Below are 56137 nucleotides of genomic sequence, written 5' to 3'. Positions count from 1 at the left end.
CGCCGATTGCGGTGACCGATGTGAGCAGTACGGGAAGGAAGCGGACCTCGCCCGCGCGTTCGATCGCCGCGCGCAGCCCCATGCCCTCGCGGCGCAGCTGGGTGGTAAAATCGACCAGCAGGATCGAATTCTTGATCTCGATGCCAACCAGCGCGACGAAGCCGATGATCGCCATGTAGCTGAGCGACGATCCGGTAACGAACAATGCAATGAAGCCGCCGAAGGTGCCCAGCGGGATGACGCCTGCCACCACAATCGTCTCGCGGAAACGGCCGAATTCGGCGACCAGCACTGCAAAGATACCGAACAATGCGATCAGGATGATCGGCCCCAGCCCGCCGAACACCGTGGCGATCGCTTCGGCCTCGCCGCCCGCCGAAACGCGATAGCCAGCGGGCATTTCGATCTCGCCGACCTTGTCCATCGCCTCGCGGCTGATCCGCGCGGGCAATGCGCCCGGCTCGACATTGGCGGTCACGGTCACCGACCGCTCTAGCTGGTAGCGCTGGATTTGCGGCGGCACGCTTTCCAGCCGAGGGCTGGTGATCTGCGACAACGCAACCGATTCGCCGGTGCGGGTGGCGACATAGACCTGGTCAAGCGCGGAGATCGGCTGGGTGCGGGCGATCGGCAGGCGCACCACCACGCGGTAGCTGTCGCCTTCCTCGTCGCGGTAGGCTGCGGCATTCTCGCCCGACAGCGCCAGCCTGACCGCGCGCCGTGCTTCGCCCGGGGCGATGTTGAGCAACGCCGCCTTAGCCTCGTTCAGCCCGACATTGAGATCGATGCCGTTGGTGGCAACGGGATTGACCACATCGCGTGCGCCAGTTGTCGTGCGCAGGATCTTTTCGACCCTGGCGGCCAAGTCTCGCAGCGTATCGAGGTTTTCGCCGGTGATCCGCAGTGCCACCGGAGATGCGATCGGCGCGCCGTTCTGGAACAGTTCGACATTGAAGCGTGCGCCAGGGATCGCTTCCAGCCGCTCGCGGATACGCTGGATCATCTGCGGGCTTTTCTCGGTATCCCACCGGTCCATCACCGCGAAAACCTCGCCGAAATTGGGCCGCTGGTCGAGCGCGAAGACGTTGTAGAACACCTGCGGGTTCGAGCTACCGACATTGGCGGCGCGCACCTTGATGTCGGGTTCAAGCGCCAGCACCGCCTCGGCCTTACGGACCAGCGCATCGGTGGTCGCAACTCCGCTGCCTTGTTCGGCATCGATGGTGACACGGAAATAGCTGGTATCGGCATAAGGAAACAGGCTGAAGCCCAGCAACGGGATCAGCGCGAAGGCTGACAGGGTCAGCGCCATCGATGCCCATAATGTGCGGCGCGGCATGTCGAGCGCGCGATGCAGGATCGGGCGGTACAGGCGCTCGATCTGGTGGGTGAGCCAGCGCAAAATCGCGTTGCCATCGGGGTCCTCGTCGCGCGACAGGATGCGGCTGGCGAGAAACGGAATGATCGTCAGTGAGATCATCAGCGATGCAAAAACGGTAAAGATGATCGTATAGATGAACGACTGGGTGAACTTGCCCGCGCCTTCGGGCAGGAACAGCAGCGGCGTGAACGCAAAGATCAGCACGCCTGTGGAGCCCAGCACCGCAGGCGTGATCTCGCGGGTCGCATCGATCGCGGCGATCGAGCGGCGTTTGCCCATCCGCAGGTGCCGCGCGATGTTCTCGGTCACCACGATCGAATCATCGACCAGCAGCCCCAAGGCGACGATGAAGCCTGCGACCGCCAGCTGGCTGAGATTGAACCCCATCACGCTGATCGCCAGCAATCCTGAGGCGAGCGATAGCGGAATCGAGATCATCACGATGACAGAAGCCCGCCAGCCCAACGGCAGCAGCGTGAAGATCACCAGGAACAGGGCGATAGAAAAGTCGCGAGTCAGTTCGCTCAGCCGGTGTTCGATGTCGCGGCTCTGGTCGAAGATCTGCTCGAGCCGGATGTCGGGCGGGAAGTTGTCCTGCTGGCGCTTGAGTTCACCCTCGAGCGTATCGCGCAGGCGGATGACGTCAAAGCCATCCTTCTGCTGGATCGAGAGGAAGATCGCCCGCTTGCCGTTGTAGCGGGTGATGTAGAGCTGCTCGGCATTGCCCCAGCCCACTGTCGCGACATCCGCAATCCGCAGCAGCGTGCCGTTGCCTGCGCGGATCGGCAGGTTGCGGATGGTATCGAGATCGCGAAATGCGCCGCCTGCCTCAACATTAAAGCGGCGACCGGCGCTTTCGACCGCACCGGGCGGAAGCTCCGCCCCGCCGCGGCGCAGCGCATCGGCTATCAGCGAGGGCGCAAGCCCCAATTCGGCGAGGCGGCGGCTGTCGATCGCGACCTGCACCTCGGGCTGGGGCAGGCCATCGATCACCGTGTTGCGCACGCCGGGATAGCGCACGAAGGTGTCGCGGATATCCTCGGCATATTTCTGCATCCGCCGCCAACTGGCGGTTTCACTGACCATCGCCAGCTGCAGCACTGCCGCTTCGGTGGTGCGCGCCTTGCGATAGCGCAGTTCGGTGATGCCCTCGGGCAGCTGGCTGCGGATCGCGCTGACCTCGCGCACGACATCGTTGAAATACTGGTCGGTGTCACCATCCCAATCGAACTCGGCGGTGACGGTGACGAAGCCATCGGTGATCGCGGCGCGGACCTCGTCGATGTCGTCGATCCCGCGCAGCACCTCCTCGATCGGCTTGGCGATGGTCTGCTCGATATCGGCCGCATCCGCGCCGGGCAGCGCTATGATCACGGTGATGACGGGAATCGGAAAATGCGGATCGACCGAACGCGGGATGGTGAGCAGCGAGGTCAGCCCCAACGCGGCGAGCAGCAGGAACGCCACCAGGCTGAGCTGCCACCGGCTGATCGTGAAGGCGGCCAGGTTCATGGCTGGCGCAGATCCAGGTTTGACACCGGGGGCGTCACCGAACGGGCGCGACGGGTGGCTGAGCCTGCCCACCGGTCTGGCGCGTGCGGCTTGGCTGGCGCGTCGCCAGTGGTTTTACCCGTGCGCCATCGACCAGCAGGCCAAGCCCGGTCGCCACGATGCGGTCTCCAGCCTTCAGCCCGCCAGTGATGACCAGCTGGCGATCATCAACCTTGCCGATCTGCACCGCGCGGGCACGGACCCTCACGACATTTGGGTTGGCCTTGGTGTCGAGCAGATAGACAAAGCCCTCATCGGCGCGGACGTTGAACACCGCGCTGGCGGGCACCGCGAGCCCTGTATCCTGGGGCGCTGTAGCGACGCGGAACTCGACCGTCCCGATCTGGCCCGATCGCAGCGCCGGGTTGGCGGGCAGCGCCACGGTGACCTCGAACGCGCCCGAAACCGGATTGGCGCGGGCATCGATCTCGCTGATCGTGCCTTCGATCTGGCCCCCGGGTACACCCGACAGCTTGACCAGCGCAGCCATTCCAGGGCGCAGGCTGTTGATATCGCTATCGATCATCGGCGCGCGCAGCACCATGCCGCCGCTGCTTTCACCCAGCACAACGACCTGGGTGCCGGCGGCCACGACCTGGCCCGGCTCTGCAGTGCGCGCGAGAATGATGCCGCCCGATGGCGCGGTGATCCGCGATGTGCCGCTGGCAAAGCCGGCGTTGCTGACCTGTGCTCCGGCCGCCCGCGCCGTGGCTTCGCTGCGCTCAAGCTGCGCGCGGGTTACCCAGCCTTTTTCAAACAGCTGCTGAAAGCGGGTGAGTTCGGCCTGCGCGCGCTGCTGTTCGGCGCGCGCGGTCTCGAGCCCCGAATCGACCTGTGTCGCATCAAGCGCTGCGATCAATGCGCCCGGCACCACCCGGTCACCCTCCTGAAATCGGATGCTGGCAATCTTGCCCGCAGAGGTGAACCCCAGGGGAGTCTCATAGCGGTAGCGCACGGTTCCGGCAGCGCTGATCAATTTGGATGTCGCCGCAGGTTGAACCACCGCGATCGTGACCGGATACACTTTGTCGCTCGCGTCATTCTTGGGCGCGGCATCGCCATCAGAACACGCCGAGAGTGCCAATGCGAGGCATGCCAGCAAGGCACCGAACGCAGGTCTGAAATCGCGACTGGAAAATAAACCCATATTGAGTTTCTATATGCAACCAGTTTGGCTGGCAAGCGCCATCCTGAGGGTGAATGCAAGAAACACATGGAGCAGATAGTCGGGTTAGGAACTTATTAACCAACAATCGTCAATGTCCTATGATGCACTCACTTCGAGTTGCCTTTGGGAATAAACCGCATCATGTGGCGCATCGCTCAACTGCAATCCCAGCACGAGGCCTGTCTTGCGATCGTGCAAGACATCCAGGCCCGCTCCATCCACATCGCCGATCGCCCCTGCGCGGTCGAGATCACTTTGATGCTCGCGCGTCTGACCGGGATTTTACGCATCCATCTGGCGCTGGAAGACGAGATTCTCTACCCCGCGCTGCGCAATTCGCGAAACCCGCGCACGGCCGAGATCGGGGAGCGCTACTGGCAGGAAATGGGCGGGCTGGCAGACACCTACCTCGACTTCGCCGATGCATGGAAGAGCGCCGATGTGCTGCTGGCCGAGCAGGCCCGGTTCCGCAGCGAATCGACTGCCGTGTTCAAGGCGCTGGCCGAACGGATCGCGCGCGAGCACCGCGAGGTTTATCCCTTGGCCGCCCAGACCGAGGCCATGCGCGCAGCCTGATGGCTAGCCGGCCGGGCGCGCCTTGCGCGGACGGGTCCACAAACCTTCGCGGCTGACCGGATCGGGATGCCGCGCCGCCTGCCACGCGCTTTTCGCCAGCCACCCCATCTTCTGCCCGCGCGTCGTGATGACCCGGTGGTCCCATGCGCCGGCACCGCGTTTGCGCACCTCGCGCGCGATATCGCCATAGATTCCGGCCGCCGCGAGCACTGCCCAGCGCGCGCGAAACGGCAGCTTTTCCGCCCCGACCCGCGCCGATGCCTCATGCGCTTCGGACCGGTCGGCCAATCGCGCCGCCAGCGGTACCAGTTGCGATCTCAGCCACGGTTTCATGTGCTGACCCGGCGGCACGTCCATCTCGGCGAGCCATTCCGTCGGCAGATAGCAGCGGCCCACCGAATCATCTTCGGAAAGGTCGCGCGCGATGTTGGCGAGCTGGAACGCCAGCCCCAGATCGCAGGCACGATCGAGCGTCTCGTCGTCGTGTGGATCGACCCCCATTACGATCGCCATCAGCAGGCCGACGGCGCCGGCGACATGATAGCAATACTGGTACAGATCGCGCTCGTGCCGGGGGCGCCATTCTTCGGCATCCAGATCGAAGCCATCGATGACATCGAAGATATAGCCGTGCGGCAGGCGGCATTCGGCAGCGACGAGGGCGAGCGCGGCAAATGCCGGATCGTCGGTCGGCTCGCCCGCGAGCGCCGCCTGGGTCTGCGCGCGGATATAGGCGACACGGGCATGCGCGTCGGTGACCGCGCTCATGCCGTGGCCCATGTCCTGCCCGTCGGCGAGGTCGTCGCACTTGCGGCACCAGGCATAGAGCAGCCAGGCCCGCTCGCGGGTCTGCGCATCGAACAGCTTGGATGCCAGAGCGAAGGACTTGGAGCCGCGTGCGATCGAGTCACGGGCATAGGCAACAAGGGCGGGTCTATCCATGACGGTCGATTCCGGCCTTACTTGTTCTCCGGCGAACGCCGGAGTCCAGAGAGAGGTTGTACGACACCGCCCTGGATTCCGGCTTTCGCCTGAAAACCACATTCTGTGTCAGGCTCAATCAAAGATCATCCGCCGTCATCGCAAAGATCGTCCGATGCGGTTGATACGCCTCCATCTTGGCGAGCAGCCCGTCGAGTGTCTCGTCGACGATCAGGATGTCGGCATGTTGCGGGCGGATGAATCCGACCTCGATCATGTGGCGGTTGAACGCGATCAGCTCGTCGTAGAAACCGTTGATGTTGAGCAGGCCGACCGGGTCGGTGTGATAGCCCAATTGCGACCAGCTGATTGCCTCCCACAATTCGTCCATCGTCCCGACTCCGCCAGGAAGCACGACGAAACCATCGGCAAGGTCGGTGAACAGCTGCTTGCGCGCGTGCATTCCGGGGACGATGTGAAGCTCGGTGCAGCCTTCATGCGCGACTTCGGGGCGCACCAGCGCCTCGGGGATGATGCCGATGACCTCGCCGCCGGCCTCCAGCGCGGCATCCGCAACCGCACCCATCAGCCCCAGCCGACCGCCGCCATAGACGACGCCAATCCCGCGTCCGGCGAGCGTCGCGCCGACCATCCGGGCGTTTTCGATATAGACGGGGTCAGACGGCGTGGCAGAGCCGCAATAGATGGCGATGCGCTTGAAGGGGGCTGTCATGGTGATTCCTGCTTTGTGGGGTGTCCGGTCCATCGCCGGAATTACAGGCGGGGGCAAGACCGTTAAATCCTCCCCGAGCTTGTCTCGGGGAGGGGGACCATTCGCTGCGCTGGCGGTCCCCCTCCCCCAGCAAGCTGGGGGAGGATCTGAGTAGCATTACTCCTGCGGCAGGCCGTCGGCGATATCGTAATAATCGCCCTTGTCGGCGGTGAAGATATGGACGTGCAGATGGGTATCGGTCGGCTGGTCGAACGCGCCCATCGCAATCGCAGTGGTGTCGCGGTGCGGCGGGTCCCAGAACAGGCAGCTGCCGCAGGTGTCGCAAAAACCGCGGCGTACCTTGGGGCTCGATTGATACCAGCGGATATGTGCCTCGCCTTCAATCGCAAGATCGCTGCGTCTGACGTCGGTTGAGGCCCAGTAATGCCCCGACTGCTTGCGACACTGGCCGCAATGGCATGCATCGGGGGCCTTGAGCGGGGCTGAGACAGTAAAGGTTATCGCGCCGCACAGGCAGGATCCGGTGTGCATGATGGTTGCTCCTGCTAACCTAAATCCTCCCCCAGCTTGCTGGGGGAGGGGGACCGCCCGCGCAGCGGGTGGTGGAGGGGAAGCGGGATAGTGCATGATTGGAGGCGAAGCGCAACACCGCTTCCCCTCCACCACCGACCTGCGGTCGGCGGTTCCCCTCCCCGAGATAAGCTCGGGGAGGATTGACGTTAAAGCATATCCTCGAGCATCAGCGCGGCGGTCGCCTTGGCGCTTCCGACCACGCCGGGGATGCCCGCGCCCGGGTGCGTGCCCGCGCCCACGAAGTACATGTTCGGAATAGCATCATCGCGGTTGTGCGTGCGGAAGAAGGCGCTCTGCGTCAGCAGCGGCTCGAGGCTGAACGCGCTTCCCAGATGCGCGTTCAGGTCGTTCGAGAAATCCTGCGGCGTGTAATGGAAGCTGGTGACGATCCGCTCATGGATGTCGGGGATCAGCCGGTGGCCGATCTCGTCGAGGATCCGCTTTTCGTAGATCGGGCCCATTTCCTTCCAGTCGATCGGCAGCTTGCCCTGATGCGGCACCGGCGAGAGCACATAGAAGGTGCTGTGCCCCGGAGGCGCCATGCTGGGGTCGGTGACGGTCGGGTGGTGCAGGTACAGCGAGAAGTCCTTCGACAGCACGCCATGGTCATAGATATCGTCGAGCAGGCCTTTGTAGCGCGGGCCGAACAGGATCATGTGGTGCGGAATGCCGGGCCAGTCGCCCTTGATTCCGAAGTGCGCCACAAACAGCGAGGGCGAGAACTTCTTCTTCTTGAGGCTCGCCGCCGCGCGCTTGCCGCGACCCGACTTGCCCAGCAGGTCGCGATAGCTGTGAACGATATCGGCGTTGCTCGCGACAGCATCGAAACTGTCGCGCCAGCCGCTCTTGGTGACCACGCCGGTGACCTTGTCGCCCATCGTCTCGATCTCGGTGACCGGATCGTTCATCCGCATCGTGCCGCCGATCCGCTCGAAATGCGTGACCATCCCGGCGATCAGCTTGTTGGTGCCGCCTCGCGCGAACCAGACACCGCCGTCTTTCTCGAGCTTGTGGATGAGGGCATAGATCGAGCTGGTCTTCATGGGGTTGCCGCCGACCAGCAGCGTGTGGAAGCTCAAGGCTTCGCGCAATTTCTCGTTCTGCACGAACGACGAGACGATCGAATAGACCGAGCGCCAGGCCTGATACTTCATCAGCGCGGGCGCCGCCTTGATCATGCTCGCGAAATCGAGAAACGCCTTGTGGCCGAGCTTGAGATAGCCCTCGTCATGCACGCCTGCACTATAGGTCAGGAACTTGTCATAACCTGCGACATCGGCGGGGTTGAGTTTCTCGATCTCGGCGCGAAGCCCGGCCTCGTCGTTCGAATAATCGAAATTGGTGCCGTCGGGCCAGTTGAGCCGATAGAACGGCATCACCGGCATCAGCTCTACGTCCTCGCTGATGTGGTGGCCCGAAAGCGCCCACAGTTCCTCAAGGCATGGCGGATCGGTGATCACGGTTGGCCCCGCGTCAAACGTGAACCCGTCCTTTTCCCAGAAATAGGCACGGCCGCCCGGTTTGTCGCGGCCTTCGATGATGGTGGTGGCGATTCCGGCAGATTGCAGACGGATGGCAAGCGCCAGCCCGCCGAATCCCGACCCGATGACAGCAGCTTTCTTCACGTGATAATTGGCCCCTGGTTGCGACCCGAATGCGCGGGCAGATTGTGCAGCACTATAGCGTTACGTTTGCAATGTGCCAGCAGATGCGCAGAATTTCGGGCATCTAGTCTCGTAGCGGCAGCGATCAGCGCACGAGCGCCGCCATGCCGCTACGGGTTGCGTCCAGCAGCGCAGCGGCCCGCTTTGTCGCATCGGGGAACGCGTCTCGCAGCGCCTTGGATCGCAATTCGATGCTGAGTGGAATGCTCGCGGGAAGCGCGCCGATCAGATCGCGTAACCGCAGTCCACCTGCGCCGACATCGAGCCTCAGATCGAGCGCCTCGTGGATGATGGCTGGAACATCCTGCGGCGAGGGGCCGCTGGCGGGCGCGTCGCAGAATTGCGCATAGGGCAGCCGGTGCGGATCGATGCCGCGCAGCATCTTAGGGCTCGCGCCGGTGCGCGCAAAATGGAGCGGGTCGATCAGCAGCCCGGTGTCGGGATGGCTGCGCTCCAGAATGTCGAGCGCGGCGGCGAGCGACTTGACCTCGGTGAACGCGGCGAACTCCAGGCAGACGCGCATGCCGCGCTCGGCAGCGTGCTCGGTGAGGCGGCGCAATTTGTCGGCGGTCGACTGCGGATCGGGGTCGGAGCTCACCACCAGCACATTGCGCGCGCCGATCGCCGCGCCCGCGTCGATGATGCGCAAGTGATCGGGATCGTCCGCGCCGGGCTTCAGCCACACCACCTCGACATCGAGCACGACGATCCCGGCATCGCGGGTGCGGCTGCGCACCTCGGAAGCCGTCGCGGCGGTCCAGGTCGCAGGTTCGACCCAGAGGCCGACCGCAGGCCACCCAGCGGCGATCGCTGCCGCTACCGTCTGCTCGGGCGGGAATTCGGGCAATACGCCAGACGCCAGCGAGAGCAGGTGGCCGCTCATTCTGGTGTCACTGGCTCTGCGCGGCCATCGCGGCGCCCACTGAGGCTGCGATCTCTTCCGGACGCGGATTGCGGCGCAGCGTCAGCCCGCCATTGGCGTGGATGTTCTGCCCGGTGACGAAGGTGCGATCGTCGCACAGCCACAGCACGGTGTGCGCGATATCGTCTGCCGTGCCGATCCGGCCCAGCGGGTATTCCTTGGCGAATGCGGCCTCGAGCCCGGGCATGGCGACCGCGCTCGCGGCCATCGGGGTTGCGGTCAGGCCCGGCGAGACGACATTGGCGCGGATGCCCTGCGGCCCGTACTGGTTGGCAAAGCAGCGGATCAGCGCCTCGGACCCCGCCTTGGTGCCGATATAGGCGGCATGGTCGAAGATCATCGCCTGCGTCGTCGCCGACGAGATCTGGATCACCGATCCGCCGCCCGTCATCGTGCGCAGGCATGCGCCCAGCATATGGTGCACCCCGGTGAACTGCAGCGCGACCATCTGGGCAAGATCGTCGTCGCTGACATCGGCCCAGGGCTTCATCAGCCCCCATCCGGTGGCGTTGATCGCGATGTCGACGCGGCCATGACGCGCGGCGACGCCATCGAACAGCGCATCGACGTCTGCGCGGCTGGTCAGGTCGCAGGTCACCGCCTCGCCGCCGATATCGGACGCCAGCGCCTCGAGCGGTTCGCGCTTGCGGCCCGAGACGATGACCTTGGCGCCCGCGCTGGCCAAGGCCCGCGCGATCACCTGTCCCATGTTCTGGTCACCGCCTGCGCCGATGACGATCGCGGTCTTGCCGGTGAGGTCGGTCATGCTGCGGTCCCTTTCGCAAAGCGCGCGGTGGCGACGCCATCAGGCCCGTACACCGGCTCCTTCAGATCGAAGCGGTATTTGCGAGTGTCGGCGTTGAGGATGGTGAACTGGCTCAGATGCCCGAGCATCCCCTGATAGGCGGGACCTTCGAGATGCACCTGCAGCTCGTCGGCGCTGTCCCATTCCTCGAACACATGCACCCGGCCCGGATCGTGCGGATCGGCGCTCCAGGCGTAATGGCGGCAACCGGGTTCGGCGAGCGCCATTTCGATCAGGTCCTTCGCACCCGCCAGCGCGGTGTCGCGGTTTTCGGGCGGGAAATCGACCTCGCCTGCAATGACGATACTCATGGGCGATGGGTCTCCTTCAGGACGCTGAAATGCCGCTCGGCAAAGCGCCAGCCGTCGGCGGTGCGGGTATAGACATCGAGATACTGGCCGATCGGGCGGCTGACCGATCCATCGGCGAGCTCGAGATATTCGTGGGTGTAGACTCTGCCCGTCGCGCGGTCGCCATCGACGGATATGCTGCCGACCTGCGCAAAGAACGCCACGAACGGAAATCCCGCCATCGCCTGCGTCCACAACCCGACGATCGCCTCGCGCCCGCGGACCTGCGTGCCCATCAGGTTCCACAGCGCATCCTCGGTCCAGGTTGCGCCCCAGTCGTGCGGATCGCGGCGGAACACCGCGTCGGTATAGCCGTCGATTAGCGCGCGGATCGCGACCTGGTCTTCTGCGGGGCCATCGAATGCCATGTTGTAAAAATCTCCCGTGTTCCCGAGCGAAGTCGAGGGATCTTGCGCCACCGCCTGCGCGTACGTCCCTCGACTTTAGTTTACCCAGAGCGGCTGGCTTGCCAGCCAGCCGAAGGGCTCGGGACAAACGGGAAGGGGAGCGTTAGGGCTGCTGCGTTATGGCAGCTGCCCCGCCAGATACTTGTCCATGGTCTGGTGGAACTGGCGGATGCGGCCCTCCTGATAGCGACCGAGTTCCACCCGGTTGTTGGCCGACGCGATCAGCCCCTCCTGGACATAGGGCAGGTTTTCCATGTCCTGATCGAACACCTCGCCCAGCGCGCCCCATTCGGTGACCGTGGCCCAGGGCTGATCCGCTTCAAGAAAGCGCATTTCGGCAGCCTCGGGCATCGCTCCATCCTTGGGCTTGCGGGCAAGCAGCCGCACCTCCATCAGCGTCGCGTTCTGGTCCGGCCAGGGGCGCCAGCGGTAGACGATGTTGGGCACGAACCCGCCCCAGGGCGAGAGGTTGGGGAAGATATTGTAGGTGAACGCGTCGAGCATCTCGCTGTCCGAGATGTCCGAGCTGTCATAGCCCAGAGCGTCGAGATAGTTCGCGCGGTTGGTCTCTGCCATCGCCTTGCGTGCGGTCTCGCCCTCGGCGAGCTTGCGGCCCTCGAGCGAGGCCGAGCGGCCCGAGGTGCGGCTGAACGCGGCGATGATGTCGTCTTCGCTGAGGTTGTCCGCCGCCAAGTGCGGGCTGGGCAGGCCGAACGGGGTGAGCGCGAGGTTCGCATGATCGCCCCACATCGAATAGCGGGTGTTTGCGTCACCCGTGTAGGGCAGGATCTGCGGGTGGGTGACAATCGAGTGCCAGGCCTCCATGAACGCCTCGGACACCGCCTTCCAGTTGGCGTTGACCACCTTGCCGATCCACAAAGCGGTATAGCATTCGTCGAGCCGCCAGCGGCCGAACCGGTCATAGACTTCCGCGCCGATATAATCGCGAAGGCTCAGCTGCGTGGTGCTTTCGGTGACAAAGATGAACCCCTGCCAACGCTCGACGCGCAGCTCGGGCAGGCTCATGTCGCGTTCCTTGAGATGCGTGAAATCCCATTCGCACGGGATATGCTTGATCGCGCCATCGGTCTTCCAGGCAAAGCCATGGAACGGGCAGGTCAGGTCGTCGGCCGAGCCGCTCTCGGTGCGCAATTTGCGGCCGCGGTGCAGGCAGACGTTGTGGAACGCCTTCACCGATCCGTCGTCCTGCCGCATCACCAGATAGGAGCGGCCGACATTGTTGTAGACGACATAATCGCCCGGCTGCAGCAGCTCGTCCTCGCGCGCGGCCATCTGCCAGACGTTGGGCCACATGTGCTTCTTCTCGGCCTCGAAGAACGCCACGCTGGTATAGCGCTCTGCGGTGACCGGCTCGGTGCCGAGATCGCGCCAGCTGTCGCCGCGCACTTCGGGCGGCACCTGCCGGCTGTCTAGGTCGAGAATTTCGTCGACCGTGATCGCCGGGCAGCGGTCGGCAGGGTAGGTCCGGCTCGCGTCTTCCATGGGGTACTCTCCTAAACTCGTTCTCGTTTATTCTTGCCCCTCACCCGTTTGTCCCGAGCGAAGTCGAGGGACGTATGCGCCACCGTTTTCGATAACGTCCCTCGACTTTAGTTTACCCTTGAGCGGCTGTCTTGACAGCCAGCCGAAGGGCTCGGGACAAACGGAGGTGGGTTCTGGGATGGCTTAAAATGGCATACCGATCGCCTCGGCTATGTGACGGTGCACCGCCTGCGGGGCGCTTTCGTTGGCACCCAGCACGACTTGGAAATCCTCAGGCGCGGTCATCAGGTTCGCATAGCCGTGGCTGGCGACGCGATAGTCCTCTGACTGCACCACCTGCGCGGTGGCATCGTACGCCATCTCGCAGACACCGCGATATTCCTCGTCGATGATCCCGAACGGCGCATAGACACCGAACTGGCAGCGGGTCTTGCCGACGCCATCGGGGAACAGCCGGAACACCTGCGTGAAATACACGCCCGGCGTCACCGCGCCGAAGAAGATCACCGTATTGGGGAACAGGTAATGCACCCCGCCATATTCGGTGTCGGGCCACTCGGCCTCGTCTGTGCTCACCAGATCGCCCACGGTCTTGTCGGGGAAGCTGATCCGATGATGCCGCCCGAACCGTTCGAGCACCGAGATGTCGTTGTAGTGCGTCTGGCCGATGGTCGAGGCGTGCAATGCTGCGAAGTGATAGCCCTCGCCATAGGTATCCAGCGCGAACTTCCAGTTGGATTGCGCGTGCATGATGCCCTTTTTCACCGGGACCGCACGGTGCAGCTCGATCAGCGCGAGCTGGTCGGCAAACTCGCCCAGATGCGCGGCGGCATCGATCGGATCGCCCTCGGAGGCGCGCACGAAGATCAGCCCCAGATGCTCGGTGCAGGGTAGTTCGAGCAGATCGCGTGCGCCGATGGCGCAATCGGCAAAGCCCGCCTTGCCCGGTTGGCCGACAAGCCTGCCAAGGTTGTCGAAGGTCCAGGCGTGGAAGGGGCACGAGATACGTGCCGCCTTGCCGGTGAACGGCTCGGCCTGCTCGACCAGCTTGGCGCCTCTGTGGGTGCACATGTTGCGGAACGCGCGCACGGCATTGTCCTTGCCGCGGATCACCAGGATCGAGGGGCCTGCCGCATCGAACACCAGATAATCGCCTGGCTCGGGGATATCGCCGGTCAGCCCCGCAACCAGCGGCTGACCCAGGAACAGCTGCTCGCGCTCGGCTGCAAACCGCGCCTCGTCGATATACACCGACTTGTGCAGCGGAAGCGGGCCGTCTGCCATATCGGTGGTTTTGCCAGCGACATTGGCGACGATCTTCCGCCGGATTTCACGCGCACGCAGCTTGCGCGACGCCGCCCAGTCGGGCGTCAGGCTCTCGGACGGATCGCGCTCGGCCATGCGGCCCTCCCAAATTGATCAATGGCAATTTCATGCACCATGCCAGAAAGCGGGATACCAATGACACTATTGGTTTAATCAGTGGGAGCCCGCCGCCATGACCCCTCCAAGCATTTCCGCGATCGGCAAGCCGATGCAGATCGCGTTCGTGCCGGACGATTTCGATGCGGCGCTCATCCACTGGACGCAAGCGATGGGCGTCGGGCCGTTCTTCGTGATGCAGAACATCGTGCTGGAAGATGGCCGGTTCATGGGTGCGCCCTCCGACTGCAAGTTCACCATCGCGCTGGCGCAATGGGGCGATGTGCAGATCGAGCTGATCCGGCAGGAAAACGATGTCCCCTCGATCTATCGCGGCGATTATCGTCCGCCAAGCGGCGCGATGCACCATGTGTGTGTGCTGACCGACGACATTGCAGGCGCACGCGATGCAATCGAGGCGGGCGGCGGGCAGGTGCTGGTCGAAGGCAAGGTGGGGGCCAATGGCGCAGTGATCTACGCCGACTGCGGCCCTGCGGGTACGCGGCCCAACGCTGGAGCGATCATCGAGGTGTTGCAGCCTGCCAGCGGCAGCGAGGGGTTCTTCGCGATGGTCGCAGAGGCCGCGAAGGGCTGGGATGGGAGCGACCCGGTCAGGCTGGTGGGGTAGCGCTATATAAAATCCTCCCCCAGCTTGCTGGGGGAGGGGGACCGCCCGCGCAGCGGGTGGTGGAGGGGCAACAGGATCGTGATGCCGATCAACGGGTGTGCCATCCCGCTTCCCCTCCACCACCGACCTCCGGTCGGCGGTCCCCCTCCCCGAGACAAGCTCGGGGAGGATTTATGAGCCTCAATCACTCGCGCCCAGATAACCCAGTTGCCCGGCCTTGAAGATCGTCTGGCTGCGGTTGACCGCGTCGAGTTTCTCGCCGGCGCGGTGGATGTGGTAGCGGATGGTGGCGTGGCTGCGGTCGAGGATCATGCTGATTTCCTTGTCGGTCTTGCCGATCGCCGCCCAGCGCAGGCATTCGACCTCACGCTTGGACAGCATGCAGTCCGCCGGAATCCGCCGCTTGGTGCGCATCACCGTGACGTAGCCCGCGATGAACCGCCGCGTCATCGCCGCCATCAGATCGGCGTGCTTCTCGAACGGTTCGGACAGGTCGGTCAGGCTCTTGTCGAGCGGGGTGAAGCTGACCGATCCGATCTGGCCGAACGGCAGGTGCACCGGCACCATGATCGCGGCATGGCACAATGAGCGTTTCTGGAAATCGGTAAGGTCCATCTCTTCGAGATATTCGTTGCGCCAGCGGCCAAAGATGCCATGCTCGTTGCACCAGAAGGGCTCGCTCTCATAGCGGCAGGCGCGGGGCAGCGGCGAGTTCAGCGCCAGCCTTGTATCCTCCCACCAGCGTTCGCCGTCGGCCATCCAGCCGAAGATCTCGCCGTTGATGATCGCGCCATCGGCATCGATCATCGGTTCCTTGGACGAGATGTCATCGCAGGCAGCGACTCGAAAGCCCCGGGTCTGTGACATTTCGTGCAGTGCCACCGCGGCATCGCGGATGTCCTCGACCCGCCGGATGGTAACGCGCTGCGCCAGCGTGTTGACCGGATTGTTGCGGCCTTCGGCCTTCTCGGTGAAATGACGTGGTGTCTCGATCATGGTTTTCCCTCTGATTCGATCCTGCTCTCCTCCGCGAAGAGTATGTCAGACCGGGCTGCAACGCTACGGAATGTTGGTATTTTCGTGCGATGGGATCAATCGGTGGTCCGCGCCGCCTTGTCCTTGGCGTTCGCACCGCGAATCTGTGCGGCCATATCGGCCCATTGCTGGTCATCCATCCGCGACAGGCTCTGGTAGAAATTGCCCGAATTGGCCTGATAGCCCGCGCCGTCGATGGCGATGGTCTGGCCGTTGATATAGCCCGCACCGCGTCCCATCAGCAGCACCGCCAGGTTGGCGAGCTCGTGCATTTCGCCGACCCGGCCCATCGGGTTGCTGCGGTCGGCGTTCTGCCCCTGCAGCCCCTGCGCATTGCCGGGCGAAAGCCGCTCGGTCATGCCCTTGGTGGGGAAGGTGCCCGGCGCGATCGCGTTGAAACGCAGGCCATAGCGGCCCCATTCGGTGGCGAGGGACTGCGTCATCACGTTGATACCTGCCTTGGACATCGCCGACGGCACGGTGAACGGCCCGCCGTTCCACACCCAGGTGGTGAGGATCGCGAGGAAATTGCCGCGAATGTTCTCGGCGATCATCCGCTTGCCGATGTTGTGGGTGATGTAGAAGGTGCCGCGAAACACGATGTCCGAGATGGCGTTGAAGCCATTGACGCTGAGATCCTCGGTGCGGCTGACGAAGTTGCCCGCCGCGTTGTTGACGAGGCCGGTGAGCGGCCCGTGCTGCGACCAGATCTGCTCGACCATCGCATCGATCGCCTGCGGGTTGCGGATGTCGCAGGGATGCGCACCGACCGTGCCGCCGTGCCGGGTCATCAGTTCGTCAGCGGTTGCCTCGAGCACCGCGCCGCGCCGCCCGCAGATGTGCACCTCGGCTCCCAGATAGGCGAACGCCTCGGCCATCACCTTGCCCAGGCCCGTGCCGCCTCCGGTAACGAGGATCCGCTCACCCTGCATCAGGCCGGGGCGGTACATGATCTGGGTGGTGCCCATGGGGGGCTCTCCTTGGTTGTGGTTTGTGCTGACCTTCAAATTCTCCCCTTCAGGGGAGGTGGCAGTCCGCAGGACTGACGGAGGGGATGCGGGATTATGCGTCGATCGACCCGATGCGCAATACCGCTGCCCCTCCACCACTGCGTGGTCCCCCTCCCCTTTCAGGGGAGGATTTGCTAATTTTCAGAGCCCCAGCACGGTCTTGGCGATGATGTTCTTCTGCACCTCGTCCGATCCGCCAAAGATCGTCCAGGCGCGCGAGTTGAGATAGCGTCCCGCCGCCATCTGCGCGTCGATCGATCCCACCGGTTCGGGTGCCTCATTGCCATAAAGCGGGCGCTCTTCGGGGAGCTGAAGCCCGTTCAGCCCGTGGATTTCCATCGCCAGAGTGTCGAGCTCCTGCCGCAGGTTGGCGGAGAACAATTTGATCAGCGATGTCTGCGGTCCCGGCGGCCTGCCCTTGGCAATTTCGGCAAGGATGCGCAGTTCGCTGATCTCGAAGGCGCGAGCGCGCAACTGCAGCGAGGCAAGCTTGCGCGCGATGCCGGGGTCGTGCGCCAGCGCGCCATTGCTGCCGCTGGGCACCGAACCCGCGGTCACCATCAGCCGCTCGATATCGACCAGTAATTTGGGTGCAAAGCACGATCCGCCGCGTTCGTTTTCGAGCAGGAACTTGGCGATGGTCCAGCCCTGGCCCTCGTCGCCGATGCGGTTTTCGGCTGCGCTCATCGCATCGTCGAAAAACACCTGGTTGACCTCATGGTCGCCCGCCATGGTGATGATCGGGGTGACACTGATTCCCGGCTGGTCCATCGGCACCAGCAGGAAGGTGATTCCGCGCTGCGCCGAGGCGTCCGCATCGGTGCGCACCAGGCAGAAGATCCAGTTGGCGTAATGCGCGTGCGTGGTCCAGATCTTGGAGCCGTTGATGCGGTATTCACCGCCGTGCAGCACCGCCCGGGTCTTGAGGCTGGCAAGGTCGGATCCCGATCCCGGCTCGGAATAGCCCTGGCACCAGTAATCCTCGGCAGTCAAAATGCGCGGCAAAAAGCGCGCCTTCTGTTCGGGCGTGCCGAAGCGGCAGATCACCGGCCCGACCAGCTTGAGTCCCAACACCGGCAACGCGGGCGCGCCGGCATGAGCGCATTCCTTCTCGAAGATGTAGCGCTGCACCGATGTCCAGCCCGTGCCGCCATCCTCGACCGGCCAGTGCGTCGCCAGCCAGCCCTTCTCATGAAGGGTACGCTGCCATTCGAGGCCGATATCGGGCTCGACGAACACGCCCGGGGTTCGCCGTGCGCCATCGATCAGACGATCCGTGAGGTGCGATTTCAGGAAGCTGCGCACCTCGGTCTGGAAGTCCAGTTCATCGGAGGTGAAATCCATGTCCATGTATCAAATCCCGCCATTTCCGGTCGCCCAGATGATGCTGCGGCGCAACAGTTCGTAATAAATCGGGTAATTCCACGCGCATTTTTCGGGATGCGGGTAGAAGTCCTGCATGCCCGGAAGGTCGTAATGCCCCCGGCAATGGCCCAAGGTGTTGTAGAGGATGCCGCCGCCACCGATCGCACGGGTGTAGATCACCGGCACGATCGTTTCGGGCCAGTTTGCATCGACAAAGCCGGTCGCCTCGCCGGCAAACCGGGTCTGCGCCAGCGTTCGGATATCGCTCACCTGTTTCATCAGATACAGTTCGTCGACGACATCGAAATCGGCAATGCCCCGCGTCACATCATGGTCGCCGTCGACCATCTGAACCGTGAACGGCGCGCCGATCGGCGGGTGTGCCTTGAACTGGGTGCCCAGCATCTGCATCACGTCGGGACGCTCTTCGGGGCTGTCGACCCCGGCGTCGGTGAAGCGCAGGATCGAGTTGGTGCCGTGCAGCGCCAGCCAGCGGCCCCCGGCCTCAAGGAAGGATGCGATCGCCTGCGTCTCGGCCGCAGATGGCATCAGGTCGCAGGTATAGGTGACAAGGAAACGGCACGCAGGCAGCCGGTCGCCCACGCCATTATAGTCGTGCGCCACGGTGGTGCGGATATTGTCGTGCTCGGCGAGCAGCTTGAGCACCTCGAGCCGGGCGAAGTCGATATCGTGATATTTGCCCGCCGCGACGAAATGCGCATCGATCCGTTCAGCCATGCCTCAATCTGCCTTTCAGCTACGGAAATGGCCACCGCCATCGACGGTAAAATCGACTCCGGTGGTGAAACTGGCCTGATCGGACAGCAGGAACACGATGGCGTTGACCACTTCTACCGCCTCGCCGACACGGCCCATCGGGTGGTTGGCGGCGAACATCGCCTCGACCTCTTCCACCGTGCCGGGCAGCGCCTCGAGATAGCGTTCGAACATCGGCGTGCGGATGGCGCCGGGGTGCACCGTGTTGGCGCGGATCGGCAGTTTCTTTGCGGCACAATCGAGCGCGATGGTCTTGGTGAGCGCGGTTACTGCTGCCTTCGACGCGCAATAGGCGGCAAATTCCGCGCCGACGCGCAGCGCGAGCATCGATCCGATGTTGACGATCGCGCCGGATTCGCCCGATGCCGCCATCGCAGGGATCGCCGTGCGGCACCCGTTGAACGTGCCACCCAGGTTGATGTCGATCGTGCGGCTCCAGCTGTCCAGATCGACATCGGGCACCGCGCCGGGTTCGGATATGCCAGCGATATTGGCGAGATGGGTGAGCTTGCCGAAGGTGTCCAGCGCGGTCTGCACCGCCGCTTCCCATTGCGCAAGATCGCGCACGTCGAGCGGCACCGCAACCGCATGATCGCCAAGCTCTGCCGCCAGTGCCCTGGCCTTGTCGATCTGGATATCGCCCAGCACCACGCTGCCACCCTCGGCAACGATCCGCCGCCCGGTCGCCGCGCCGATGCCTTCTGCGCCGCCCGAAATCAGCGCCACCTTGCCCTGCATCATTCCCATATCCTATCGCTCCAGTATCGCCACGGCTGACAGGCCAGGCGCGCCATAGACATGGCTGTAGGCGGTCTTGGGATTGCCCGGCACCTGCCGCGCGCCGCCGCGTCCGCGCAGTTGCACGGTGTTTTCATAAACCTGCCGCAGCCCCGATGCGCCGATCGGCTCGCCGCACGCCAGGCAGCCGCCATCGGTGTTGACCGGCAATTGTCCGTTGAGTTCGGTGCGGCGTTCGGCGAACCATTGCTCCTGCTCGCCATCCGCGCAAAAGCCGTTCTCGGCCATGTGCATGATTTCCGCGCCCGATTCGGTGTCCTGCAGCTGTGCGACATCGATGTCCTCGGGACCGATGCCGGCGGCCTCGTAAGCCGCCTTGCTGGCGAGCTCGGTTGGCTTGCCGCCCCGCTCGACGCTGATCGCGGGCGCAAAAACCTCGAACGATCCGGGCGGGCGGGTGCGCACCGCGATGCTGGCGATCCTGACCCCGTCCGCGCCCAGTTCGCGCGCCTTCTTTTCCGAGGCGATGATCAGCGCCACCGCGCCTTCGGCCGGAGAGCAGAACATGTATTTGGTCAGCGGATCGTTGACCATCGGCGCGTTGAGGATGGTATCGAGATCGACCGGCGAGCGCCGCCAGGCGTGATCGCACAAAGTGCCGTTGCGGAACGCCTTTTCGGCGACCATGCCCAGGGTCCGGCGGCGGATGCCGTGGAGCTGCATGTAGCGCTGGATTTTCATCGCGAAGAACTGCGTCGTCAGCATCATCCCGGTTTCGCCATACCATTCGGGCAGGCCCCAGTCGCCGGGCTTGGCATTGAATGCGCCGCGCGGGTGCTTGTCGAACCCGACCGCCAGCGCGATGTCGCATTGCCCTGCGGCGACAGCATTGCGCGCCGAAGACAACGCGCTGCCGCCGGTCGCGCAACCGTTCGAGACGTTGATGAAGGGCAGGCCGGTCAGGCCGAGTTCGTTGACCATGATATCGGCATTGCCCGCGCCTTCGGAGCCGCCATAGGCGCATTCGATGTCGGTCCATTCAAGGCCTGCATCGGCGAGCGCCTGCCGCACCGCGAACACCCCCTGATCGCGGCCCGATCGGTCCTCGGTCCGCCCGAACGGATGGATGCCAGCGCCGATGATCTGGACGTTGGTCATGCGCTTAAGCCTTTCAAACACTGCCACCGTCCGTTTGTCCCGAGCCCCTCGGCTGGCTGGCAAGCCAGCCGAAAGGCTCGGGACAAACGGGCAGGGTGGGGCGAGTCATGGTGCTGGCCTGAAGGCGAATGTGGAGCGCCCCGGTGCGAACTCGGTGAGCACCAGCTCCATGGGCATCCCCAGCTTCAGATCAGCAAGGCTGGCCCCTTCGATCCGCGTTTCGACGATCACCTGGCCGGGAAGCTCGACATAACCGATCAGGAACGGCGTGAAGGCCTCGGGGCCGGCATAAGGCGGCAATTTTGGGCGGAAACCCTGGCTGGTCCACGACCACAATGTGCCGGTGCGCGACAGCGGAAATGCATCGAAATGCTGCGCAGCATCACCCTGCAGCATGGGGAAGACGATCTCACCGGTTAGGCGGTGCTGCCCGCCGATCAGGCGGGGCTCGGCCTCGTCGGTCCACAGCCCTTCGGCCACCGGAATTGCCACGTTCATGCTGCCACCCTCGAAACGTCGCGCGCAAATGTATCGAGCCCGCTCGCCGGATCGCCAAGCCATTGCGACAACAGCAGCACCCGCTTGTGGGCATGGCCGATTTCAAGCTCGTCGGTCGTCCCCATGCCGCCGTGCAGTTGGATCGCCTCGCGCCCGATCTGCAGCGCGCATTCGGCGACAACGGCCTTCATCCCCGCGATCGACGCAGCATCGCCCGCCGTGACCGCCGCGATCAGCGCGCTGCGGCACTGATCGACCAGCGCGTAGCAATCGACCATGCGATGCTGGATCGCCTGGAACCGGCCGATCGGCTGGCCGAACTGTTCGCGCTGGCGGACATAGACGAGCGTATCGTCGAACAGGCGCTGCGCAAGTCCGGTCATCTCGGAGGCGGCGATGAGCCTGCCTGTGGACAGCACCTGCTCGACCGCGCTCCAGTCCAGGTCGAGCTTTGCCTCGGAGGATACTTCGCACCCGCGCAACTGAATTTCGGCCGCGATGTTGCCATCGATGATCCGGTGTCCGCGCCGGAATACGCCCGGCGCATCGGCGGCGACCAGAAACAACGCGGGCTGCGGTCCGTGCATGGCACTCACCAGCAGCCAGTCGGCAGCCATCCCCCCGATCACGAAGGTCTTGTCGCCGCTCAGGCTATAGCCCGAACCGGATGGCTTCACGGTGGTTCCGCGCGGTGTCGCAAGATGCCGTCCCTGCGGCTCGAACAGCGCCAGCGCGGCGATCGCCTCGCCGCCTGCCAACGCGTCGATCACCGCATGACCTTCGGGCAGTCCCGCTCCCGCCAGCGCCACCGGCAGCACTGCATTTTCGAGCCAGCTGTCCGAGGAAATCCGTAGGCCGAAGCTCTCGCCCACCGCGACCAGATCGAGCGTGCTGCTGCCAAGTCCGCCTTTGTCCTCGCCCAGGACCATGGCTGTCAGCCCCAGCTCGGCCATCGCCTGCCAGCGCGCGCGATCGATGCCGCCGGGGTGCGCACGCTGCGCCTTGCGTGCGGCGATGTCGCTGCCGTCCAGAAACCGTTCGACCGACGCACGGAACAGCAACTGGCTTTCATCGTAATCGAAATTCATAACGCATGCTCGAAGCGCACGGGAACCGACGAAGGGCCGCGCAGCATCATGTTGGGATGATAGGCGATCGCTGCCTCGTTGGTCAGCGTGATGGCGCTGATACGCGGCAGCAGTTCCTCGAACGCCACGGTCATTTCCTTGCGGCTCAGCATGTTGCCGACGCACATGTGGATGCCGCGCCCGAAGGCCAGATGCGTGCGGGCATTGGCGCGATCGGCGATGAACCGGTCGGGGTCCTGATAGCGTTCGGGATCGCGGTTGGCGGCGGCATATCGCATCATCACCATCGCGCCCTTGGGCAGCGTGACTCCGCCAAGCTCGGCGTCGGCTTTCATCACCCGCCAGATTCCCGACGAGGCGCTGGCCAGCCGCAGCATTTCCTCGATCATGTTGGGGATGATCTTGGGGTCGGTCCTGGCCTTGGCGAGTTCGCCCGGGTTGCGCGCCAGCAGGATGATCCCTTCGGCCAGCGTGGCAGTGGTGGTCTCGTTGCCTGCGACCAGCAGCTGCTGCACGATCGAGAGCAGCTCGCCGTCATTGAGCGGCCGCTCACCCTCGACCTGCGCGTGAACCAGATCGGACAGCAGGTCGTCGGTGGGGTTGGCGCGGCGCAGATCCATCTGTGCCTTGATCGCGTGCTGGAACTCGACGACCTCGCGCGCGCACTGCAGTTCCCGTTCAAGCGGCACCATGCCGCCGAGACGATCGACAAACGCGTCGGTCCAGCGTTTGATCGTGCCGGGGTCTTCATGCGTCAGCCCCAGTTGCTCGGAGATCATCCGGATCGGCAGCGGCATCGCGAAATCGCGGACGAAATCGACGTCATCCTTGGCAAGCATATCATCGATCAGGTCGCGCGCGATCTCGCGGATATGCGCTTCCAGCTTGTTCACTCGGGGAGCCGAGAACGCCAGATTCACGAGCTTGCGGAACCGGGTGTGCACCGGCGGATCGGCGGTTAGCAGCGTATCAACCTGCGGCCATCCCCCCTCCAGGATCGCCTTGACCTCGGGATCCTCGGACCGCGCGCCTGACAGCACCGCCTGGAAATTGTTCGAAAACTCGTCCGTACGCGCGGTCGCCTCGCTGACGAGCTTGTGGCTGAGCACGAGGTACAGCCCGCTTGCCGTGTCGTGATAGACCGGCTGGGTGGGGATGTGCTCCTGATAGAAGGCAAAGGGGTTCGACAGCACATCGGGATGGAAAAAGCTCTTCTGCTCTGCCGCCACCGTCACTGCCTGCTCCCATTGTTTTGGTCTGTCATGCCCCTGTCATAGCCCGCACCGGAGGCGAGCGGCGATAGTCGAAAATGCTAGGTTGCGGCGATTTCGTGCGATAACGAAAATTGCGCTGTTTGTGTTATTGGTCTATCAAGAGGGAGTTTGCGAAAAGGAGTAAACCGATGAACGTATCCATTGGCGAACGCTGGGAAGGCTATGTCGAGGCGCTGCTGAAGACCGGGCGCTATGGCTCTGCGAGCGAGATCGTCCGCGAGGGGCTGCGGTTGGTCGAGGAGCGCGAGGCCAAGCTGGCAGCGCTGCGCGAGACCATCGAGGCGGCGATTGCGGAGGGTGGCGAGCACACAATTGAAGAGGTCGATGCATATCTCGACAAGGTGCTGGATGATATGGAGAAAAGCGGTGAGCTGGCTGCATGACGCGGTTGATCATCACCACAGCTGCACGCAGGCAGCTGGCGGAGATAACGACCTATATCGCGCGAGAGAGCGGCAACCGGGAACAGCTCTCGTGTTTCGCAAACGCCTGTTGGATAAATGCGCGAAGCTCGCCCGCCTGTCGGCAACCCTTGGAACGCAGAGGTCCGAACTTGCAACAGGGTTACGCAGCACTTCAGTGGGCAATTATCTGATCTTTTTCCGATATGACGAATCACGTGTCACGGTGGTGGCTGTCCTCCACGCCAGCCGCGACATGACCGCTCACTTCGACAACGGTTGATCCATCCCGCTCAACTGTGCGTCATCACCCCGCCATCGGCGATGATGCCCTGGCCGGTAATGAAGCGCGCGTCGTCGCTTGCCAGAAACGCGATGACATCGGCGATGTCTTCGGGCTGGCCCAGCCGCTTGAGCGCTGATTTGTCGCGATAATATTCCGCTGCCGCCTCGTTCTCGAGCATTCCGCGGGTCATTCCGGTCACGATGCAGCCGGGCTGGACGCAATTGACCGTGACCCCGTACGGACCAAGCTCCATCGCCAGCGAGCGGGTGAACCCCAGGATCGCATGCTTTGACGCGGCATAGGCGCCGAGCCCCGCATCACCATAGCGCGACAGGATCGATCCGGTGTTGATCACCCGCCCCGCCTTGGATGCGCGCAGAAGTGCAAGGCACGCCTTGGACAGCCGCGCCGGCGCGAGCAGATTGACGTCGAGCCCGAACTGCCACTGGTCGTCGGTCAACTCTTCGAGCGTCCCCACAGGGCATACGCCTGCGTTGTTGATCAGGATATCGAGCCCGCCGAGCTGGCTTTCGGCGGCAGCGGCCAAAGTCGTGATCGCTTGGGGATCGGCCAGGTTGGCGACATGATTGAATGTTCCGGCCAGCCCCTCGCTGCTGATGTCGCACGCCAGCACCGTCGCGCCATCGGCCAGCAGCCGCCTGACCGTCGCCGCGCCGATTCCCGATGCGGCTCCGGTGACCAGCGCCTTGCGCCCGTTCAGTCTGCTCATGCGTGTTCCTTCGTGGATTGGGGGCGGGCTTTCTTCGCAACATCCTGGTCGCGTGTCCGGTATAGCAGGTCGCGCATGCTCACGCGATCTTGAGGATCATCTTGCCCTGGTTAGATCCCTCGAACAGCCGCAGGAACGCGGGTAGCGCGTTTTCCAGCCCCTCGTCGATATGCTCGTCAACCACCAGCTGCCCCGATGCTGCCCACTCGCCCATCTTTGCGCCGCCTTCGGCGAAGCGCCCGACATAATCTGCGACCAGCAGCCCGCGGATCGAGGCGCGGTGGACGATCAGCTGCCAGATGTTGCGCGCGCCCACCGGCTGCGGCGCGTTGTATTCGCTGATCAGTCCGCAAAGCCCGATCCGCGCGCCATGGCGCAGGTTCATCAGGCCGGCATCGAGGATGTCGCCACCGACATTCTCGAAGATCACATCGACGCCATCGGGGGCCACTGCCTTGATCGCGGCATCGAGCGCGGCGGCGTCCTTGCCGCGATAGTCGATGGCGTGATCGAAGCCGTAGCGCTCCTTCAGCCGCGCGCATTTCTCGGCGCCGCCTGCGATGCCAATAGTCGTGCAGCCCATGATCTTGGCAATCTGCCCGACCAAAGATCCGACCGCGCCTGCCGCGCCCGTCACCAGCACGACATCCCCGACATTTGGCTCGCACACATCGATGAAGCCGAAATAGGCCGTCATCCCGACCGCGCCGAACAGCGAGAGGTAATTGGTCACCGATGGCACCGCGTGCGGATCGATCGGCTGTGTGAAGCCGCCCAATGTGCCGACCGAATAATCCTCGATTCCGTTCAGCCCCAGCACCCATTGGCCCTTGGCAAAGCCCTCGGCCTTGCTCTCCTCGACGACGCCGATGGTGCTGGCACGCACAGGGGCACCCAGCGGGATCGGCGGCATGTAGCTTTCCGCATCGGACATCCACCCACGCATCGCCGGATCGAGCGAGGCATATTGGTTGCGGATCAGGAACTGGCCTTCTTCCAGCGTGGGCATTGCCGAGGTTTCCAGCGCAAAATCGTCTGCGACCGGAGCGCCCTCGGGGCGACGCTTGAGGATGAACTGGCGGTTGCTGGTCATTGCCTGGAAACTCTCCGAAAGAAGGAAATGTGAAGTTCAGTCAGCGCCGCGCCCGCCATCGACCAGCATCGCGGTGCCGGTGACCATGCGCGAGGCGGGGCAGGCGAGGAACGTGGCGGCGCTGGCGATATCCTCCGCGGTGCCCACCCGCTGCAGCGCGTTTCCGTCCATCACGAACGCCTTGACCGCGTCGTTGTCGCCATAAGCGCCGGTGATCATCTCGGTGTAGATCACGCCTGGGTTCAGCGAATTGACTCGGACCTTGGGGTCCATCTGCGCGCCTTCGAGCGCGGCCACCCGGCTGAAATGTGTCACCGCAGCCTTGGCCGCGCAATAGGCGGCGCAGTCATCAAGCCCGATCAGCCCGGCGAGCGAGGAGATGTTGACGATCGACCCTGCGCTTTTGGTGTCGCGCATCATCCGCAGGCCATATTTCGTGCCCAGCACCACGCTTTCGACGTCGGCGGTCCAAAGATGGCGGAAGTCCTCGAGCGTGGTATCGGGCAGCGGCTTGGAGAAGAACGACCCTGCCGAGTTGATCAGCGCATCGACGGATGCGTGCGCAGCGGTGACGACATCGGCGAATGCGGCCCAGTCGCTTTCGGACGTGACATCGAAGCTGTGGAACTCGGCCGTTCCCCCGGCCGCCTGAACCTGGCGCACGGTCTCGGCGCCGCGCTCATGGCTGCGCCCGGTGGCGATGATGTGGAAGCCGGCCCGGGCGAGGCGCAAGGCGGTAGCGCGGCCGATGCCTGAGGTCGATCCGGTGACGATGGCTGCGCGGGTCACGTCAAACTCCATCCGCCGTCGACCACCATTTGCGCCGCAGTCATGAACGAGGATTCCTCGCTGATCAGGAACAGGATGCTCTCGGCGATGTCTTCTGGCTCCTGCGGCACGCCCAGCGGAACATCGGTCCAGTGCGCGGGGTCGTCCATTGCGCCTGCCGGCATTGCGCCTTCAAGCAGGGGCGTGCGGGTGGGGCCAGGACAGACCGCGTTGACCCGGATCATGTCGCCCTTGCGGCCAAGCTCTACCCCGACCGCGCGCGCCATGTTGGCCATTGCCGCCTTGGCGACCGCATAGGCCGAAATCGCGGGCGCAGCGCAATTGGCCATCACCGATGCGGTGAAGATGATGCTGCCGGTGGCGGGCTTGTCCGCTGCCTGGGCCCGCATCTGTGCCACGGCCTGTTGCAGGCCGATGAAGCTGCCCTCGACATGCACCTGATTGAGCTTGCGGAACCGCGCCATGTCGAGATCGATGATCGGCTCGTAGTTGACGATCCCTGCGTTCGACACGAGCGCGTCGAGCCGCCCGTAATGGTGTACCGCAGCGGTGATGGCATTGTCCCAATCATCCTCGCTGGTCACATCGTGCTTCAGTCCGATGCAATGGCAATCGGCGGCGACACCCTGGATGCGCTCGCCGTCCAGATCGGTCGCGATGACCTTCGCGCCGCGCTGCGCTGCCAGCCTCGCCGTCGCAGCGCCGATGCCCGATGCCGCGCCGGTGATCAGCACTACTTTGTCCGTCACATCAAACATCATGCGTCCAGATCCAGTTCGATCATGCCGTTATTCTCCCGCACCAGCCATGTCTTGATACCGCAATGGGCCGGCGGTCCCTTGGCTGCGCCATTGGTGATGTCGAATCGCGCGCCGTGATGCGGGCAGATGATATGCCCCCGCCGCAACCGCGCCCCGGCCAGCGGCAACAGCGCATGGCTGCACAATCCGTCCACCGCGTGCAGTGTGCCATCACCATCGCGCGCGACCAGAAATGCTGCGCCCTCATGCTGCACAAAACGGGTGGTACCCGGTGCAACATCGCAAGGGGTGATCGGGGTGAATGCCATCACCTCCGTGATGGCCGACAAAGCGGGCGACCGCAATCCCGAGCCGACCGGAAGGCGGATTGGCGCTGTATCAAACACGCTGCACCTTGACCGGGATTGCGCTTTGCAGCGCCTGGCCGGTGATCGGATCATAGCCGCTGGTTTCGCAGACTAGCCGGTTGGTCGATCCACCGCGCATCGGCACTTCATCCGGCCCGACATCGGGGTCGCCATAGCCATGCGCCATCGAGATGACCCCACGGCGCAATGCATCCGAAGCCTTGGCGAGCGCGTGCACCTCGCCATGCGGGGAGGCGATGCGGATCATCTCACCATCGGTCACGCCAAGGCCTGCAAGATCGTCGGGATGGATATGCGCCGGATTGGTGGTGCGCTTGGCCGCAAGCGCGGACAGATGCCCGCCGGTCGAGTTGAACCGGTGACGGCTGCGGCGCGAGATCAGCCGGAATGGATAACCGTGTGCCGCCGGATCATCGCGGCCGTACGCCATCAGTTGCGCGGGCATCGCCCCGCCCGCCAGATCGAACCGCGCATTGTGCCCGGGCTCGGCTGGTTCGACGATTGGGTGCTTGTCATCATAGATCACCGCGCGGCCGTCGACGCTGTCGGCGCGGACCTGGCTGGGAGCAACCACGCAGCCTGCCACCGCCATATCGAGGAAGCTTTGCTTGTCGGGGCACACATCCATCGGGCAGAGGCCACCCGCCAGCGGCAATCCGGTGCCAAGCCTCTTGGCGAGCTCCCAGAGCATCTCGTATTCGTCGAGCAGGTCGCCCGGGCGCGCGATCAGCGCTTCGGTGTAGCGCGCGTATGGAATTTCATACCACCATTCGGACAGCGACGAGATGTCGTCGCGCTCAAGGCACATCAGCGGCGCAAGAATATAGTCCGAGCGCCGCGCGGAGACACCCTGGCTACGGATATCGACGCTGACGAACAGATCGAGCGATTGAACCGCGCGCGCCATCTTGTCCTGATCGGGAAAGGCCAGCATCGGGTTGCCGCCGATCGAGACCAGCGCCCTGATCTGACCCTCGCCTGGCGTGAGGATCTCGTCGGCCAGCACGTTGCACGGCATCTCGTTCATCAGATGGGTCAGCCCGCGAAAACGCGAGGCGGCAAAGCCCTCGCCCCATAATTTCATCGGCGCAGCGACCTGCGCTCGGCGAGGGGTGACCGGCGTGAAGATGCGCGGGATCGAGCTCTTCTCGCCCTCTCTGCAGAATCGTCCGCACAGGATATTCAGGCTGCTCACCAGATACTGGGTCAGCGTACCGTTGCCCGCCATCTCGGGCCCGGTGCCGGTGCTGGCCGAGCCCTTGGTGCCGCCGGCGAACATGCGTGCGGCGGCGACCAGATCGGCTTGGCTGACGCCGGCGCGCGCAGCAGCGATAGCGGGCGGGAAGCCCGAGACCGCCTCTTTGAGTTCGGCGAGACCATCGACATGGGCCTGTACGAACGCCTCATCGCACAGCCGCTCGTCCAGGATCACGTGGATCATCCCGGCGAGCAGCGCCGGGTCTTCGCCTGGTTTTACGGCCAAGTGGATGTGCGCCAGCGCTGCGACATCACTTGTCCGCGGGTCGGCGACGATCAGCTTCAAACCGCCCTCGATCGCATCGCGCAGGCGGCGCGAGGGCGAGAACGGCGGCAGACCTCCGGGTGGGCCATAATGCGACACGATCGGGTTGTTGCCGATGAACAGCGCGACATCCGCCTCGCCGAACACATGTCCGCCGCCCTGCCACTGGCCATACTGGAACGCGGTGTAGACCTTGGCGGGCTGGTCCAATGTCACGCTGGTGTAGAAATGCCGGGTACCCAGGCCTTGCGCAAATGCCATGGCAGACGCGACCCCGGCGGAGTTCTGGAACGCATAGGTGCCCGCATAGATCGCGACGCTGTCCGGCCCGTGCTCGTCGATCAGCGCTTTCAGCCTTGCAGCGATCTCGTCCAGCGCCGCTTCGCTGGCGATCGGCACGAAGCCGTCTGCGGTTTTCTTCTGCGAGGCCATCAGCCGCTCGGGATGATGGTGTGCCTCGGGCAGTTGCCGCCCCTTGATGCAGGTATAGCCGCCGAACACCGGGTCTTCGGGATCACCCGACACGCGGACGACATGATCCCCTTCGGTCTCGACCAGGATCGCGCAATTGGCGTGGCAGAAACGGCAGAAGCTGCGCTGGACCGGCATTGCTGGAATCTCCCCTGGGCGAATGCCCGATCGGCACGCCAAAACAGGCCTCGACGCGGGCCGGATGCATGCTCTCATGTCCCTTACCCTAACCGATGCCGTAAGGGCCGCGACTGTCATTTTTGACACTTGAGGCAAACCGGTCCGCCGGTCATTTTCGCCGCACATGAGAAAAATGGTGCGGAAAACAACCGCAGCAAAAGGGGAGGCTATTGATGAAGGTATCAACCTATCTATCGGTTTCGGCACTCGCGCTGGGCCTTGCGACTGTAGCAGCCCCCTCGGCTGCCTTGGCGCAGGATCAGATTGCCCCTGAAGGTGCGGAAATCGCACAGGAAACCGGGCTGCGCACCATCGTCGTCACCGCGCAGCGCCGCGAGGAATCGCTGCAGTCGGTTCCCGTCGCGGTTTCCGCGATCGATGCCCAGGCGCTGGCCACCGGCGCGGTCGACGACCTGCGTGATTTTGCCGGGCGCGTCCCCGGACTGGTTGTCGATCCGGTCAATGCCGGGCCTTCGGCTGCCGCCATCGCCATTCGCGGCATCAGCTTCGAGGATATCGAAAAGAGCTTCGACCCCGCAGTGGGCGTCGTGGTCGACGATGTATTCATCGGCACCAACACCGGGCAATTGCTCGATGCGTTCGATCTGGAATCGATAGAGATCCTGCGCGGGCCGCAGGGCACGCTGTTCGGTCGCAACACGATTGGCGGTGTGATCAACGTGCGGCGCAGCAAGCCCACCGGCGAATGGGGCGTGCGCGCATCGCTGGGCTATTCCGAATACAACACCGTGCGTGGCCGCCTGGTCGTCAACACCCCGATGATTGGCGACTTTCTCGCGCTCAAGGGCTTCTTCTTTTACGACGATACTGACGGCTATCTGCGCAATGTCACACAGGGCAACCGCCGCACCAACAGATATGAGGTGTGGACTGCGGGCGTCACCGCACTGATCACGCCGACCGACAACATCGAGGCGGTGGTCACCTATGAGCACATGGAAGAAGACGGCGAGGTTGCGACCGCCAGCGTCTCCAACGATCTCGACCTGATCTGCCTGCAGGTGCCTGTGCCGGGTGTCGGCACGGTCCGCGCTTTCGGAATCCCCGATAACCAGTGCAACCGCACGCCCACCAACAGCCGTCTGCTGTATACGTCGTTCGGTAACATCCAGACCCCGGTGACCAACAAGACCGACGCGATCAGCGGTACGATCACCGTCGACCTGGGCGACTTCACGCTGACCTCGGTCACCGGCTGGCGCAAGAACAACGAAAGCGTGCGGCAGGACTTCGACTCATCGTCGATCGACTTCTTCGACACGCTGCGCATCCAGAGCTACGAGCAGTTCAGCCAGGAAATCCGGTTTGCAGGCGATGTTACCGACTGGATGGATATTGTGCTGGGGGGCTATTATTTCGATAGCAGCTACACGTTGCAGCAGACCTCGTTTTTCGGCTTTTTGGGCCCTGGCGCCAGCGCGTTCCAGCTCTCGATCGGCGATTCCAAATCCTATGCGGGCTTCGCCGATGCGCGCTTCAAGCTATCGGACCAGCTGACCTTCGGCGTCGGGGGACGTTACACCCGCGACGAAAAGGCGCTGGTCACCAACTTCGCGCTCAGCGCCGACGGTTCGTGTCCGATTGGCTTTGCCGGGATTACCGCCGCAACGTGCCAGGGAGCCGAAAACTTCGGCGAGTTCACCTATCGCGCCAGCCTCGATTACCAGTTCGATGGCGGGCAATTGGTTTATGCATCCTATTCGCGCGGTTTCCGCTCGGGCGGCTTCAACGGCCGCGCGGCAACGCCGACTGCAATCGGGCCGTATCAGCCGGAGATCGTCGACGCCTATGAAATCGGCCTCAAGGCGGACTGGCTCGACCGGCGGCTGCGCACCAACATCGCGATCTTCCAGACCGATTATTCGGACAAGCAGGAGGAGTTGGTGCGGCCCACCGTTCCGCCGTTCAGCGCGATCCAAGCACAGGAAACCATCGTGGAAAACGCCGCGTCCGCGCGGATCAAGGGGATCGAGCTGGAAATCGTCGCGCTTCCGGCAGACGATCTCTCGTTCAACTTCTCGGCCACCTATCTGGATGCCAACTACCAGAACTTCGTGCGCGGGGGTATCGATGTGTCCGATCTCGATCTGCGCCGCGCACCCAAATACGCCTGGTCGGCGGGCTTTGATTACAACCGGCCGGTGGGCGATGGCGAGTTCCGCTGGAGCACCATCTTCCGCTATGTCGACAGGTACACGACGTGCATCGTGGCCGACGCCGCGCTGCAGGCGCAGGGCATCGTCACCAATGATCGGCGCTGCGAGTCGTCCGAGCGTGAAATCCTGGATTCGACACTGTCGTACAAGCATGCGTTCGGCGGCGCGAATGTAACCTTCAGCGTGTTCGGTCGCAATCTTCTCGACAACCGGGGCCTGTCGAGCACGCTGCCCGTCGCGGGCCTGTTCGCGTTTGCCGGCGTGCGTCCTCCCCGCCAGCTGGGCGCAGAAGTGATGCTCGAGTTCTGATACACCGCACAAGGCCCGCCGCGCGATCTGTCCGGCGCGGTGGGCCCGACCTGCTCCACCAAGATGGGATCGCAACCGCGTCGATATGGCCAAGCCCTTTCCGCCCCACCCGTATCTCCATGGCCACCACGCGCCCAACCGCTTCGAGGCCGACGCGCCCGATCTGGTGATCGAGGGCGAAATCCCAACAGACCTGGCCGGCGTGTTCTACCGCAACGGGCCGGAACCGCTGCACCCAACGCGCGGCGACGAGTATCACTGGTTCGATGGCGACGGCATGGTCTATGGCTTCTTCATCGAAGAGGGCCGCGTCTCGATGCGCAACCGCTGGGTGCGGACCGAGAAGTTCGAGCTCGAGAAGGCCGCAGGCGAGCGCCTGTTCGGGGTGTTCGGCAATCCGATGACCGCCGATCCTTCGGTGCAGGGCAAACGCTACAACACCGCCAACACCAATATCATCCTCCATGGCGGCAAATTGCTCGCTTTGATGGAAGGCGCGCCGCCGGTGGTGCTCGATCCGCGCGATCTGTCGACCATCGGCGAGGATCATTACGGCGGCACGATCTCCACCACCTTCTCGGCGCACCCCAAGATCGATTATGCCACCGGCGAAATGATCAACATCGGCGCTATGATCAACGGGCCGATGGGCGCGGCGGAGATCCGCTACGATATCATCGATTCCACCGGCGCGCTGACCCGAAGCCAGATTATCCCGGTGCCGCATATGAGCCTTATGCACACCTTCTTCGTCACGCAGAACTGGGTGGTGTTCCCGGTGTTGCCGATCGATACGGACCTCGGCCGGTTCATGCGCGGCGGGCCGATGACCGCCTGGGTCCATGACCGCCCCTCCAAGCTCGCGGTGATGCCGCGCAACGGCAGCGCCGATGAGGTGCGCTGGTTCGAATACGAGCCGCGCCATATGTTCCATGAGCTGAACGTCTGGGAAGAGGGCGGCAAGATCATCGCGGATGTCGCCGCCGCAAACGGCACTGCGTTGTTCCCCGACGAGACCGGGGTGCGCGCGACGCATTCGGGCACCCGCCAGAGCCTGCGCCGGTGGACGATCGATCTTGCCGCCAACACCGATGTGATCCGCGAGGAAGTGCTCAACGAGCGCGATCTGCAGTTCCCGCGCCCCGATGATCGGCTGATGACCCGCAAGACGCGGCACAGCTTTGCCAACATCAACCTCGAGTCGCGCGATGCCCGGGTCGAGGGTTTGGATGCCGCGCTGCGTTTCGATACCGTCACCGGTGCGGAGGACATCTATCATTTCGGTAAGGGCTCAGCCGCGGGCGAGCTGGTGTTCGCGCCGCGTCTGGGGGCAAAAACCGGCTCGGAAGGCGAGGCGGATGGCTATGCGATGACGCTCGTCCACCGCGCCAACGCTCCGGGCAGCGAGCTTGCGATCTTCAACGCGCTCGATATCGCCGCAGGGCCCATCGCCCGCGTGCATATCCCGTTTCGCGTGCCCAGCGGCTTCCACTGCAACTTCTATCCCGCAGACGGCGATCTGTACGCCCGCGCGCTGGCGCACTGAGCGCGCATGAGCATGATCGCCGATATGGTAGCGCGCGGTGCCACCGCGACCCCCGACAAGACAGCGCTGATCCAGGATGACGAGGCGCTGAGCTATGCCAAGCTTGACGATCTGGTGTGCCGCAGCGTCGCCGCGCTCAGGGCGAGCGGTATCGGCAAGGGCGACCGGGTGGCGTTCCTCGGTCTCAACTCGATCGATTACGTCATCCTGCTGATCGCGGCCTTGCGCATTGGCGCGGTGACGGTGGCGGTCAACTGGCGGCTGGTGCCGCGCGAGATCGCCTATATCGTGAAGGATGCCGGGGCGCGGCTTTTGCTGACGCAGCGCGCGGTGCTGGACAATGCTCTGGCGGTTCGCGACGAAGCCGGGCTCGAGACGATCCTGCTCGGCGATGGCGTTTTTGAGGGGCGGCCTGCGTTTCGGGCATGGGTGCAAGGGTTTGCGCCCGATCGCTCGCTGGCCGATCTGGCCGACGGTGATGTCGCGGTGCAACTGTACACCTCCGGAACCACCGGCCACCCCAAGGGCGCGCTGCTCACCCATGGCAGCCTTGCCGCCTCGCTGAGCCAGGGCAAGAAGATTGGCGAGGACTGGGCGGCATGGCTCCCCAGCGATGTCTCGCTGGTCGCGATGCCCTTGTTCCATATCGGCGGCACCGCATGGGTGATGCAGACGCTGAACGGCGGTGGCACCGGCGTGATCCTGGCCCAGCCCGATGTCGCGCTGATCATCGCAGCGGTGCAGCGCCACGGCATCACTAAGATGTTCGCAGTGCCTGCGGTGCTCAACATGGTCCTCAACCATCCCGATGCGGTGGGCGCCGATTTCTCCTCGATGCGGGTGCTGCCCTATGGCGCCTCGCCGATCCCGCTCGATGTGCTCAGCCGCTCGATGCGGATGTTCCCCAACGCGCAGTTCGTGCAGATGTACGGCGCGACCGAGACCAGTGGTACCATCGTCTATCTGCCGCCCGAAGATCATGATGTCGCAGGAACACCGCGCATGGCCGGATGCGGCAAGCCTTTCCCCGACGTCAAACTGCGGATCGTCGGCGAGGACGGGGAGGATCGCGCTGTCGGCGAGGTCGGCGAGGTCTGGGTGCGTGCGCCGCTCGTCATGGCGGGGTATCACAACCTTGCCGACGCCAATGCCTCAGCCTTTGTCGATGGCTGGTACCGCACCGGCGATGCGGCCTATGTCGATGCCGATGGGTATCTCTATTTGTTCGACCGGGTGAAGGACATGATCGTCTCGGGCGGCGAGAATATCTATCCCGCCGAGGTCGAAAACGCGCTGCACCACCATCCGGCGGTTCGCGATTGCGCGGTGATCGGCGTTCCTGACGCGCGCTGGGGCGAGGCGGTGAAGGCGATCGTGGTGCTCAAGCCGGATGAGACAGCCGAAGAGTCGGGGCTGATCGCCTTTGCGCGCGAACACATCGCCGGATTCAAATGCCCCAAGAGCGTGGATTTCGTCGATGAGCTTCCGCGCAACCCCTCGGGCAAGGTGCTCAAGAAGGAGCTACGGAAGCTCTACTGGCAGGAGGGTGCGCGGCAGATCGGGTGAGTTTGTATCCTCCGCCGTTCTCCCGCGAAAGCCGGAGCCCAGGAGTCGGATTGCACTGTTGTCGCCCTGGATTCCGGCTTTCGCCGGAAAACGGCACGTTTTTTTATAAGTCAGGAGCAAACACATGACCACCACCCGCCAATGGCTGATCGCAGGCTGCCCGCGTGGCCGTCCGGTCGAGGATAGCGACTTCGAACTGGTGACCAAGGACCTGCCACCGCCGGGACCCGGTCAGATGCTGCTCAAGACGCATTATCTGGGCTTCGATCCCGCGCAGAAGGGCTGGATGGAGAACATCGCCGATTATGTCGCGCCGACCGAGATCGGCGAGGTGATGCGCGGGTCGGGGATATCCGAAGTCGTCGAATCCAACGGTGGCAAATTCCCCGTTGGAACGATGGTGATCGGATCGACCGGGTGGACCGAATATCACCTCTCGGACGGCGAGGGGCTGGTGCCATGCGATCCTGCGCTTCCTCCCACCGCGATGATGTCGGTGCTCGGCACCACCGGGCTCACCGCTTATTGCGGGCTGTTCAAGATCGGCAAGCCGGTGGCCGGCGATACCGTATTGGTTTCGGGCGCGGCCGGGGCGACCGGATCGATCGTCGGCCAGCTCGCCAAGATCGCCGGATGCCGCGTCGTCGGTATTGCAGGTGGTCCCGAGAAATGCGCCTGGTTGGTCGAGGAGGCAGGCTATGACGCCGCAATCGACTACAAGGCGGGAGGATTGAAGGCTGCGATCAAGCAGCATTGCCCGAACGGGGTCGATGTCATCTTCGACAATGTCGGCGGCGCGATCCTCGACGATATGCTCTCGCAGATCGCCACCAATGCACGCGTCGTCATCTGCGGCGGCATCAGCCGCTATGAGACCGGGCAGATGCCCGCAGGTCCGCAGAATTATTTTAACCTCATCTTCCGCCGCGCGACAATGACCGGGTTCATCGTCCTCGATTGGGCGAGCGAGTTTCCGGAGATCCGCAAGCGGCTGGCCGGGTTCGTGAAGGGTGGCAGGCTCGCCTTTCGCGAAGATATCCAGCACGGCTTCGAGAACGCGCCGCAGGCGATGCAGCGGCTATTTTCGGGCGCCAATCGCGGCAAGCAGATGTTGAAGCTCTAGCGCATTCGCTCAATTCTGGCGTGAATCTCGGTTCCCCGCGAAGGCGGGGACTCACCTTTTGCGGGTGCGCCAGGTGCGATGGTCAAAAGATGCGCTCATGCCTGCGCAGGGAATCGGACCGAGCGAAAATCACCGTATTGGATTTCTTTGGAACGCAGGCCTGCGCCAAGGCAATGCAGAATTGCGCAACTCTGTTGCAATGCGGTATCGCTGATGCTTGAATAAACCATTGAAAAAGATGATATTTTTCTATACTTGCATAAAATGCAACGTGCACTGCAAAAATAGCATTCGCAATTGCAGCATTTCTCTTTGCAACTTATCAAGTGCGTACTTAAATCAGCGGTGCTGATGAATATCGCCCTGTTCAGGGGCCAATCTTCGCCCCATGATTGAAAGGAATGCAACTATGAACATTCGTGCTTCCGCCCTGATCGGCGCCGTGCTTCTCGCAGCAACTGCTGCTCCCGCTTTCGCTCAGGACGATGCCCTGATCTCGAAGAACCAGACCATCTACGACACCGAAGGCAAGCGCGTCGGCAAGGTGACTCGCGTTCTCGAAGACGGTTCGGCCCTGGTCATCTACAAGGGCAAGGTCGTGCGCATCGGCGCTGCGACCCTGACCGCGGACGAAGGCAAGGTTTCGACCTCGCTGTCCAAGAAGGAACTCGCGCGTCTGGATTGATCCGTCAATCCTTACGCCGACCGGCCAAGTGCCGGAAGGTAAGGGGCGGTAAAGCACGACGGTGCTTTGCCGCCCCTTTTCATTTGGCCTGAAACCCGCTTAGGGTTGCGCCATGACACTGACCGGACCTGCATCGCACAGCTTTTTCTCGCAGCGGCTCAAGCTGCATTACGCCGACTGGGGAAACCCGGACAAGCCGCCGCTGATCCTGGTCCACGGCGGCGAGGATCATTGCCGGTCGTGGGACTGGGTGGCAGGCGAACTGATGGCCGATTGGCACGTCGTCGCGCTTGACCTGCGTGGTCACGGCGATTCGCAATGGACCGCCGACGGCAACTATCCGATCATGAACTTCGTCTACGATCTGGCCCAGCTGGTCGAGCAGTTCGGCTATGATCAGGTGACGATCGTTGCGCACTCGCTCGGCGGCAACACTGCGCTGCGCTATGCCGGGCTGTACCCGGAAAAGGTGCGTAAGATCGTTGCGATCGAGGGGCTGGGGCCATCACCCAAAATGGTCGAAGAGCGCGCGCAGACGCCGATCGACGAACACTGGCGCAAATGGTTTGCCGATAAGCGGGCCAAGGCCGCGCGCAAGCATCGCGAGTATGACAGCTTCGAAGAGGCGCTGCAGCGCATGCACGCCGAAAACAGCTATCTCACCGCCGATCAGGCTCGGCACTTGTGCGAGCATGCCGTGATCCGCAACGAGAACGGGACGTACAGCTGGAAGTTCGATCCGCATATCCGGATCTGGCCGATCCTCGATATCACCACCGATCAGATGCAGCAGCTGTGGCAGCGTATCACCTGCCCTACCTTGCTGTGCTGGGGCGAGAAAAGCTGGGCGTCCGACCCTGAGGTCGACGGGCGGATGGAGCTGTTCCAGAACGCGCGCCTCGCCAAGTTCACCGATGCCGGGCACTGGCTGCACCACGACCAGTTCGATCGGTTTATGGCCGAGCTGAAGGGGTTTCTGTGATGCAGCAGGCCGACGATTTCCTGGTCGAGTGCGACCGTATCCATGCGCTTATCGCGCCGCTCGACGATGCGCAGCTGGCGACGCCGACCGCGTTCAAGGGATGGACGATTGGCGATATCGTCGGCCATCTGCATGTCTGGAACCAGGCCGCGCAAATGTCGCTGAAGGATGAAGACGCGTTCAAGGCCTTCATGGGCCAAGTGGGCGGGATCATCCGCTCGGGCAGCGACCTCAACGGCTTCGAGCGCATCTGGCTCGATGGGTTGAGCGGGCAGGCGCTGGTCGCGGCCTGGGCCGAGACCTACCGGGCAACTGCCGCAGATTTCGCGACCGCCGATCCGGCGCAGCGCGTCCCCTGGGCGGGGCCGAGCATGAGCGCGCGCTCGTCGATCACCGCGCGGCTGATGGAAAGCTGGGCGCACGCACAGGCGATCTTCGATGTGCTGGGCGTGGAGCGCGCAAACGGCGACGCGCTCAAGAACATCTGCGTGCTGGGGCTCAACACCTATGGCTGGACGTTCAAGAACCGCAAATTGGACGCCCCCCAGCCGGTGCCGCAACTGCTGCTGACAGCGCCGGCGGGCGAGCTTTGGGTGTTTGGTGAACCGGCGGATGGCGAGCTGATCGAGGGCGATGCGGCGGAATTCTGTCAGGTCGTCACGCAGACGCGCAACATCGCCGATACGGCGCTCAAGGTCTCTGGTGCGAACGCCACCGCCTGGATGGCCATCGCGCAATGCTTCGCGGGCGCGCCCGTCGATCCCCCCGCTCCGGGGGTGCGGCGGAAGGCGGAGGCTTGAACCTAGGTGGCTGCCAACTGAGGCCTTGGGATTGATCAATGCCGTCACCCTGAACTTGTTTCAGGGCCCATTTCTCCCCACGCGGCTTCGGCTCATTGGCCACGATGGGTGCTGAAACAAGTTCAGCATGACGGGTTTGTGTACCGCAGAGTTGGTGCGGGTTCTTGAGAGCGTTCATGCCGGGCGGCGGGCGGCGTATAGGTAGATGGCGGAGGCGCATACCCACCTCTTCGCGGCTTCGCGTCTTCGCGTGAAAAATTTTGGTTCACGCGAAGACGCGAAGGAAAGCCGTTTCGGCAAGGCAAGAACGTCTGCGCCAAGCCCGGACCACCCTACCCACCCGGTCCCCTGCGAAGGCAGGGGTCCATCTCCCAAGCGCTGCGCCGGGTGCGAGGGCAGGAGATGGGTGCCTGCCTTCGCAGGCAAACGGTTGAGGGAGGGATGCAGCTTGGCCGCGATAGGCAGAATGTCCGTTATCAACTTGGTACGAAAAATTCCCGCCATTCCGCAAACGACCCCAAAGCGATCGTTCGGCTGCAGGTACCGTTTGGAATATGGTGCCAATTCAATCAGAATGTCGCACCGCTTATGGGAAAAGACGATTGCATGCCAATCAGCGCGGGGCCGACGACGCTAGGTACGGGCAAATACGCACGCCGCGACGAATGCACTAACGAGGAAGATCACGCCAAAGATCGGTGCACCGTAGATAAGCATAGTCATGGGCCCCATGTAATCGCCGCCGCCCGAACTCTCGTGGTTAGCGTAATCGATCCGCTGCCACACATAAAAGAAAAGCAGGACCGCAAATACCGGAGAGCAGATGGCCAGCATCGCCCTTAATGTCAGCGGGACGAGGTTGGGCTGCTTCTTCAGAATTCGTCCTGAGGCCACTGCGACCATCATGGCAAGCCCTGCCGGCACCCCAAAAAACATGACAAAGCCGCTCATTACGTCAACATACTCTTACAGGCACTTCTTTGCCATCCCCCTGTTCGTAATTGTTAATCCAAGGATTAATTTAAAGCCCTACACGCAGTTTCAGCTTTCCACCCAAACCCAGCCATTAAGGTCGCCACGCCGCGCAACCAAATGCCGTCACCCTCAACCCCGTCGCGGCATCCTGAACGGCAGCATCAGCTTCACGATCCCCTTTTCCAGCCGGTCGAGCGACAGGCTCTCGTGCACCGCTTCGGCCTCCTCGCCGAACAGCCGAGTCTTGAGCGCGGTGCGCGAGTAGAACGGGGTGTCCTCCCAGGTGCGGCGGATTTCGACCGGGGCGCCGGCATCGGCGCGGGTCAGGCGGGGCATGCGCCACAATGTCTTGGGCAGCACGCGCTCTGGCGGAAGTTCGACCTCGCTGATCGTGCCGTTGTCGGCGAATCTTAGGCCCATCGCAAAGCGCGTGTCATCGCGGCGCTGGCCTTCGTAGAGCACGACAGAATCGCGTTTGAGATGCGCGCGGGACCAGTGCCAGTCGGTAAATCCGCGTTCCAGGGGTTCGACCCCGGCGTTGCTGTCGATATAGCCTTCGCCCTTCCAGCTGAGCGACGGGTTGTCGAGCTTCACCTCGATCGCGGCGCGCGGCGCGATCGGGCGCCAGGCGTGGTTGCCTTGGGCATCGAGCGGCCACAATGTCTGCGGCATCACCTTAGGGAAGACGCGGATGGTGCCGCGCACCTTTTTGGGCAGCGGCGCGGTGATCTCTTCGAGGTCGATGCGCAGGCTGGAGCCATCCCAGTGCATCGAACTCGGGCCGATCACCAGATTGTCGTGATCGCGCGACAGGTGGCCGCGCCCGCGTTCGGTCATGCACCAGCCGCCACGCGGGCCATAAAGCGCCACGTTCATCGCGATATGGTTGTCGGGATCGTTCCGGCCGGACCAGTGGTAATAGGGCGAGAAGACGCTGCCGATGAAGGCGATGATCGTCAGGCCATGCTTCCCATCGTCGCTCAGCGCGTCGATGTACCACCAGGCATAGCCACCCGGCGGGACGATCGCATCGAAGGCAGGTCCGCAAGCAGCCGCTCTGCCGCCAAGCGGCCGGAGAGACTCGCCATCGGGATCCCGGCGCCGGGGTGGATTCCACCCCCGGCCAAATAGAGCCCCGGCAGGCGGCTCGCTGCCCCGGGCCGCTGGAAAGCCGCCTTCCATCCATGAGTCGCCCGACCGTAAAGCGCGCCGCCCGTCGCCGGGAACAAATGCTCGTAATCCGCCGGCGTCACCAAATGCGAGTTGTCCGCCGTTCGGTCGATCGTCAGGCCACAATCCTCCAGGAAGCCGAAAACTTGCCTCTCGCATTGGTCGATCTCCGCCTGTGAACTTTGGAATGTGTCGCCATTGGCTGGCGCGTTGACGATAAGCTGCAGTCGTTCGGGGCCCGGCGGCGCGCGCGCCGAATGGTCGTCGCGGTCCTGCGCGCAGATATAGATGGTGGGCGCTTCGGGCACCTGGCCGCGCTTGAAGATCGAATCGAACTCGGCGCGGTAATCGTTCGAGAAGAACACGCTGTGCCGCACTAATGGAAAACCGGCGGTCTTGGCGTTGATCAGCCAGGTCATGCTGGACAAGGACCGTTGCTTGGGCGGCACCGGCGGTACCGCGCGACGCACCTTGTCACCCAGCCGCCCGATATTGAGCGCCGCAGGATCTCCGTTGAACACGACCGCACGGGCGCGGATGACCTCACCCGATTCGAGCCTGACGCCTGCAGCGCGGCCATGTTCGACCACGATCTCTGCGATCGGCGCATCATAGCGGAACTGCGCGCCGTTGCTGCGCGCAAGCTCTGCGATGGCGGTGGCGATCGAGTGCATGCCATTGTCGGCGAGCCAGACGCCGTCCTGCTCGACATGCGCGATCAGCATCAAGGTGGCGGGCGCGACGAAGGGGGAGGAACCGCAATAGGTGGCATAGCGCCCGAACAACTGCTGCAATCGGGGATCGCTAAAATGCCGCCCCAGCGCCTTCCACATCGCCTGATACGGGCGGATGGCCATGGTCTCTGGCAGGCGCTTGAAGCCGATGCGCGTTACCAGCGAGAAAGGGGTGGGGGCAGGGGCTTCGAGATAGGGTTCGCGCAGCACGTTGAAGATGCGCGCGGCCTCCGCGCAGAAGGTGCGAAAACCCGCAGCGTCCTTCGCGCTGAAATAGTCGCCGATCGCCGCTTCGCTGGCTTGCATATCGGCGAGCAGGTCGAACGGGGCATCCGGTCCCCAAGCATGGCGCGCGATCATGCTTGCCGGGGTGAGCGGGATCGCGGTTTCGAGATCGCCGCCGCAATCGGCAAACAGACGGTCGAACACCCAGCGCATCGTGAACACCGTCGGCCCGCCATCGACCGGGCGGCCATCGGCCATCACTTCGCGCAATTTGCCGCCGGGCGTAGGCTGGCGTTCGACCACCAGCACAGGTTCCCCCGCCGCCGCCAGCAACGCCGCCGCGCTCAGCCCACCGACGCCCGCGCCCACGACGATGATCGGCTCATGACGCATAGGGCAACCAGGCGGGAGAAACACAGTTCATGGCGCGATGCTAGCAGGTGTCCAGAAAAGATGACAGGTGTTTGTCAGGTAAAATGGACATGGGTTTGTCGTTCTCAAAAGCGCTCCCCTTCGATGGGGGAGGGTTGGGTGGGGGTGATCTCTCCGGATTGCAAATCGGTTTCATGACGGACCCTCGCACCTAGCCGCAACCCTCACCCTCACCGCTGCAACTAGGCAACAAGTTGCCAAGTTTCGCTGCCTCTCCCATCAAGGGAGAGGCACGATGGTGGCATCAAGGGCGCGGTGGCTTGCCCAGCATCCCGCGCCGTTTTAGATCGGCGATGTGCACCGGGAATGACAGCACCAACGGCAGCGCGATCATCGGCCAGTCCGCGCCGGTCAGTGCGCCCCGCAGCGCAAAAACGATCAGCACTGCGGGCCCCAGCGCCAGTGCGACGTCGAGTGCCCTGGCGCCCCGCGCCACCAGCCAGACGAACTCGGCCAGCAGCACGATCAGGATCAGGTCCGCCGCATGTCCGCTGGCGAAAAAGGCGGAAACCGCATCCATTTTAGCCGAATGGCCCGTTGAGTTGCACGACGGCATAGTTGATCGCTGCGGCCACGCTGACCCAGCCGATATACGGCAGCAACAGCCAGGCGGCAGGCTTGGAGAAACGCCCGCAATAGACGATCAGCAGCGCGATCGACAGCCACAGCGCCGCAACCTCGATCAGCGCCCAGTCAGGCCGCTGCACGCGGAAGAACAACAGGCTCCACAACACGTTGAGAAAGCCGTTGAACGCGAACAACCCGATGACGTTGGTGCGCGCATTACGCGTCGGTGCGGCGCGCCAGGCGACCAGAGATGCCATCGCGGCGAACGCGAAGATCACGGTCCAGGCGACCCCATAAAGCCAGCCCGGCGGCGCCCAGGCGGGCTGGGTCAGGCTTTGATACCAGGGCCCCAGATCGGTGATCGTCGCACCGCCTGCGGCCACGATCAACGCCGCCATTGCGGCCAGAATAACGGGAAGCATGCTTTCACGGTGCACGGTTTACAGGTCTCCAGGCGAGCCAATCGAATTCAGGCAGGCCGATGTCTAGGGGACGGCACGAGCGGCGGCAATCGTCCGCATGATCGCTGCAGGAATTATCGCGCGATGATGGTCGCCTGGCGCGCGGTCAGCAGCCAGCGGCCATCGACCTGCTTCCACAAATCCGTGAACCGCCGGTGCACGGCGGCCGGGGTCGCGGCGCCGTCCAGCTTGGGCGTGACGACTTCCTCCCCCATCAACACGACCATGCCACCGCGCACACCGGCATATTCGATGCTGCGATCATAGCGGCTGTAGCTGATCTGCCGCCGGGCATTGCGCTGCGCGGTCGCCCCCTGCACCGAGACGCCGTTCTGCGGATTGTTGACTGCGAGATCATCCGCCAGCAGTTGCGCGAAGGCCGCGAAATCGTCGGCTATGGTAGCCCGGTCGAGCGCGGTAGCCGCCGCTAGTGCTGCAGCGATGCGGGGATCGGCGACCGCTTTTTCGACATCGGGGTTGGCGGCCTTCCAGCCAGCGGAAGCAGGGACGGCGATGCACGCCAGCGATGCAGCCGTCAGCGTTCTGGCAGCAAAATTCCGCATGAACCCGTCCTCCGGATCGACAGCATTCCGAAAGGATGATGGTATCAGTCGCCTACGTCACCCGCCACCCTGTCGGCGGCTTCAGGCGCGCGACAGCCCGAGCAGATGTCCCATATCCTTCACGAAAATCTTGGCATGCGCCACCGGTTTGCGGCGAACGAGTTCCTTGTGCATGTAGCTCTGCCAGGTGAGATACTGGACATCGGGATCGGCACACATCTTGACGAAGCGTTCGCGGCGCTTGTCCGACGAGTACCAGAAATACTGCATCATCCCGAGGATCCAGAACACCTTGCCATGCTTGGCCATGAACTGCTTGCGCGCCTGTTTGAGCGCGGACGCCTTGCCGGTGACGAGGAACTGGAACACCGCGTCGCCTGCCAGCCGTCCGCAGGCCATGGCGTAATAGATGCCTTCGCCCGATGCTGGCGCGACCACGCCTGCGGCATCGCCTGCAACCACCAGGTCGCGGCCATTGTCCCAGCGTTTCAGCGGCTTCAAGGGGATCGGCGCACCTTCCTTGCGGATCGTCTCGCACCCCGCGAGGCCAATCTGCTCGCGCATCAGCGCGGTGGTTTCGCGCAACGGGAAGCCCTTGTTCGCGCTGCCGAGGCCAATGCTTGCGGTGTCGCCATGCGGGAACACCCAGGCGTAGAAATCGGGCGAAAGCTTGCCCTGGTAATAGACATCGCAGCGATCCTGATCGAAATCGGTGGCGTGCGCGACGGCAGCATCGGGGGTCTTGATGATCTCGTGATAGGCGAACACGCATTTGACCTGTTCGGCGCCCTTGATGTTCTGCTTGGCCACCGCCGAACGTGCACCGTCCGCACCGATCACGCTGCGCACCCGCACCCGCCGATCGGGCCCGCCGCGATCGCTGCGATAGACCAGCACTGCCATGCCATCAGCGTCACGGTCGATCCGTTCATAGGTGCCGGTAACACGTTCCGCGCCGTTCAGTGCAGCGCGGGCGCGCAGCCATTCGTCGAACACGTCGCGGTCGACCATGCCGACAAAGCCCTTGCCATCGGGGCCATCGCCCACCGGCATATCGACCTTGCGCCCGGCAGGCGAAATCATCCGTGCCGCGCGCGCCTTGGCGACGAGCAACGATTCGGGGATTTCAAAATCCTTGAGCGCGCGCGGAGGGATCGCCCCGCCGCACGGTTTGATCCGGCCATCGCGGTCGAGCAACAGCACCTTGAGGCCGCGCAGCGCCAGATCGTTGGCGGCGGTCGCGCCCGAAGGGCCACCGCCGATGACCGCTACGTCAAAATCCGCTTCTGCCATGGTACTCACTCCCTATTTGGCCATCAGGCCGGTGCCGCCACCATAAGCGGATCGGCGGTGCGCATGGTCACGCGCACCCCCAGCAGCGCGGCGAGGATGAACAGCCCCGCCTCGCCTGCGAAAATCAACTGGAACGCTGCGCCATCGCTGGCGAGCAGGCCGCGCGCGATATCGACGCCCATCGCGCCGGTGAGGCCGCCCAGCCCGAAGGCGATCGCCTGCGATGCGCCCCACACGCCCATGCGGACGCCTTCCTTGGATTGCTGCCCGGCGCCTGCCAGACCCATCATCGCGCCGATCGCGGAGACCGCAAACAGCCCGTTGGCAAAGCCCAGCACCGCGACATTGGCCTTGATCGGCCAGTCGCCGCCTGTCGTCGCTGCGATCGCAAGACCCGCCAGCGCCAGCGCGGAACCGCCGCAGCCAGCCAGGATCCACCAGCGCAGGTCCGCCGGACGCCGCCCGGCAAAGGCGCTGCCGCCGATGCCTGCGACGATCATCCCGGCCATCACGCCGCCATGCTGCAGCCCGGAAAGCTTGGTCGATTCGCCCGGGGTCATCTCGAACACCAGACCGGCAAACGGCTCGAGGATCAGGTCCTGCATCGCATAAGCGAGCATCGAGACGAACACGAAGATGGTGAAGCGCCGCGCGGTGGCGTCGGTCATGATTTCGCGCAGAGCCTCGCCGAAGCTGCCCGTCGGGGCATCGCTACCCGGATGCGGGGGCGGTACCAGCCGCTTTTCGATCCCTGCAATCGCCACGCAGGCCAGGCAGAACGCACTCAGCGCTACCCCGCCCGAGACGATCGCGAGCCGCTGCTCGCTGAAGGGATCGATCAGGCTGCCTGCGGTCGCAGCAGCCACCACGATCCCGCCGACCATCATGATCCAGGTGATCGCCGCCGCCGCTGCGCGCCGTTCGGGGATCACCCCCGAGGCGAGCATGGCGAGCATCGATGTTCCTGCCGCGCCGACGCCCGCACCGATCATGCTGAACGCCAGGATGGCGAGCAAAGTGCCTGTCACCGGCGAGACCGGCAGCAGGATCGTGGCATTGACCGCGACGATGCCGCCCAGCGCCAACATCCCCATTCCGCCGATGATCCAGGGGGTGCGCTTGCGCCCCTTGTCCGATCCATGGCCCCACATCGGGCGCGACAGCTGTACAGCATAATGCCAGGCGACCAGCCCGGCGGGTAATGCTGCAGGCAATGCGTATTCGACCACCATCACCCGGTTGAGCAACGATGTCGCAAGCATCACGATCGCGCCGATGCTCGCCTGCACCAGCCCCATGCGCATGATGTCGGCCCAGCCCAATCCCACATGGGAATTGCGCGCGATTGTGGTGGTCATATCCAGCCCCCCAGGCCGAGGGCGGCGGCGAGCATGCCCATGACATAGGATGACACGCCGGTGGCATTGTACCACGGCGCGTATTTGTTGGGATCGGTGAGCAGGCGGCGCATGAACACCAGTTGCATCGCCAGCAGCAACGTGACCGCGATGGCGGAAATCGCCAGGCCCCAGTTGAGCAGCAGCGCGATGACGATCACCTGTGGCAATGCCATCACCGCGCAGGCGAGCCTGGCAGCGTTCTTGACGCCCAAAGTGACCGGCAGCGAGCGCACGCCCATTGCGGTGTCGCCTTCGACCGCCTTGAAATCATTGAGTGTCATGATGCCATGCGCACCGATGCTGTAGAGCAGGATGATGATCAGCACGCGCGCATCCGGAAGCCCGGCACTCATCACGCTTGCGCCGGTGAACCAGCTGAGGCCCTCATAGCTCAGCGCGACGACCCCCGGCCCCACCCATCCGCTCATTTTGAAGCGGAACGGCGGCGCGCTGTATCCCCAGGCGCACATCAGCCCGACGATCGTGGCGATGAACACCCAGAACCCCAGCACCGCGCCCAGCACCAGCGACAGCACGGAACCGATCAGTGCGACATAAAGCCCCCATTTGCCCGCAATCCGCCCCGAAGGGATCGGCCGCTCGGGCTGGTTGATCGCATCGACGTGCCGGTCGTACCAGTCGTTCACCGCCTGGCTGGTGCCGCAGACCATGGGTCCGGCGAGCAATACCCCGCCGATCAGGAACATCCAGCGATCGGTCAGCGGCGCGCCTGAAGACATCACCCCGCAAAAGAACGCCCACATCGGCGGAAACCAGGTGACCGGCTTCAACAGCTCAAGCACATCGCGCGCGGCGGGAATCGGCACAGGGCGGGTGATATTGGCAGAGCGATCCATGACGGGGAGGCTATGCGGGGCAGGGCAAAGTGTCAACCAAAATGGACAGTTCAAACTGTAACCCTGCCTTGTGATTCTGACGGTCGATGTCTGTTCGGTCTTTAGCCAGCATGCCATTTTTTTGGCGAAGGGGGCTAGGCACCCCAGAACGGAACAGCGACAAGGTGCCAATGGGTCGGGAGGTCGAAAGATGACACTGAGCAGACTGGCACTCCTGTTGGCGTCTTTGCCGTTGGTATTGTCGTCATCGGCAGATCGGGAGCCGCAAGGGCGCCAGGTCATCCTTGAGTCCGAGCCGCTTGCCCCGACCGAGAATGTTACCGCGCCCGTGCCGCCCCAAAACGCGGCGCAGCGCGATCATTCCTATCCGTTCTACATGCCGATGCAGGGGCTGCGCGCGCCGGCGGTGACCTTGCGGATCCGGTGTGATGCCTCGCGCGCGGCCGGGCGAGAGGTGTATGCCGGGCAATCGGCGGAATCGCTCTACGGCCGGGTCGAAGGCGGATATGAATTCATCTATGAGGCCTTAGATAGTACGGGGCAGCCCTGCGTCTATCCCTTCGCGCCCTGGATGCCGCAGATCACCGGCGCCACACAGGGCACGCAATATATCTTCCGCTCTTCGGTCCCCGGTATCCCGGTGACCTTCCGTAGCGACGATGCCTGGGCGACGATCAACCTGCGGCTGTTCGATCTGGGGCCGCAGCGGGTTCATTTCGAGATGCGCGACATCGCCCTCGACTTTCCCGGTGCAGGCCAAGTGAAGGGTGCGGTCCATCTTGAGGTGCTGGGGGTCACCCGGCCTGGGCTGGTGACCGCAGTGATCCGCAGGACGAAGATATTTGGCGGCAAGAACGCGCTGTTCGTGCCGGGCGGCGAGATCATGGTCTTTATCGAGGACAGCGAGATCGCCGGCAATGTCGGCGACAATGTCGACCAGGAGCATTCAACCTATATCAACGGCACGCTCGTCTCGCACATGCGCAATTCGGTCTGGTATGGTCAGAAGGGCTGGGTGGACGTCGCGAGCGGTCACCAGCTCAAGGACAAGGCCTATTTGCGGATCTATGAAGATGTGACCGTGGCCAACCTGCCGGGTGCGACCGTGCCATCGGCGATGCCGCCGGTGGATATCTCGGCCTTCGGCTTTACCTGGTCGAACAATCTGCGGGTGAAGCGAGTGCCCCCTGCGCAAGCGCCGCGCGACGCGCTGGTCGATCTGCGCACAGAGATCGTCTACGGAGCGCCGCAAAACTATCCTTGGAACATCATGGTCAGCCCGGACTGGCGGATGCCGGCATCACCACTTGCCGCGCTCGATCAGGTGTATCTGTCGGTGTTCCAGAACACCGTAGTCGAGAGCTTTCGTACCGAACCTTATGTCTTCAGGCTGGGGCAGCAGGGGCTGGGGGTGGAGCCTGGTACACCGACCGTGATCGGCAACGCGCTCAGCACAAAAGCCCAGCAACGAATGGTGTCACTGGCGTTCAATACGCGAGGATCGCTGCGCAAGGCCTATTCCCCGGAAGGGTGGACCTTTGCCGATCCGCAACTGCCCGCAGATGCCCAGTGGGTGGTTGATCGCGACGCATTCATCCGTCACGCGCTGGGGCTGATAGGCCGATAGCGACATGCGGGCTGGCCCGTCCGCCTGCGGCCTGTCGGGCGCAAAGCGGCCGCGCCCGGTCTACCCCAGCTCGTCCTTGCGTCCGACCAGATTGCCCAGCCCATGCCGATGGAGCTTGGAATACAGGCTCTGGCGGCTCAGCCCCAGGATTTCGGCGGCGGACGCGCGGTTGTCCGACGTGTAGGCGAGCGCGGCCTCGATGCACATCCGTTCGATCAGGTCGGTCGATTCGCGGACGATCTCGCGCAGCGGCATCCGCCCGACGAGTTCGGTGAGCTGGTCGACCGAGCGTGGCAGGTCGCGATCGGCAGGCGGCAGGTCGCGCATCCGGCGGCTGACGGTGCGGATGGCAAAGCCGTAATGTCCGCCCTGGCTGTCGGTCTTCACGCCCGAGACCTCGATTGCCTCTTCGATGGCGTCGTCGGCATGGACGATGGTGGTCGCATTGCGCACCTGACCATGGGCGTCGAGTTGCTTGCGCATCAGATCGACATCGATACCGGGACGGCCGATGAAACGGCCCAGCGGTTGGCCGGTGATCGCCTCTTTCGAGCTGCCATGAACCAGGTCGATAAACGCCGAGTTGGCGGTGATGATCTGCATTTCGCCATCGGTCAGCACGAAGGCATCGGGCATCCGCTCGATCAATTCGTGCAAAGGTCGCTGGTCGCTGGTTTTGCCTGCGCCTTCACCCGATTGCGATAGCCGGATCATGAACTGGCGGCCATTGTCCTGACGGAAGGGCATCGCGGTCAGCAACATCGGGGGCTGGCCCTCGGTGATGTTGATATCCATCTCGCATCGTTCGCCGGTTGCTGTTGCGCCGCCCAGGCTGGCGATCAGATCATCGCGTGATACGCCGCCAATGACATTGGCAAGATCGCGGCTCTCAAGGGTGCCCGCTTTGGCGCCGAACAGACGATAGCTGGCAGGGTTGGCGGCCGTGATCCGCCGGGTGCCCGCATCGATGACCATAACCGGATCGGTGATCATGTCGAACAACAAGCGGAACCGGGCCTCTGTCTGGCGCAGCTTGAGATAATCGCGCTCGAGCGACTGCTGGGTCTGCAGCAGCCGTTGCTGCAGGCTGGCCCAGGCGCGAACGTCGCGGCCGATAGCCATGCGCGGATTGCCCTCGCCCAGATCGACGAGGCGATAATGGATGGGAAGATTGCCATCAGGGCCAGGGTGGTTGACCTGACGCCAGCGCTCGGGCGTTCCTGAAGGTTCGCTCGCGAGCATTTCGTTGATCTTGGGCTTGCTATCAAGCGCAACGGTGTCCTCCCAGCGCCTGCCTATCCAGCCGCTGAGGTCGGGCATGTCGTCGACACTGACGGAAACATCGCTGATGACGCCGTCGGAATCGAGCGCCAATGCGATATCGCCTGCGGCCAGCACCAATGCGAGTGCTGCTCCGATTTCAAGTGTGCCTACGACGCCTTTGAGGTCGCGAAAAGGCATGGGGGTTGCGAGAAGCTCGTCCTTTATCATAGCCGCGCCGGGTGCGGACTTCAAAATGCAAGAGCTGAGCGCTCAACCCCGGCACATACGAGTTCGTCGGCCAAAGCGAGCGCGGCCTCAGCATCCGGTGCGGTACCATCGGCCCCCAAATCGCGGGCGCGCGCCGGGTCATAGCCAATGGCCGGACCGCCGATCATGATCGCAAGATTGGGATTGCAGGACACGCTTCTCATCGCCGTCAGCAGCTTGGGGACTGCCGCGATATAAAAGTCGGTCGTCACTGTCAATCCAACCAGATCGAATGATGTTGCGCCCAAAGCCTGCAAAATGTCCGCTTGTTGCGGCTCGATCAGTGTTTCCACATCCCAGCCTGCGCGCTGGAAGCACTCCGAAATGATCAACGTTCCCAGGCTGTGCTGGTCATCGGGCATCGCGGTAAATAGGGCCTTGTGGGTGCGCAGGTTCCAGCCGGGTGAGGGCGGGGCCCACAAAGCGATCGTGCGCAGCAATGATTGCAGCCGCCAAAGACCCATCGTCACATCGACGAAATCACATTCGTCGCGAGTCCATTTTTCACCCAGTTCGCGCGCAGCCGGCGCAATCAGCTGGATGAACAGTGTTTCGGGCGCGATATTCTGATCGAGGTACGCAGTCACCACATCTGACAGAACATCGACTTCGCTGATCAGAACCTGTGAAGCAAAATCCTGGATCGTCGCTTCATCGAACACCTGTACCGGCGCAATCAGGGCGGCCACGGTTTCGATCTTCACGTCGAGCACGTTGTCGTTCGACTGGGTGCCCGAGGTATCCCGGAACCCGTTGTTGTCAGGACCCGCGCCATGACCGGACATGGCTCCAGGGCTCATTGTCGCTGGCGTATCGGCAGGGAATTGGCTCATTCGTGGATCATCCTGGTGCACCATTAGCAGCCGCGGGATGATTTCGTCTTCCACCAGGCGACCAACGTCATCGCTGGCGCGATGGCTGGCAGCGCGGCCATGACCGGTCTGCTCACCATCCCAAGGCGACGCTTTCTTGCGCGAACGCGCATTGCGGAACAGTCCTGTCGTCGACTTTATCAAATCGATGCCAAAAACTGAGGCCATTCAGACTCTCCTGGTCTTGTCGATGCATCCCGGTCCCTCATTGAACCGTGCATCGGCCTGGAGGCTGGAGACTTCTTGGATCGTTCCCTCGCCAAGTCTCAACCCTACGCCTGTCCAGTGAGCCTGACAACAGACTTTTTGTCAAGAAAACTATACGTCAATTTAACTTGACACTTTTGCCGAGCGAAGGGTAGGCTTCAGGTCTTGATACGGGAGACGCAACGGCGCTTATGCCACTGGAAAACCAGCCTAGACCTGCGGAAATGCGCGACTTTACAGGTGACCCGTCAGGTCATCGGTCCAACGCTGCACCTGTTTCCCTTTACACGGCCGAAGAGCGCGAACGCCGCGATTCGACCGTATGGACACTGGTCCAGGGCGTCCTCGCGCCCATCCAGTTCATCATCTTTCTTGTCAGCCTTTCGCTGGTCGTGCGGTACTTCGCCACCGGCGAAGGCGCTTTCGCTGCCGACGTATCGATCATCGTCAAGACGCTTACGCTCTACACCATCATGGTCACCGGATCGATCTGGGAAAAGGTGGTCTTCGGCAAGTGGCTGTTTGCACCGGCGTTCTTCTGGGAAGACGTCTTCTCGATGCTCGTTCTGGCGCTGCACACCTTATATTTGGTGATGCTGCTGGGTGGTATCGGCAGTGTCGAGGCCCGGATGGGCGTCGCGCTGGCAGGATATGGCGCCTACATCATCAACGCCGGCCAGTTTCTCTGGAAGCTGCGCGTGGCACGACTCGAGGCTGCAAAGCAGTCCGATTCGCACGGCGCACTGGCGGTGGCATCATGATCACGACCGCACCTGCCCCTGCTCTCGCCGACGCCGGTTGCACCACCGCTCCCGTTCTGCGCGAACGCGGCCAGCGCGAAGTGTTCTGCGGTCTCACCGGCATCGTCTGGTTGCACCGCAAGATGCCCGACGCGTTCTTCCTCGTCGTCGGATCGCGCACCTGCGCGCATCTGCTGCAATCGGCCGCGGGCGTGATGATCTTTGCCGAGCCTCGCTTTGCTACTGCAATCATCGAGGAACGCGATCTGGCGGGCCTGGCCGATGCCAATGAAGAGCTCGACCGTGTGGTACGCCGCCTGCTGGCGCGCCGTCCCGAGATCCGCACCCTGTTTCTGGTGGGCAGCTGCCCTTCGGAAGTGATCAAGCTCGATCTGGCACGCGCCGCCCATCGGCTCGCCGGCGCGTTCCTTCCCGATGTGCGAATCGTCAATTATTCGGGCAGCGGCATTGAAACCACCTTCACCCAGGGCGAGGACGCATGCCTTGCCTCACTGGTGCCGTTCATGCCGCAGCTGCCCGAAGGCTCGGCCCAGCAGCTGCTGATCGTCGGCGCGCTTCCCGATATCGTCGAAGACCAGCTGCTGCGCTTGGTGCGCGACATGGGAATCACCAACGTCGCCTGCCTGCCGGCACGTTCATCGCGCGATCTGCCCGCGGTTGGCCCCAATACCCGCTTCCTGCTCGCGCAGCCGTTCCTGGGCGATACCGCGCTGGCGCTTGAAGATCGCGGTGCTGTGCATCTGCCTGCTGCCTTCCCGTTCGGCGCGGAAGGCACCACAGACTGGCTACGCGCAGCGGCAAATGCATTCGGCATTGATGAAATGCACTTCCGCAGCGTTGTCGCGCCGGGCCGCGAGCGTGCCAAGCGTGCGCTCGAGCACAGCCGCGCGCGACTCGAAGGCAAGACCATCTTCTTCCTCCCCGATTCGCAGCTCGAACTGCCGCTCGCACGCTTCCTGCATGTAGAGCTGGGCATGATCCCGGTAGAAGTCGGAACGCCCTATCTGCACCGCCAGCACATGGCCGCAGAACTGGCGCAGCTGCCGGTCGGCACCGTGATCAGCGAAGGCCAGGATGTCGACAAGCAGCTCGACCGGGTCCGCGCATCCAAGCCCGACATCACCGTGTGCGGTCTTGGCCTTGCCAATCCGCTCGAGTCGGAAGGCTTCACCACCAAATGGGCGATCGAACTCGTGTTCTCGCCGATCCATGGTTTCGATCAGGCGGGTGATCTCGCTGAGCTTTTTGCCCGGCCGATTCGTCGCCGCGACGTGTTGAGGGTATAGGGTCATGCAGCTATCGGTCTGGACCTATGAAGGGCCTCCTCACGTAGGGGCAATGCGGGTCGCGACCGGTATGACCGACGTGCATTACCTGCTGCATGCGCCGCAGGGCGACACCTATGCCGACCTGCTGTTCACGATGATCGAGCGGCGCGGCAAGCGTCCTCCGGTGACCTACACCACCTTCCAGGCGCGCGATCTGGGCACGGATACCGCCGAGCTGTTCCAGACCGCGGCGCGCGATGCGGTTGCCCGCTACAATCCCGCCGCCCTCCTGGTCGGATCGTCGTGCACTGCCGAACTGATACAGGATGACCCCGCTGGCATGGCCCAGGCGATGCGGCTTCCCATTCCCGTCATTCCGCTCGAGCTGCCCAGTTACTCCCGCAAGGAAAACTGGGGCGCTTCGGAAACATTCTACCAGATTGTCAGGACTCTCGCGGTCGGGGATTCCTCCCGCCCCGCATCGCGCCAGGCAGGTTCTCCGCGTCCCAAAGCGAACCTGCTTGGGCCGAGCGCACTGGGTTTTCGCCATCGCGACGATATCGTCGAGATCGCGAAGATTCTGGCTGCGCTCGGCATAGAGATTAACGTCACCGCGCCCATGGGGGCGAGCGCGGCCGACATAGCCCGGATTGCAGACGCCGATTTCAACATCGTGATGTATCCGGAAATCGCCGACACCGCCGCGCGCTGGCTGGAAAAGAGCTTTAAGCAGCCCTTCACCAAGACCATCCCGATCGGCCATGGCGCTACGCTCGATTTCATCCGTGAAGTCGCTGGCCTTGCCGGTGTCGATGCCGCTCCGGCGCTCGATCTTGCTGAAGCGCGGATGCCTTGGTGGAGCCGCTCGGTCGATTCGACGTACCTCACCGGCAAGCGCGTCTTCATCTTCGGTGACGCGACGCATGCCATCGCTGCGGCCCGAGTCGCGCGCGACGAGCTGGGCTTCGTGGTCTGCGGCCTGGGCTGCTACAACCGCGAATTCGCCCGCGATATCCGCGCCGCTGCTGCCGAACACGGTGTCGAGCCGCTGATCACCGACGATCATCTCGAAGTCGAAGACGCCATCGCCGCCGCGCACCCCGAGCTGGTGCTGGGCACGCAGATGGAACGCCACATTGCCAAGCGCCTCTCGGTGCCCTGCGCGGTGATCTCGGCGCCGGTGCATGTCCAGGATTTCCCCGCGCGGCACAGCCCGCAAATGGGCTTCGAAGGCGCCAACGTGCTGTTCGACAGCTGGGTGCATCCACTGGTGATGGGGCTGGAAGAGCATCTGCTCACCATGTTCCGCGATGATCCCGAATTTCACGACGGTGCAGGCGCCAGCCACCTGGCGCATGGCACCACGACCAATCCTCCCCGGACCGGGGAGGGGGACCATCCGCAAGATGGTGGAGGGGAAGCCGGATTGCGCTTCCCTGACGACATTGCACCTGAACGCTCCCCCTCCGTCAGCGCTGACGCGCTGCCACCTCCCCGTACCGGGGAGGATTTGGGAGATGTGGCGGTGCTCGACGTCGCTGCCCGCTGGACCACCGAAGCGGAGATCGAACTCAAGAAAATTCCGTTCTTTGTGCGCGGCAAGGCGCGGCGCAACACTGAGGCTTATGCTGCTGAGCGTGGGCTGGCCTCCATCACGATTGACACGCTCTATGAGGCAAAGGCGCATTATGCCCGGTAGAGCCAACACGTCAGCGGCCCAGAACCGCTCAGCCGCGATCCGCGTGGTGTTCATCACGCTCGACAACCATCTGTCGGGTGCAGTCGACCGTGCCGAAGCCGTCCTGGTCAAGGACCTCCCGGGCCTGTCCATCGGTTTCCACGCCGCTGCCGACTGGGAC

General features: G+C 63.5%; 54 protein-coding genes (2 of these 54 running past the window's edge). 16 read left to right on the top strand and 38 right to left on the bottom strand.

Annotation, left to right across the window (positions count from 1 at the left end; translation table 11 throughout):
- Nucleotides 1-2893: the 5' portion of an efflux RND transporter permease subunit gene (locus IEW00_RS02635; protein ID WP_188512790.1), read on the bottom strand. Its footprint begins 188 nt before the window's first position; 2893 of the gene's 3081 nt are visible here — the first part of the coding sequence; it begins with the start codon at nt 2891-2893; its stop codon lies beyond the left edge, outside the window.
- Between the two features lie 34 nt (nt 2894-2927).
- Nucleotides 2928-4079, bottom strand: a complete 1152-nt coding sequence (locus IEW00_RS02630; protein ID WP_188512789.1) for an efflux RND transporter periplasmic adaptor subunit — start codon at nt 4077-4079, stop codon at nt 2928-2930.
- A gap of 162 nt (nt 4080-4241) precedes the next feature.
- Here IEW00_RS02630 and IEW00_RS02625 point away from each other — a divergent pair, with 162 nt between their 5' ends.
- The gene (locus tag IEW00_RS02625) at nt 4242-4676 is read left to right on the top strand and encodes a hemerythrin domain-containing protein (RefSeq protein WP_188512788.1); all 435 of its coding nucleotides are present in this window, start codon (nt 4242-4244) and stop codon (nt 4674-4676) included.
- A 3-nt stretch (nt 4677-4679) separates the two neighbouring features.
- Here the strand turns inward: IEW00_RS02625 and IEW00_RS02620 are convergent, their stop codons facing one another.
- The 10 genes from IEW00_RS02620 to IEW00_RS02575 all read right to left on the bottom strand — a co-directional run bounded on the left by IEW00_RS02620 (nt 4680) and on the right by IEW00_RS02575 (nt 13955).
- The gene (locus IEW00_RS02620) at nt 4680-5618 is read right to left on the bottom strand and encodes a phytoene/squalene synthase family protein (protein ID WP_188512787.1); all 939 of its coding nucleotides are present in this window, start codon (nt 5616-5618) and stop codon (nt 4680-4682) included.
- A gap of 118 nt (nt 5619-5736) precedes the next feature.
- Nucleotides 5737-6330, bottom strand: coding sequence for an LOG family protein (locus IEW00_RS02615; RefSeq protein ID WP_188512786.1), 594 nt, complete (start codon nt 6328-6330; stop codon nt 5737-5739).
- Between the two features lie 156 nt (nt 6331-6486).
- Nucleotides 6487-6861, bottom strand: a complete 375-nt coding sequence (locus tag IEW00_RS02610) for a GFA family protein (protein WP_188512785.1) — start codon at nt 6859-6861, stop codon at nt 6487-6489.
- A gap of 188 nt (nt 6862-7049) precedes the next feature.
- Nucleotides 7050-8528: a phytoene desaturase gene (locus tag IEW00_RS02605; protein WP_188512784.1), complete on the bottom strand. Its 1479-nt coding sequence runs from the start codon at nt 8526-8528 to the stop codon at nt 7050-7052.
- Nucleotides 8529-8652: 124 nt separating this feature from the next.
- Complete coding sequence (locus IEW00_RS02600; protein ID WP_188512783.1) at nt 8653-9450, bottom strand: sugar phosphate isomerase/epimerase family protein; 798 nt, start codon at nt 9448-9450, stop codon at nt 8653-8655.
- 7 nt (nt 9451-9457) lie between these two features.
- A complete protein-coding gene (locus tag IEW00_RS02595) occupies nt 9458-10255 on the bottom strand; it encodes an SDR family NAD(P)-dependent oxidoreductase (protein WP_188512782.1) in 798 nt (265 codons plus the stop codon).
- On the bottom strand, nt 10252-10605 hold the full coding sequence (locus IEW00_RS02590) for a putative quinol monooxygenase (RefSeq protein WP_188512781.1): 354 nt from the start codon (nt 10603-10605) through the stop codon (nt 10252-10254). Before IEW00_RS02590 ends, IEW00_RS02595 begins: the two co-directional genes overlap by 4 nt.
- Entirely contained in the window at nt 10602-11012 is a 411-nt protein-coding gene (locus IEW00_RS02585; RefSeq protein ID WP_188512780.1) for a nuclear transport factor 2 family protein, read from the bottom strand. Before IEW00_RS02585 ends, IEW00_RS02590 begins: the two co-directional genes overlap by 4 nt.
- A 156-nt stretch (nt 11013-11168) precedes the next feature.
- Nucleotides 11169-12554 carry an aromatic ring-hydroxylating oxygenase subunit alpha gene (locus tag IEW00_RS02580; protein WP_188512779.1) on the bottom strand — a complete coding sequence of 462 codons (1386 nt, stop codon included), beginning with the start codon at nt 12552-12554 and terminating at the stop codon, nt 11169-11171.
- A 183-nt stretch (nt 12555-12737) separates the two neighbouring features.
- A complete protein-coding gene (locus IEW00_RS02575) occupies nt 12738-13955 on the bottom strand; it encodes an aromatic ring-hydroxylating oxygenase subunit alpha (RefSeq protein WP_188512778.1) in 1218 nt (405 codons plus the stop codon).
- Nucleotides 13956-14052: 97 nt separating this feature from the next.
- Between IEW00_RS02575 and IEW00_RS02570 the strand changes: the two genes are divergently transcribed.
- Nucleotides 14053-14604, top strand: coding sequence for a VOC family protein (locus IEW00_RS02570; RefSeq protein WP_188512777.1), 552 nt, complete (start codon nt 14053-14055; stop codon nt 14602-14604).
- 180 nt (nt 14605-14784) lie between these two features.
- Here the strand turns inward: IEW00_RS02570 and IEW00_RS02565 are convergent, their stop codons facing one another.
- The 9 genes from IEW00_RS02565 to IEW00_RS02525 all read right to left on the bottom strand — a co-directional run bounded on the left by IEW00_RS02565 (nt 14785) and on the right by IEW00_RS02525 (nt 23508).
- The gene (locus IEW00_RS02565; protein ID WP_188512776.1) at nt 14785-15600 is read right to left on the bottom strand and encodes a helix-turn-helix transcriptional regulator; all 816 of its coding nucleotides are present in this window, start codon (nt 15598-15600) and stop codon (nt 14785-14787) included.
- Between the two features lie 95 nt (nt 15601-15695).
- Nucleotides 15696-16607 (bottom strand): SDR family oxidoreductase, encoded by a 912-nt coding sequence (locus IEW00_RS02560; RefSeq protein ID WP_188512775.1) that lies wholly within the window; start codon nt 16605-16607, stop codon nt 15696-15698.
- 183 nt (nt 16608-16790) lie between these two features.
- Nucleotides 16791-17999, bottom strand: coding sequence for an acyl-CoA dehydrogenase family protein (locus IEW00_RS02555; RefSeq protein WP_188512774.1), 1209 nt, complete (start codon nt 17997-17999; stop codon nt 16791-16793).
- Nucleotides 18000-18002: 3 nt separating this feature from the next.
- Nucleotides 18003-18752, bottom strand: a complete 750-nt coding sequence (locus IEW00_RS02550) for a ThuA domain-containing protein (RefSeq protein ID WP_188512773.1) — start codon at nt 18750-18752, stop codon at nt 18003-18005.
- Between the two features lie 15 nt (nt 18753-18767).
- Complete coding sequence (locus IEW00_RS02545; protein ID WP_188512772.1) at nt 18768-19538, bottom strand: SDR family NAD(P)-dependent oxidoreductase; 771 nt, start codon at nt 19536-19538, stop codon at nt 18768-18770.
- A gap of 3 nt (nt 19539-19541) precedes the next feature.
- Complete coding sequence (locus IEW00_RS02540; RefSeq protein ID WP_188512771.1) at nt 19542-20687, bottom strand: thiolase family protein; 1146 nt, start codon at nt 20685-20687, stop codon at nt 19542-19544.
- Between the two features lie 105 nt (nt 20688-20792).
- Nucleotides 20793-21185, bottom strand: a complete 393-nt coding sequence (locus IEW00_RS02535; protein ID WP_188512770.1) for a Zn-ribbon domain-containing OB-fold protein — start codon at nt 21183-21185, stop codon at nt 20793-20795.
- A complete protein-coding gene (locus IEW00_RS02530) occupies nt 21182-22273 on the bottom strand; it encodes an acyl-CoA dehydrogenase family protein (protein WP_188512769.1) in 1092 nt (363 codons plus the stop codon). The genes IEW00_RS02535 and IEW00_RS02530 overlap by 4 nt, the downstream gene beginning before the upstream one ends.
- Complete coding sequence (locus IEW00_RS02525; protein WP_188512768.1) at nt 22270-23508, bottom strand: cytochrome P450; 1239 nt, start codon at nt 23506-23508, stop codon at nt 22270-22272. Before IEW00_RS02525 ends, IEW00_RS02530 begins: the two co-directional genes overlap by 4 nt.
- Before the next feature lie 167 nt (nt 23509-23675).
- Here IEW00_RS02525 and IEW00_RS02520 point away from each other — a divergent pair, with 167 nt between their 5' ends.
- Nucleotides 23676-23930 carry a type II toxin-antitoxin system ParD family antitoxin gene (locus IEW00_RS02520; protein WP_188512767.1) on the top strand — a complete coding sequence of 85 codons (255 nt, stop codon included), beginning with the start codon at nt 23676-23678 and terminating at the stop codon, nt 23928-23930.
- Nucleotides 23914-24231 (top strand): type II toxin-antitoxin system RelE/ParE family toxin, encoded by a 318-nt coding sequence (locus IEW00_RS02515; protein WP_188512766.1) that lies wholly within the window; start codon nt 23914-23916, stop codon nt 24229-24231. The genes IEW00_RS02520 and IEW00_RS02515 overlap by 17 nt, the downstream gene beginning before the upstream one ends.
- Nucleotides 24232-24241: 10 nt before the next feature.
- Here IEW00_RS02515 and IEW00_RS02510 read toward each other — a convergent pair whose 3' ends face one another.
- The 6 genes from IEW00_RS02510 to IEW00_RS02485 all read right to left on the bottom strand — a co-directional run bounded on the left by IEW00_RS02510 (nt 24242) and on the right by IEW00_RS02485 (nt 30106).
- Nucleotides 24242-24964, bottom strand: coding sequence for an SDR family NAD(P)-dependent oxidoreductase (locus IEW00_RS02510; RefSeq protein ID WP_188512765.1), 723 nt, complete (start codon nt 24962-24964; stop codon nt 24242-24244).
- Nucleotides 24965-25043: 79 nt separating this feature from the next.
- Nucleotides 25044-26057: an NADP-dependent oxidoreductase gene (locus IEW00_RS02505; protein WP_188512764.1), complete on the bottom strand. Its 1014-nt coding sequence runs from the start codon at nt 26055-26057 to the stop codon at nt 25044-25046.
- Between the two features lie 36 nt (nt 26058-26093).
- Nucleotides 26094-26846 (bottom strand): SDR family NAD(P)-dependent oxidoreductase, encoded by a 753-nt coding sequence (locus IEW00_RS02500; RefSeq protein ID WP_188512763.1) that lies wholly within the window; start codon nt 26844-26846, stop codon nt 26094-26096.
- Nucleotides 26843-27595, bottom strand: coding sequence for an SDR family NAD(P)-dependent oxidoreductase (locus IEW00_RS02495; RefSeq protein WP_188512762.1), 753 nt, complete (start codon nt 27593-27595; stop codon nt 26843-26845). The genes IEW00_RS02500 and IEW00_RS02495 overlap by 4 nt, the downstream gene beginning before the upstream one ends.
- Before the next feature lie 8 nt (nt 27596-27603).
- On the bottom strand, nt 27604-27915 hold the full coding sequence (locus tag IEW00_RS02490; protein WP_188512761.1) for a Rieske (2Fe-2S) protein: 312 nt from the start codon (nt 27913-27915) through the stop codon (nt 27604-27606).
- A gap of 70 nt (nt 27916-27985) precedes the next feature.
- Nucleotides 27986-30106 (bottom strand): molybdopterin-containing oxidoreductase family protein, encoded by a 2121-nt coding sequence (locus tag IEW00_RS02485; protein ID WP_188512760.1) that lies wholly within the window; start codon nt 30104-30106, stop codon nt 27986-27988.
- 215 nt (nt 30107-30321) lie between these two features.
- Between IEW00_RS02485 and IEW00_RS02480 the strand changes: the two genes are divergently transcribed.
- The 7 genes from IEW00_RS02480 (at nt 30322) to IEW00_RS02450 (ending at nt 39336) form a co-directional block, all read left to right on the top strand.
- On the top strand, nt 30322-32634 hold the full coding sequence (locus IEW00_RS02480) for a TonB-dependent receptor (protein ID WP_188512759.1): 2313 nt from the start codon (nt 30322-30324) through the stop codon (nt 32632-32634).
- Nucleotides 32635-32719: 85 nt separating this feature from the next.
- Complete coding sequence (locus IEW00_RS02475) at nt 32720-34180, top strand: carotenoid oxygenase family protein (RefSeq protein WP_188512758.1); 1461 nt, start codon at nt 32720-32722, stop codon at nt 34178-34180.
- Between the two features lie 6 nt (nt 34181-34186).
- Entirely contained in the window at nt 34187-35746 is a 1560-nt protein-coding gene (locus IEW00_RS02470) for a long-chain-fatty-acid--CoA ligase (protein ID WP_188512757.1), read from the top strand.
- A gap of 124 nt (nt 35747-35870) precedes the next feature.
- On the top strand, nt 35871-36869 hold the full coding sequence (locus IEW00_RS02465; protein WP_188512756.1) for an NADP-dependent oxidoreductase: 999 nt from the start codon (nt 35871-35873) through the stop codon (nt 36867-36869).
- A 409-nt stretch (nt 36870-37278) separates the two neighbouring features.
- Nucleotides 37279-37554 (top strand): hypothetical protein, encoded by a 276-nt coding sequence (locus IEW00_RS02460; protein WP_188512755.1) that lies wholly within the window; start codon nt 37279-37281, stop codon nt 37552-37554.
- A 112-nt stretch (nt 37555-37666) separates the two neighbouring features.
- Nucleotides 37667-38536 (top strand): alpha/beta fold hydrolase, encoded by an 870-nt coding sequence (locus IEW00_RS02455; RefSeq protein WP_188512754.1) that lies wholly within the window; start codon nt 37667-37669, stop codon nt 38534-38536.
- Nucleotides 38536-39336 carry a TIGR03084 family metal-binding protein gene (locus tag IEW00_RS02450; RefSeq protein WP_188512753.1) on the top strand — a complete coding sequence of 267 codons (801 nt, stop codon included), beginning with the start codon at nt 38536-38538 and terminating at the stop codon, nt 39334-39336. The genes IEW00_RS02455 and IEW00_RS02450 overlap by 1 nt, the downstream gene beginning before the upstream one ends.
- 633 nt (nt 39337-39969) lie before the next feature.
- On the opposite strand, the gene IEW00_RS02445 is transcribed toward IEW00_RS02450, so the two are convergent.
- The 9 genes from IEW00_RS02445 to chlG form a co-directional block, all read right to left on the bottom strand.
- On the bottom strand, nt 39970-40287 hold the full coding sequence (locus IEW00_RS02445) for a hypothetical protein (RefSeq protein WP_188512752.1): 318 nt from the start codon (nt 40285-40287) through the stop codon (nt 39970-39972).
- 153 nt (nt 40288-40440) lie between these two features.
- A complete protein-coding gene (locus tag IEW00_RS02440; protein ID WP_505625243.1) occupies nt 40441-41337 on the bottom strand; it encodes a carotenoid 1,2-hydratase family protein in 897 nt (298 codons plus the stop codon).
- On the bottom strand, nt 41292-42833 hold the full coding sequence (gene crtD / locus IEW00_RS02435; protein WP_188512750.1) for a 1-hydroxycarotenoid 3,4-desaturase CrtD: 1542 nt from the start codon (nt 42831-42833) through the stop codon (nt 41292-41294). The genes IEW00_RS02440 and crtD overlap by 46 nt, the downstream gene beginning before the upstream one ends.
- A 283-nt stretch (nt 42834-43116) precedes the next feature.
- Nucleotides 43117-43392: a hypothetical protein gene (locus IEW00_RS02430; protein ID WP_188512749.1), complete on the bottom strand. Its 276-nt coding sequence runs from the start codon at nt 43390-43392 to the stop codon at nt 43117-43119.
- Between the two features lies 1 nt (nt 43393).
- The gene (locus IEW00_RS02425) at nt 43394-43861 is read right to left on the bottom strand and encodes a TspO/MBR family protein (protein WP_188512748.1); all 468 of its coding nucleotides are present in this window, start codon (nt 43859-43861) and stop codon (nt 43394-43396) included.
- 113 nt (nt 43862-43974) lie between these two features.
- The gene (locus IEW00_RS02420; protein ID WP_188512747.1) at nt 43975-44463 is read right to left on the bottom strand and encodes a nuclear transport factor 2 family protein; all 489 of its coding nucleotides are present in this window, start codon (nt 44461-44463) and stop codon (nt 43975-43977) included.
- An 81-nt stretch (nt 44464-44544) separates the two neighbouring features.
- Entirely contained in the window at nt 44545-45756 is a 1212-nt protein-coding gene (locus tag IEW00_RS02415) for a geranylgeranyl diphosphate reductase (protein ID WP_188512746.1), read from the bottom strand.
- Nucleotides 45757-45779: 23 nt separating this feature from the next.
- Nucleotides 45780-47114, bottom strand: coding sequence for a BCD family MFS transporter (locus tag IEW00_RS02410; protein ID WP_188512745.1), 1335 nt, complete (start codon nt 47112-47114; stop codon nt 45780-45782).
- Nucleotides 47111-48013 (bottom strand): chlorophyll synthase ChlG, encoded by a 903-nt coding sequence (chlG, locus tag IEW00_RS02405; protein ID WP_188512744.1) that lies wholly within the window; start codon nt 48011-48013, stop codon nt 47111-47113. The genes IEW00_RS02410 and chlG overlap by 4 nt, the downstream gene beginning before the upstream one ends.
- Before the next feature lie 190 nt (nt 48014-48203).
- Between chlG and IEW00_RS02400 the strand changes: the two genes are divergently transcribed.
- A complete protein-coding gene (locus IEW00_RS02400) occupies nt 48204-49640 on the top strand; it encodes a hypothetical protein (RefSeq protein ID WP_188512743.1) in 1437 nt (478 codons plus the stop codon).
- A gap of 60 nt (nt 49641-49700) precedes the next feature.
- Here the strand turns inward: IEW00_RS02400 and ppsR are convergent, their stop codons facing one another.
- Both ppsR and IEW00_RS02390 read right to left on the bottom strand, forming a co-directional pair.
- Nucleotides 49701-51101 (bottom strand): transcriptional regulator PpsR, encoded by a 1401-nt coding sequence (ppsR, locus tag IEW00_RS02395; protein WP_188512742.1) that lies wholly within the window; start codon nt 51099-51101, stop codon nt 49701-49703.
- Between the two features lie 50 nt (nt 51102-51151).
- Complete coding sequence (locus IEW00_RS02390; RefSeq protein ID WP_188512741.1) at nt 51152-52210, bottom strand: cobalamin B12-binding domain-containing protein; 1059 nt, start codon at nt 52208-52210, stop codon at nt 51152-51154.
- Nucleotides 52211-52473: 263 nt separating this feature from the next.
- Here IEW00_RS02390 and bchF point away from each other — a divergent pair, with 263 nt between their 5' ends.
- The 4 genes in view from bchF to IEW00_RS02370 are tightly spaced (at most 4 nt apart) and all read left to right on the top strand, a layout consistent with a single transcriptional unit that may run on beyond the window.
- A complete protein-coding gene (gene bchF / locus IEW00_RS02385; protein ID WP_229736763.1) occupies nt 52474-53010 on the top strand; it encodes a 2-vinyl bacteriochlorophyllide hydratase in 537 nt (178 codons plus the stop codon).
- Nucleotides 53007-54296, top strand: a complete 1290-nt coding sequence (locus IEW00_RS02380; protein ID WP_188512739.1) for a ferredoxin:protochlorophyllide reductase (ATP-dependent) subunit N — start codon at nt 53007-53009, stop codon at nt 54294-54296. Before bchF ends, IEW00_RS02380 begins: the two co-directional genes overlap by 4 nt.
- 4 nt (nt 54297-54300) lie before the next feature.
- Entirely contained in the window at nt 54301-55977 is a 1677-nt protein-coding gene (gene bchB, locus IEW00_RS02375) for a ferredoxin:protochlorophyllide reductase (ATP-dependent) subunit B (RefSeq protein WP_188512738.1), read from the top strand.
- Nucleotides 55967-56137: the start of a magnesium chelatase subunit H gene (locus IEW00_RS02370; protein ID WP_188512737.1), read on the top strand. Its footprint extends 3450 nt past the window's final position; only the first 171 of its 3621 coding nucleotides appear in the window; it begins with the start codon at nt 55967-55969; the stop codon falls past the right edge of the window. Before bchB ends, IEW00_RS02370 begins: the two co-directional genes overlap by 11 nt.

Source organism: Blastomonas aquatica (genome assembly GCF_014639875.1).
GTDB classification, from domain to species: domain Bacteria; phylum Pseudomonadota; class Alphaproteobacteria; order Sphingomonadales; family Sphingomonadaceae; genus Blastomonas; species Blastomonas aquatica.
The sequence above is the reverse complement of the archived record's forward strand: the minus strand, read 5'-3'. Positions and strand labels throughout refer to the sequence as shown.

What these genes read in the sequence shown, in the direction of transcription:
- IEW00_RS02595 (WP_188512782.1), bottom strand. Translation starts at nt 10,255, where the DNA reads ATGACCGACCTCACCGGCAAGACCGCGATCGTCATCGGCGCAGGCGGT.
- IEW00_RS02530 (WP_188512769.1), bottom strand. Translation starts at nt 22,273, where the DNA reads ATGAATTTCGATTACGATGAAAGCCAGTTGCTGTTCCGTGCGTCGGTC.
- IEW00_RS02420 (WP_188512747.1), bottom strand. Translation starts at nt 44,463, where the DNA reads ATGCGGAATTTTGCTGCCAGAACGCTGACGGCTGCATCGCTGGCGTGC.
- chlG (WP_188512744.1), bottom strand. Translation starts at nt 48,013, where the DNA reads ATGGATCGCTCTGCCAATATCACCCGCCCTGTGCCGATTCCCGCCGCG.
- IEW00_RS02380 (WP_188512739.1), top strand. Translation starts at nt 53,007, where the DNA reads ATGATCACGACCGCACCTGCCCCTGCTCTCGCCGACGCCGGTTGCACC.
- IEW00_RS02390 (WP_188512741.1), bottom strand. Translation starts at nt 52,210, where the DNA reads ATGGCCTCAGTTTTTGGCATCGATTTGATAAAGTCGACGACAGGACTG.
- IEW00_RS02600 (WP_188512783.1), bottom strand. Translation starts at nt 9,450, where the DNA reads ATGAGCGGCCACCTGCTCTCGCTGGCGTCTGGCGTATTGCCCGAATTC.
- IEW00_RS02410 (WP_188512745.1), bottom strand. Translation starts at nt 47,114, where the DNA reads ATGACCACCACAATCGCGCGCAATTCCCATGTGGGATTGGGCTGGGCC.
- IEW00_RS02545 (WP_188512772.1), bottom strand. Translation starts at nt 19,538, where the DNA reads ATGGGAATGATGCAGGGCAAGGTGGCGCTGATTTCGGGCGGCGCAGAA.
- IEW00_RS02460 (WP_188512755.1), top strand. Translation starts at nt 37,279, where the DNA reads ATGAACATTCGTGCTTCCGCCCTGATCGGCGCCGTGCTTCTCGCAGCA.
- bchF (WP_229736763.1), top strand. Translation starts at nt 52,474, where the DNA reads ATGCGCGACTTTACAGGTGACCCGTCAGGTCATCGGTCCAACGCTGCA.
- IEW00_RS02550 (WP_188512773.1), bottom strand. Translation starts at nt 18,752, where the DNA reads ATGGCTGAACGGATCGATGCGCATTTCGTCGCGGCGGGCAAATATCAC.
- IEW00_RS02630 (WP_188512789.1), bottom strand. Translation starts at nt 4,079, where the DNA reads ATGGGTTTATTTTCCAGTCGCGATTTCAGACCTGCGTTCGGTGCCTTG.
- IEW00_RS02510 (WP_188512765.1), bottom strand. Translation starts at nt 24,964, where the DNA reads ATGAGCAGACTGAACGGGCGCAAGGCGCTGGTCACCGGAGCCGCATCG.
- IEW00_RS02485 (WP_188512760.1), bottom strand. Translation starts at nt 30,106, where the DNA reads ATGCCGGTCCAGCGCAGCTTCTGCCGTTTCTGCCACGCCAATTGCGCG.
- IEW00_RS02425 (WP_188512748.1), bottom strand. Translation starts at nt 43,861, where the DNA reads ATGCTTCCCGTTATTCTGGCCGCAATGGCGGCGTTGATCGTGGCCGCA.
- IEW00_RS02450 (WP_188512753.1), top strand. Translation starts at nt 38,536, where the DNA reads ATGCAGCAGGCCGACGATTTCCTGGTCGAGTGCGACCGTATCCATGCG.
- IEW00_RS02475 (WP_188512758.1), top strand. Translation starts at nt 32,720, where the DNA reads ATGGCCAAGCCCTTTCCGCCCCACCCGTATCTCCATGGCCACCACGCG.
- IEW00_RS02400 (WP_188512743.1), top strand. Translation starts at nt 48,204, where the DNA reads ATGACACTGAGCAGACTGGCACTCCTGTTGGCGTCTTTGCCGTTGGTA.
- IEW00_RS02520 (WP_188512767.1), top strand. Translation starts at nt 23,676, where the DNA reads ATGAACGTATCCATTGGCGAACGCTGGGAAGGCTATGTCGAGGCGCTG.
- IEW00_RS02555 (WP_188512774.1), bottom strand. Translation starts at nt 17,999, where the DNA reads ATGGACATGGATTTCACCTCCGATGAACTGGACTTCCAGACCGAGGTG.
- IEW00_RS02615 (WP_188512786.1), bottom strand. Translation starts at nt 6,330, where the DNA reads ATGACAGCCCCCTTCAAGCGCATCGCCATCTATTGCGGCTCTGCCACG.
- IEW00_RS02625 (WP_188512788.1), top strand. Translation starts at nt 4,242, where the DNA reads ATGTGGCGCATCGCTCAACTGCAATCCCAGCACGAGGCCTGTCTTGCG.
- IEW00_RS02415 (WP_188512746.1), bottom strand. Translation starts at nt 45,756, where the DNA reads ATGGCAGAAGCGGATTTTGACGTAGCGGTCATCGGCGGTGGCCCTTCG.
- IEW00_RS02585 (WP_188512780.1), bottom strand. Translation starts at nt 11,012, where the DNA reads ATGGCATTCGATGGCCCCGCAGAAGACCAGGTCGCGATCCGCGCGCTA.
- IEW00_RS02535 (WP_188512770.1), bottom strand. Translation starts at nt 21,185, where the DNA reads ATGAACGTGGCAATTCCGGTGGCCGAAGGGCTGTGGACCGACGAGGCC.
- IEW00_RS02445 (WP_188512752.1), bottom strand. Translation starts at nt 40,287, where the DNA reads ATGAGCGGCTTTGTCATGTTTTTTGGGGTGCCGGCAGGGCTTGCCATG.
- ppsR (WP_188512742.1), bottom strand. Translation starts at nt 51,101, where the DNA reads ATGCCTTTTCGCGACCTCAAAGGCGTCGTAGGCACACTTGAAATCGGA.
- IEW00_RS02590 (WP_188512781.1), bottom strand. Translation starts at nt 10,605, where the DNA reads ATGAGTATCGTCATTGCAGGCGAGGTCGATTTCCCGCCCGAAAACCGC.
- IEW00_RS02575 (WP_188512778.1), bottom strand. Translation starts at nt 13,955, where the DNA reads ATGGCCGAGCGCGATCCGTCCGAGAGCCTGACGCCCGACTGGGCGGCG.
- IEW00_RS02455 (WP_188512754.1), top strand. Translation starts at nt 37,667, where the DNA reads ATGACACTGACCGGACCTGCATCGCACAGCTTTTTCTCGCAGCGGCTC.
- IEW00_RS02465 (WP_188512756.1), top strand. Translation starts at nt 35,871, where the DNA reads ATGACCACCACCCGCCAATGGCTGATCGCAGGCTGCCCGCGTGGCCGT.
- IEW00_RS02560 (WP_188512775.1), bottom strand. Translation starts at nt 16,607, where the DNA reads ATGGGCACCACCCAGATCATGTACCGCCCCGGCCTGATGCAGGGTGAG.
- IEW00_RS02540 (WP_188512771.1), bottom strand. Translation starts at nt 20,687, where the DNA reads ATGACCAACGTCCAGATCATCGGCGCTGGCATCCATCCGTTCGGGCGG.
- crtD (WP_188512750.1), bottom strand. Translation starts at nt 42,833, where the DNA reads ATGCGTCATGAGCCGATCATCGTCGTGGGCGCGGGCGTCGGTGGGCTG.
- IEW00_RS02570 (WP_188512777.1), top strand. Translation starts at nt 14,053, where the DNA reads ATGACCCCTCCAAGCATTTCCGCGATCGGCAAGCCGATGCAGATCGCG.
- IEW00_RS02505 (WP_188512764.1), bottom strand. Translation starts at nt 26,057, where the DNA reads ATGACCAGCAACCGCCAGTTCATCCTCAAGCGTCGCCCCGAGGGCGCT.
- IEW00_RS02610 (WP_188512785.1), bottom strand. Translation starts at nt 6,861, where the DNA reads ATGCACACCGGATCCTGCCTGTGCGGCGCGATAACCTTTACTGTCTCA.
- IEW00_RS02430 (WP_188512749.1), bottom strand. Translation starts at nt 43,392, where the DNA reads ATGGATGCGGTTTCCGCCTTTTTCGCCAGCGGACATGCGGCGGACCTG.
- bchB (WP_188512738.1), top strand. Translation starts at nt 54,301, where the DNA reads ATGCAGCTATCGGTCTGGACCTATGAAGGGCCTCCTCACGTAGGGGCA.
- IEW00_RS02480 (WP_188512759.1), top strand. Translation starts at nt 30,322, where the DNA reads ATGAAGGTATCAACCTATCTATCGGTTTCGGCACTCGCGCTGGGCCTT.
- IEW00_RS02470 (WP_188512757.1), top strand. Translation starts at nt 34,187, where the DNA reads ATGAGCATGATCGCCGATATGGTAGCGCGCGGTGCCACCGCGACCCCC.
- IEW00_RS02580 (WP_188512779.1), bottom strand. Translation starts at nt 12,554, where the DNA reads ATGGAAGACGCGAGCCGGACCTACCCTGCCGACCGCTGCCCGGCGATC.
- IEW00_RS02490 (WP_188512761.1), bottom strand. Translation starts at nt 27,915, where the DNA reads ATGGCATTCACCCCGATCACCCCTTGCGATGTTGCACCGGGTACCACC.
- IEW00_RS02620 (WP_188512787.1), bottom strand. Translation starts at nt 5,618, where the DNA reads ATGGATAGACCCGCCCTTGTTGCCTATGCCCGTGACTCGATCGCACGC.
- IEW00_RS02565 (WP_188512776.1), bottom strand. Translation starts at nt 15,600, where the DNA reads ATGATCGAGACACCACGTCATTTCACCGAGAAGGCCGAAGGCCGCAAC.